We start from the raw sequence: 57,671 nt of genomic DNA on the forward strand, positions 1-57,671 counted from the left end.
TGGGCCGTATCTCAGTCCCAATGTGGCCGGTCGCCCTCTCAGGCCGGCTACCCGTCATAGGCTCGGTGGGCCATCACCCCGCCGACTACCTGATAGGACGCGACCCCATCCCATACCGGAAAAACCTTTCCCAACACACCATGCAGTGCATTGGAGCATGCGGCATTACCACCCGTTTCCAGGAGCTATTCCGCAGTACAGGGCAGGTCGGTCACGCATTACTCACCCGTTCGCCACTCTCACCCCGGCCGAAACCAGGGATCCCGTTCGACTTGCATGTGTTAAGCACGCCGCCAGCGTTCATCCTGAGCCAGAATCGAACCCTCCACAAAAAAACCTTCATGAAGAAAGCCCGAAAAACAGACTCTCAAAACAAAAAAAACGAGAAAAATCCTTTATAAGGAAAAAGGACCTCTCACACAAAACCCCATCACCATTCAACCATCTCTCAGGCACCCACCAGAAAACCAGCAGGCAGGCAATGGACTGGCAATCATTGACTATAAAGAAGTAGTACAAACACGCTCTTGAGTTCTCAAACCACCACCACACTCTCACCTCACAGCTCTCCAAGAGAAGAACCACTCGCTGAGCGGCAGCAAGAGATAAACTTACACGTAGATGGCGAATCACGCAAATCAGGGCGCGAAATACCCTCGAAACCACTGCAATGACGCGGTTCCTTCGGCGTGTCGCAAACAGCCTCAAATCGCTGTTCTGATATCAGAATATCCTCTTCTTCGTCGCTTTGAGGTAGCAAGTTCTTCTGTTCACTGGTGTGTCCCAAGAATTCACCTTGGTGTCATCAACGGTACGCATCCTCGAGCAATACGATGAGGCGACGCACCATGGCTCCTCACCTATCACCCCGCACCGCCCATGCAGCCGCATCACATAGTTGTATAACCAACCGATAAACCACAAGAACGGCAAAAGGGACGGCTGCTAAACCAGAATTGACATGGGTGAATCAACGGAAGTTCTGGTTGGGTTGATTCCCTACGGAGATCAAACCCACCAATTCGCCTCTTATGTCAAAGCTGGTTTAACAGAGCCAAAAACGAAAGGGGACCTTCCGCAGATGCGGAAAGTCCCCTTTCAGCAGCTCAGTAGCTACGAAGCTATGAAACTGCGTTTAGCCTCAGGCCAGGGTGTTCGGGTCAACCGGAACGCCCGGGTTCATCGTGGAGGTGATGGTCGCCTTGGTCAGGTAACGGCCCTTCACGGTGGCAGGCTTCAGACGCTTGACCTCGTCGGCCACAGCCTTAAAGTTCTCGTCCAGAGCGGCCTCGTCGAAGCTCATCTTGCCGATGAGGAAGGAGAGGTTGCCGTTCTTGTCGACGCGGAACTCGATTTTGCCGCCCTTGATGTCCTTGACGGCCTTGGTGACGTCCATGGTCACGGTGCCGGTCTTCGGGTTCGGCATGAGGCCACGCGGACCGAGCACACGGCCCAGACGGCCGACCTTGCCCATCATGTCCGGGGTGGCGACCACGGCATCGAAGTCGAGGAAGCCGCCCTGAACCTTGGCGATCAGGTCGTCATCACCGACGATGTCGGCGCCGGCCTCGGTGGCCTCGGTGGCCTTCGGACCACGGGCGAACACCAGGACCTTGGCGGTCTTACCAGTGCCGTGGGGCAGGTTGACGGTGCCACGCACGAGCTGGTCGGCCTTACGCGGGTCGACGCTCAGACGGAACACAGCCTCGACGGTCTGGTCGAAGTTGTAAGCGGGCATGCTCTTGAGCAGAGCGATGGCCTCGTTGGCGGTGTAGAGGTTGTTGCGATCGACGCGCTCAGCGGCTTCGCGGTACTTCTTGGAACGCTTTACCATCTGTCCTTCTCCTTATCAGTCCGTAACCGTGATGCCCATCGAGCGAGCGGTGCCCTCGATGATCTTCATGCCGGCCTCGATATCGCGAGCAGACAGATCTTCCATCTTGGTCTCGGCGATTTCGCGAACCTGCGCCTTGGTGACAGAGCCGACCTTGTGGGTCAGCGGGTTCTCGGTGCCCTTCTCGATGCCGGCGGCCTTCTTGAGCAGAGCCGCGGCCGGCGGGGTCTTGAGAACGAAGGTGAAGGAGCGATCCTCGTAAACGGTGATCTCGACAGGGATGACCTGACCCATCTTGTCCTGCGTCTGCGCGTTGTACGCCTTGCAGAAGTCCATGATGTTCACGCCATGCGAACCCAGAGCCGGGCCCAGCGGCGGGGCCGGATTGGCCTTGCCAGCCTGGATCTGGAGCTTAATCAGCGCCGAGACTTTCTTCTTGGGAGCCATATTATGGTTCTTCTTTCTATAACGCGGTTCAAATGGTCGCTGCCTCGGTCCTCGCCTATCGCCTACGGTCTTGACTCGTTATTTATCCGTCTTCGATAAGGATTGGGCCGCGGTCGGTCTCCTCCCGCAACTTATATTGCTGTGCTGTGCTAGCGGGTCTTCCCTCCAGACACAACTTTTCCATTATGCGAGGCTGAGTGGACAGGCCGAGTGGACAACACGCCGTCCGCCGGATACGACAAAGCCCGACCGGAGTCGGGCTTTCATACGATTTGCAATTGACGATTCGCAACAATCAGTCGAGCTTCTGCACCTGGTTGAAACCGAGCTCCACAGGCGTATCGCGGCCGAAGATGGACACGAGCACAGTGAGCTTCTGGGTGGTGGGCTCCACGTCGGAAACGACGGCAGCCATGGTGGCGAACGGACCATCGGTGACGGTGACCTGATCGCCCACGGCGTAGGAGACCTCGACGGTGCGCTTCTTGGCGGCGGCAGGCTTATCGCCAGCCTTCTTGAGCGCCTCGGAAGCGATCATCGGAGCCATCATCTGGACGACTTCCTTGCGGGAGAGCGGGGCCGGGTCCTTGGTCGGGCCGACGAAACCGGTCACGCCTTCGGTCTCGCGAACGACGCGGCGGGCGTTCTCATCCGGCCACATGCGAATCAGCACATAACCGGGCACGCGGACGCGGGTGATGACCTTCTTGCCCTTTTCAGTGTGCTTCTCGACCTCTTCCATCGGAACCTCGACCTGGAAGATCTGGTCTTCCATGCCGAAGGAGGCCACACGGGATTCAATGTTGGTCTTCACACGCTTCTCATAGCCGGAGTACGTGTGGAGCACGTACCACTTGCCATCGAGCGTACGGAGGGACTTGGAGAACTCATCAACGGCCTGCTGACCGGCATCGGTTTCTTCGGCCTGCTCGGACTCGTTGATTTCAATTTCTTCGTCGTCATCCAGGGAGATGTGCTCCGCAGCAGAAGCGGGAGCAACGGATGACGCCGGAGCAGCCTCAGCCGGAGCGGGCTCCTCAGATTCAGCCTCGCTGGCTTCGCCAGCTTCGTCAGATTCGGAAGCAGGGGTTTCGATGTTTGCCTCGGCCGGCGCGCTCTGAGCAGCCGGTTCCTCGGCCGCAGGAGCTTCGGAAGCCTCAGCAGCGGGTTCCTCGGTGGGCGCGATGGCGTCGAGGTTCTCGAGATTCAGTTCATCACTCATGCGTTGTCATTCACCTTCAGATTGGTCAAATCAGCCAAACAGCCACAGCATGAGCTTGCCCAGACCGAAGTCCATGCCGGTGACCAGAGCCATAAGCAGCAGCACGAAGATGAAGACCGCCAGAGACCAGAAGAACAGACCCTTGGCGGTAGGAGTCACGACCTTACGAAGCTCGTCGACGATCTGCTTGATGAACAGACCGATACGCATGAAGACATTCGGCTTGACTGCCTTTTCGTTTCCGCTCGTCTTAGCCATTCCTGTACCTCGCGTCAGCTACTTGATTATCGAAAGACTTGGCAGGGAAGGCGGGACTCGAACCCACAACCTACGGTTTTGGAGACCGTTGCGCTACCAATTGCGCCACTTCCCTAGGTGACAACCACCTTCGGCTTACGTCCCCGTAAAGGAACGCTTCGCTATGGCGAAACCGCCGAATCGACATATTAGCGGGTGAGCTGGATTATGGCAAATCGTGTTGCGCCCACGATGGCCACACGTGGCGGTCGAATACGCGAATGGCCGCTCAACACAAGGGATGAGCGACCATCAACGGACGATAAGTCTTCGGCGTGTCTTGAAGCGTGAAATCACCAACGACAACTATGCAATCCAGTGGTCTGTCTCACTGACAATTGAGGGTTCCAGTTTTATCTCTCCCCCAATCAGCTTCGCTGACAGCGGGCTCGGAAGAGGGGCCAACACCACTCAGACAATTGCCAGTCAGACAATTGCTGGACGGACCACTCGCGTGCTTACGCTTCGACCCATGCCTTCATGCGACGCATGCCTTCGGCCAGATCGTCATCGGCGAGGGCGTAGGAGAACCGCAGGTAGCCGGGGGCGCCGAACGCCTCGCCGGGCACGGCGGCCACATGGCCCTCGTCCAACAGGGCGGCCGCGAAATCGGCGGACGTGGCGCACACGGTACCGTTGGAGCCCAGCGGCTTGCCGAGCAGGGCCGTGATATCCGCGAAAGCGTAGAACGCGCCGGTCGGGGTCGGGCAACGGACGCCCTCGATGTCGTTCAGTGCGGACACAATCGCACGGCGACGCACGTCGAAGGCCTCGCGCATGCGATGGACCTCGTCCAACGGGCCGGACACGGCGGCCAGAGCGGCACGCTGGGAGATGTTCGCGACGTTGGAGGTCATATGGCCCTGCAGCTTGGTGGCGGCCTTGGCCACCTCGACCGGAGCCACCATCCATCCCACGCGCCAGCCAGGCATGGCGTAGGTCTTGGCCACACCGTTGAGAACCAGCAGCTGGTTGCGGCACTCAGGCACCGCCGCGCCAACATAGGTGGTATGCGCGTCGTCGTAGTTCAGGTGCTCGTAAATCTCGTCGGAGATAATCCAGATATGGTGCTCGACGGCCCATGCTCCGATGGCCTTCACGGTCTCAGGCTTCCAGACGGCACCGGTCGGGTTGTTCGGCGAGTTGACGATGATGGCCTTGGTCCGTTCGGTACGCGCGGCTTCCAGTGCCTCCAGCGAAGGCTCGAAGTTGACGTCCGCGCCGGCGAACACCTCGACCGGCACACCTCCGGCGAGTTTGACGGCCTCGGGATAGCTGGTCCAGTACGGCGCGGGGATGATGACCTCGTCACCGGGATTCAGCAGAATCTGGAAGGATTCATAGACGGCCTGCTTGCCGCCGTTGGTCACTACGACCTGATCTGCGGTGGCTTCGTAGCCGGAATCGCGCAGCACCTTGGCGGCGATCGCATCACGAAGCTCAGGCAGTCCCGGCGTCGGGGTGTACTTGTAGTTCTTCGGGTCGAGACATGCGTCCGCCGCGGCCTTGACGACGTTTGCGGGGGTCGGGAAGTTGGGTTCGCCGGCACCGAAGCCGATGACGTCCAGACCGGCGGCCTTCATCGCCTTGGCCTTGGAATCGACGGCGAGGGTGGCGCTCGGCGCCACAGTGTTGATACGGTCGGAAAAAGTCTGCCAATCAGCCATAGTCATGATGATTATCGTATGACTACCGGGCGAGAAAACGCCAGAGCGAGGGCGCCGGCTACATAACTGTCGGACCTCGACGGTTCAGCGTCGGACCTTGATAGTTGACTGTCGGATTTCGACGGTTGACTGTCGGACCTCGACGCATGAGTGTCGGGCCTCGTACCGCATTTGTACGAAATCCGACACCGAATCGTCGAGGTCCGACAGCCAACGCTCGAGGTCCGACACCGAACTGTCGAAATCCGACAGCCAAACGTTGAAATCCGACAGCCAAACGTCAAAGCCGATAGTCAAGCGTCCAAGTCCGACATCAAGAACCAAGAGCCAAGAACCAAGAACCAAGAGCCAAGGCAAGGCAAGGCAAGGCAAGGCAAGGCAAGGCAAGGCAAGAGTCAAGCGCCAGGTGACCAGCTGTGGCCGGTTGGTCGTCGCAGCCCGACATCCAACCAGCCACAGCCCGACAGCCAAGCACAACAATACAAGGCAAGACCCTACCGGCAACCGCTACACGAGCACGAGGTTGTCACGATGCACCAGCGGATGCGCGAACTGCGGTCCGAGGAACCGCTTGAGCTGGGCGGTGTTGCGCCCGAGCATCTGCGGAATCTCCTCGGAATCGAATCCGGCCAGTCCGCGGGCCAGATGCTCGCCGGATTCGGAGTCCACCCACACCGGGTCGCCGGCGGAGAAATCACCGTGAACCTCGAGTGCGCCGGCGGCGAGCAGCGAGGCGCGCCCGCCGCGAATTGCCTGGGCGGCGCCCGCATCGACGACGATTGTGCCACGTGGGTCGGCGGCGAAGCCGATCCACAGGCGGCGCGCGGAGCCACGGGCGTTGACCGGTGCGAACACGGTGCCCACCGGGTCGCCCATCATGGCGGGACCGGCGTTCGCGGCGCATGTGAGCACGGTGGGGATGCCGGACACGGCCGCCACGCGTGCGGCCTCCAGCTTGGTGACCATGCCGCCGGTACCGACCTTGGAGCCGGAACCGGAGACCTGGATATCCCCCAGCGCGTCGACGACGTTGGGCACGTACGCCACGCGCTTCGAGCCCGGTTGCGAGGGCGGCGCGGTGTACAGCGCGTCCACGTCCGTGAGCAGCACCAGCGCGTCCGCGCGTACCAGATTGGCCATGAGCGCGGAAAGCCGATCGTTGTCGCCGAAACGAATCTCGTTGGAGGCCAGCGAGTCGTTCTCATTGATGATCGGAATCACCCCGAGATCGAGCAGCCGCTCCAGCGTGCGCTCCACGTTGCGGTACTGGGTGGCGCGAATCGTGTCCTCGGCGGTGATGAGGATCTGCCCAACATGAATGCCAAACCGGCCGAACGCGGTCTCGTAGCGGGCCATGAGCAGCCCCTGCCCCACCGCCGCAGTAGCCTGCTGGGTAGCCACGTCCGACGGCCGCGCGTCGAAGCCCAGCGGGCCAAAGCCGGCGGCGATGGCGCCTGACGAGACAAGCACCACGCGCGCGCCCATCAACCGCACATGGGCCAGCGCGGTGACCAGCGCGTCGAGTTTGTCCGGGTCAAGGTGCCCGCTCGGTTGCGTGAGCGAGCTGGACCCGACCTTGACGACGATGGTGCCGGCGCCGGCGATGGCCTGACGGACTTCGGCTTGACTTGGAGTGCTCATGATTCCTCGATTATGCGCACCGCTTGTTTCACGGATTGTTTCACGGACTATCGTCGTTTCACGAATTATCGGCATCGCCGCCGTCGGCGCCGTCCGCATCCTCCGCGGACTCGCCACGGCCGAACAGACTGGTGGTGTCGTGGCGGTCGTCGTCGATGGACGGATCGGCCCAGTGGCCGGCCAGCCGCTCGGCCATCATCGCCTCGCGCACGGCGGCGCGGGCGTCCATCATCTCGTGATACTGGGCGCGGCGTTCGGAGTTGGAACGACGACGGGAGCGGGGGTCCTGCTCCTCAAGGCGCAGGTCCTTGCCACGCGCGCCGAGGTTGGAGCCGTCCAGCATCTCCGCGCCGGCGGAGATGGTCGGGTCCCAATCGAAATCGACGGCGTTGTTGCCACGGCCGATGCGGATGTTGTCGCCGGGGCGGGCGCCCTTGCGACGCAGCTCGTCCTCGACGCCCAGCTTGGCCAGACGGTCGGCGAGGTAGCCCACGGCCTCGTCGTTGTCGAAGTTGGTCTGCACCACCCAACGTTCCGGCTTGGTGCCGAGCACCTCGAAGACGACCTCGCCGTTGCCCAGTTCGCGACGCTCGACCGTGAAGTCGAGCGCGGTGCCGCCCTGATCGGCACGGCGGGTGCGACGACCGGATTCGAGCGGCTTGATGACCACGCGGGCCTCCTCCTCGGCCTGCTCGCGGTTGGCGACTTCCTCGCGCATCTCCTTGACCAACGCGGACAGCGCGAAGTTGAGCTCCTTCAATCCCTCGTGGGATGCGGTGGAGATCTCGAAGACCTTGAGACCCAGCTTCTCGAATTCTGGGCGCACGAAATCGGCGAGATCCCTGGCCTCCGGCACATCGATCTTGTTGAGGATGATGATGCGCGGGCGCTCGGGAATCGGAATCGCGCCGAGCGGCAGTTCCAGCTTGTCCGCGTAGAGCGCGAGCTCCTTTTCAAGGGCCTGGTAGTCGGCCACCGGGTCGCGGTCCGGCTCCAGCGTGGCGCAATCGATCACATGGGCAATGATTTCAGTGCGCTCGATGTGGCGCAGGAACTCAAGGCCGAGGCCCTTGCCCTCGGATGCACCAGGAATCAGGCCGGGCACGTCGGCGATGGTGTAGCGGGAATCGCCGGCGATGACGACGCCAAGGTTCGGCACCAGCGTGGTGAACGGGTAGTCGGCGATCTTCGGCTTGGCCGAGCTCATGGCCGCGATCAGGGACGACTTGCCCGCCGACGGGAAGCCCACCAACGCCACGTCGGCGATGGACTTGAGCTCGAGAATCACGTCGCGTTCCTCACCGGGCTCGCCGAGCAGGGCGAAGCCGGGGGCGCGCCGGGTCTTGTTGGCCAACGCGATGTTGCCGAGTCCACCGTTGCCTCCTTGGGCCGCCACGAACCGGTCGCCCTCGTGACGCAGGTCGGCGAGCTGCTCTCCAGGGCGCTTGGCGGCGCTTTGGGCGCCTTTGGCGGTGAAGATCACCGTGCCGCACGGCACCGGCAGAATCAGGTCGTCGCCTTTTGAGCCGTCCTTGTTGTCGCCCAGACCCATCGTGCCGCTGCCGGCGGTGCGGTGCGGCATGAACCGGTAGTCCAGCAGACTGGTGGCGTTACGGTCCGCCACGAAAATCACGGAACCGCCATCGCCGCCATTGCCGCCATTCGGGCCGGCGAGCGGCTTGAACTTCTCACGACGGATGCCGGCCGAGCCGTTGCCGCCGTCACCGCCCTTGACATGGACGGTCACTCGATCTACGAAATCACTCATATGCGTGCCTTTACGTACCTTTTGCGTACCTGTGGTGTGTTTTGCGCCTTACGAAACCTGCAAAACTTATGAAACCTACGAAACCCTACGAAGCTGACATAGCTTAGCAAAGCTTACAAAAAAGCCGCGTCCTTACGGGCGCGGCTTGACAAGCTGATGACGAATCGCTCAGGCAGCAATCACGTCGACGACCTTGCGGTCACGACGAATGCCGAACTTCACGGAGCCATCGGCCAGGGCGAACAGCGTGTGATCCTTGCCCATGCCGACGTTCTGGCCCGGGTGGAAGTTGGTGCCACGCTGGCGAACGATGATGTTACCGGCCACAACGGCCTCGCCGCCGAACTTCTTCACGCCGAGGTATTGAGGCTGCGAATCGCGACCGTTACGAGAGCTGGACGCACCCTTCTTATGTGCCATGATTCATGGTCCTTTCTATGACTCAGGCGATCGCCGTGATCTTGACGACGGTCAGCTTCTGACGGTGGCCCTTGCGACGAGCAACGCCGGTCTTGTTCTTGAACTTCTGGATGTTGATCTTCGGGCCCTTGGCCTCGTCGTCAACGACCTCGGCCTTGACGGACACCTTAGCCAAATCGGCGGCAGCCAGCGTGACGTTGGCGCCATCCACCACGAGGGCAACCGGGAACTCCACGGTGTCGCCCTTCTTGGCGTCGAGACGATTCACGAGGATGGTATCGCCCACCTCGACCTTTTCCTGATGGCCACCGGCCTTCACAATCGCGTACATAGTAATTCCTTTTATGTTTTGGAAAGCTTCCTTGCCCAACACGCACCGAGCCTGCGGTCAGACACCGAGTTTCGAATTTACACCTACACGCGGACGAAATCAAATGGTTTTCGTCCGCGTGTCAAGCACCGACCTCGTTACGGCGTGTCCCCCGAACTGCCGGGAACAAGCCGAAAACGGCGGCGCTGTGCTCTTTGCACGGTTCCGGATGCCATCTGGATGTTCAGGGGGGCGTCCGCAAAGTGACCGTATGGGTGTTGTTGTGGGACACCAGTATAGGCACGGCTGTGGGACCTTTGTGGACACCCCATTTGCGCTCGGTCCGTCGCGTCCGGTTTGACGACGGGCGGTAGCGGTCGACGACGATTGACATCAATCATCGCGCAGCGCCCGTCGGAGCTGCCATGGCCGGCATAATCCAGATGTGCTCGCTTTGCCTCACGGCACCGTCAGGCGGCAGAGCTGGGGTCGCCGGAGTTGTTGGCGGCGACGGCGGCTGCGGCGATCTGGGCCAGCTTGGCCTTGACGTCCGCGCTGGAACCGGCCGGCTCGGGAGCGGGGGCGGTGCCGCGACCGTGCTTGTTGGTCTTGACGAACGGGTCGCCGCCGCGCAGGGCGTACGGGTCATCGTATTCCGCCGAGACCGTGGGCTGGTCGTGGAGGATGAAGCCACGGCCCTTGCAGGTCGGGCACTCCTCGGAGAACGCCTCGACCAGACCCTGGCCGATGCGCTTACGCGTCATCTGCACGAGGCCCAGCGAGGTGACCTCGGCCACCTGATGCTTGGTGCGATCGCGCGCCAGGCACTCGATAAGACGGCGCAGCACCAGATCGCGGTTGGCGGGCATGACCATGTCCACGTAATCGATCATCACCATGCCGCCGATGTCGCGCAGACGCAGCTGGCGGGCGATCTCCTCGGACGCCTCGAGGTTGCATCGCGTGACCGTCTCCTCCAACGACTTGCCCCTGCCGATGAAACGACCGGTGTTCACGTCGATGGTGGTCATGGCCTCGGTGCGGTCGATCACGATCGAGCCGCCGGACGGCAGGTAGACCTGACGCTCCATGCCCTTCCTGAGCTGGGAGTCGATCTGCCACTTGTCGAACACGTCCTTGCCGTTGTGGTCGGCCGGGTCCCACTTCTCCAGCTTGTCCTTCAGGTCCGGGGCCATCGTGTCGAGGTATTCCTCGATGCGGTCGTAGACCTTGTCGCCCTCGACGATGAGCTTGGAGAAGTCATCGTTGAAGATGTCGCGCACCACGCGGATGGCCACGTCCGGCTCGCCCTGCAACAGCTTCGGGCGACGGCCGTGCCAGAATTCCTCACGCTTGGAGTTGATGCGCTCCCACTGGCGCACCAGCGACTCAAGGTCCTTGACGATCGCCTCCTCGGAGGCGCCCTCGGCCGCCGTGCGGATGATCACGCCCATGTCCTTCGGGGCGATCTTGGACACGATGTTCTTCAGGCGCGAACGTTCGCGCTCGGACAGCTTGCGGCTCACGCCGGTCATGCCGCCGGACGGCACGAGCACGAGGAAACGGCCGGCGAGCGTGACCTGGGAGGTCAGACGCGCGCCCTTGTGTCCGATCGGGTCCTTCGTGACCTGCACGAGCACCGGGTCGCCTGACTTGAACGCCAGCTCGATGCGGCGCGGCTGGCCCTCGAGACGCGCGGCGTCCCAGTTGACCTCGCCGGCGTACAGCACGCCGTTGCGGGCCTGGCCGATGTCCACGAACGCAGCCTCCATGCTCGGCAGCACGTTCTGCACGCGTCCGAGGTAGATGTTGCCGACGGTCTGCACCTCCTGGATGTCGGATACGTAATGCTCCACGAGCACGTTGTCCTCCACCACGGAAATCTGGGTGTGATGGTCGCGTTCGCGCACCACCATGAGGCGGTCCACGTTCTCGCGGCGCGCGAGGAAGTCCTGCTCCATGAGCTGGCTCTGGCGGCTGCGCTCACGACGGTTGTCGCGACGGCGCTGCTTCTTGGCCTCCAGTCGTGTGGAACCCTCGACGTCGGTGATCTCGTCGATGTACTGCTGCTTGCGGGAGCGGCGAATCAGCTGCTCGCCGCCCTGGTCGTCCGCGCTTTCGCCGTTACGGCCGCTGCGACGGCGACGACGACGACGGGTGACGGTCTGCTCCTCGTCCTCCTCGTCACGGTCGCGGTCCTCGCGGCGACGGGAGCGCGCCTCATCGTCCTCACGCTCGCTGCCGTTCTCGGCCTCCGCCTCGACGACGGCCTCACTGCGGGAGCCGCGGCGACGGCGACGGCGACGGGTGCGGGTGCCGTCGGCGTCCTCGTCACCCTCCTCCTCGGTGATCGGCGTGTAGGCGATGTCGTCCAGCTCGAGGTCCTCCTCGATCTGCTCGACCTCGGCGGCGGCGCGGCGCTCCTGCGCGTTCAGGCGACGCGAACGGCGGGAACGGCGGGACGTGTCGGCGGCGTCGCCTGCGTCGTTGGCATCGCCGGACTCCGCAGAACCGGCATCAACGGCCGTCTGGTCCGGCGTCTGGCCCGATGCCTGGTCGTCGGAACGGCGGCGGTTGCCACGACGGCCGGCGGCTTCCGCGCGCTCGTCCTGATCGTCGCGGTCATCGCGATCATCACGATCATCGCGGACGTCACGATCGGCGGCGCGGCGGGTGCGACGGGAACGAGTGGTACGTGCGGACCCGTCATCCTCAGTGCCATGGTCGTCGCGATCGTCGCGCTCGAACCGGATATCGCGGTCCTCGTCAGCGTCCTGATCATCGCGATCGTCGCGCGAATCGTGGCCGCGGCCATTGCGGCGGCCACCCGAACGCGAGTCCTCGTCCTGGGTGCGGGAACGACGGGTGCGACGGCGGGCCGGACGGTCCTCCGTATTGTCGATATGGTCATTGCCGATGTGATCGTCGTCCTCGGCATCCTGGTCATCGCGCTCGTCCTTGCGGGAGACGGCGGGCAGCACCGGTTCCTGGAACAGCAGCGAGGTCATCGGCTTGGCACGGCGAACCGTGTCGTGCCCGATGGGCAGCGAATCGACGGCATCCAGCAGACGCTCGTCGTCGGAATCCTCACGGGTGCCACGGTGGCCGGAACCATCACGCTCCGAGCGATTGCCACGGTAGTCATCGCGCGAATCGCGATCATCATAGCCATCACGGTCCACGGACGAACGACGGGTGCGACGGCGGGCCGGACGGTCCTCCTCGTAATCGTCGTCAACGTCCACGGTACGACGGGAGCGGCGGCGCGGGCGCGGCTCATCGTCCTCGAAATCGGCTGCGCGGCGCACGCGGGAGCGGCGCGGCGCACGAATCACGTCATCGGCATCATCGGCGTCATTCGCACCGTCGAAATCGGCGGCCCGGCCGGCAGCGGCGGAATCGTCCTTATCCGTCCGGTCATCCGACTGACCGGTCAGCGACGGCGCCTCGAAGAGAGGCGCACGGCCGGAATGCTCCTGAACCTGCAGCTCCAGCGAAGCCCCGGCGGCACCGGTGCCACGCACCACGCGACGGCCGCCACGACGGCGACGGACCGGGGCCGGCGCGTCTGCGGCAGCGTACTCGCCGGCCGCGGAGGACGGATTGGATACGGTTGAATTATCGGCTTCGTCGTTGACGAAACCCTCACGGTTGTCAGTGGGCACAATGCTCCTCGCGACGCGCTGCATCGCGACGCCATCCAGGCCCTACGCATCTCACACCGCACTCTCACCACGGCAGCGCAAACTCGCGCTTGCGTAAAGGCTACTTCGTCTCAAGTCTGTCCTGCGAACGGCGGACACCGGCGCTTGCGTTGTCTCATTCTTGAGAGCCGCAAGGGGATCGACGCCATCTCGCACGCTGACGGTTATGCAGAACCGCCGTCTTTCAGTATGCCACACTTCTGGACAGCGACGTGCGCGGAGGGCGGAAGGCGACGTGCGCGGAGGTGAGGACGGGCGCCCCACGGACGGCTGGATGGCTGACGAACCGGCGCAACGATCAGGCGGACGGTCATCGCGCGAGCATCCGGCCGGGCGTCAGACCAGCCAGTCAACGAGCAGATCGGCAAGCGCCGTAAGGTCGGACTCGGGCAGCTGCTCGTCGTGCTTGTGGGCGAGCAGCGGGTCGCCGGCGCCGAGGTTGACGGCCGGGATGCCGAGCGTGGAGAACCGGGCCACGTCCGTCCAACCAAGCTTGGCGAGCGGCTCGCGGCCGGTGCGTTCGCGGACCAATCGGACGAGGTCCTGGGCGAGCGTGGCGTTGAGGCCCGGGCGAGCGGACGGCGACTCGTCCTTCATCTCGATGCCGTAGCCCTCGAATACGCCGCCGGTGGCCACATGTTCGCCATTACCGAGTTCGGCGCCGGCGTCCGCGCCCATCATCAGGGCCTTGGCCTCGGCGAGCGACTTGTCCGGCGCGAACCGGTAGTTGACGTGGACGCGGCACTCGTCCGGGATGACGTTGGTACCCTTGCCCCCGGAGATGAGCGTGGCGTTGAGGCCCTCGCGGTAGTCGAGTCCGTCCACGTTCACGGTGGCCGGCTCATAGGCGTTGAGGCGGTTGAGGATGTCCGCCGCCTTGTGGATGGCGTTCTCCCCCATCCACGCGCGGGCGGAATGGGCGGCGACGCCATGGGTGACGACGTCGAAGCGGATCGTGCCGTTGCAGCCGCCCTCGATGCCGCAGCTGGTGGGCTCACCGATGATGGCGAAGTCGCCGGTGATCCAGTCGGGGTGCGTTTCGGCCACCTTCCTCAGGCCGTTCTTCTCGGCGGCGACCTCTTCATGGTCGTAGAAGACGTAGGTGAGGTCGGTTGTGGGCGTGGTTTCCGGGCTAGTGCCGTCGAGGGTCGCGGCGAGGTAGAGCATGACCGCGTCCGAGGCCTTCATGTCCGTGGCGCCGCGCCCCCACAGGACGCGTTCGTCGGGATGGGCTTCGGCGACGTCCTGACGGATGAGCTGGTCGCCGGGCTCCAGCCAGCGCGGCGGGAAGTTGTCGATTACAGGGACGGTGTCGATATGGCCGGCCAGAATCACACGCTGTTCGCGGCCGAAGTCGGTGGCGGCCACCACCGTATCGCCGTGACGACGGACCGTCAGATGCGGGTATTCCTTGAGGAACGCCTCGATCTCGTCGGCGAGCGGGCCTTCCTCGTCGGAGACGGAATAGTTCTTCATGATCTGCGTGAGCAGTGAAGCGAGCTGCTCGGTTCGGTCGGCGGTAGGGTTCAATGCGATCGTCATGTCACCAGCGTACCGCGGGGGCGCCTTGCGTGCGGGCTTGGTGGCCCGGTACTTGAGATGGCGCGGTAGGCGGCGCGGGTAGGCGGCACGGCAGGCAGCCCGGTAGGTGGCGCGGCGGCCCGGCAAATGGCCCTGCAGATGGCCCGGTACTTGAGATATCGGCGCACCTTGCGGTTTTGTGTGCCACACTGGGGTTTGCAATCAGGGAGGAATATGACAGGTCTCATCAGCGCCATGCAGGGTTTCTGCGTGATCGGCATCGTGATCTTCGTGGGTTATGTGGCGGCACGCATGCGCATTGGCGGACCGTCCGCGCAGATGGTGCTGAACCGGTTCTCGTTCTTCGTCTCCAGTCCGTGCCTGATGTTCGCGATCCTCGCCAAGGAGCCGATCTTCGACATCTTCCACCCGTCGATTATCGTGGCGTTCCTCTCCGCTGTGCTGGTGGGAGTCGTATTCCTCGTGCTCAACCAGATGTTCTTCCATTTGAAGGCGCCGGACGCCACGATCGGCGCGCTGAACTCGCTGTACCTGAATTCCAACAACATCGGTCTGCCGGTCGCCACGTACATCCTCGGCAACGGCGCGCTGGTGGCGCCGATCCTGGTGATGCAGCAGGCGCTGTTCACACCGATCGGCCTGACGGTACTCGACGTGACCACCAAGGGCAAGGTCTCGGCCAAGGAGATTCTGAAGCAGCCGCTGCATCAGCCGCTGCTCATCGGCTCGCTGCTGGGCATCGTGGTCTCGGCGGTTTCGGCCAAAATCGGCTGGTTCCCGGTGCCGAACTTCATCTACGACCCCATCAACATGATTGGCGAATCCGCGGTGCCGATGATCCTCATGGCGTTCGGCATGTCGCTGCACGGCACCAAGCCGCTGCAGCAGAAGGGCGATCGGCCGGCCATCTTCACGGTCGCGGTGCTGAAGAACATCGTGATGCCGATCATCGCGTTCCTGCTGGCGTACTTCATGATGGGCTTCCGTGGGCCGGAGCTCTATGCGTGCGTCGTGCTTGCGGCGCTGCCCACAGGCCAGAACGTGTACAACTACGCGGCGCGGTACAACGTGGGTCTCACGTTCGCGCGCGACGGCATCCTGATGAGCACGATGACCAGCCCGGTGTTCATCGCGATCATCGCGTTCCTGCTGAGCTGAGGAATCGCGATGAACCGTCGCGGCACAGCCGCTCCCCTCACCTACGGACAGTCCACCGGACTGTCCGCCTCACGGCTCGGCATCGCGATCATCGCGTTCCTGCTGAGCTGATCGCCAGCCTGCGCATCGCAAGCATCACGTTTTACCGAGCTGGGCCGTAGCGTTGTGGACGCTCGCCGGCACGTTGAATCGGCATCCCCATACGGCGGCAAATCTCGACCGGACGGCAGAATCCATCGCCCCGAACCGCCTCGGTATTGCTCCGCTAAGGCGCAAATGTGGATAACTCGGCAAGATGGAACCACATAGGTCGATTCGGGTGGACGGAAGCGCCGTGACGGCGGTACGGTCAGGGCACCAGCGCACTGTTGCGCGGCCCATGAGGCCCGCCAAGCACCGTGATAAGCCCAATCAGCCCAATGGAGGACTGTTATGCCACATGATTTCGACCGTCAGAAGAACCAGCATGAGCCGTATGACAATCGTCATACATCATGGTATGCTGAGAAACAACAAACGAATATCGAGATACACCCGCACGCCTTGCAAGCCCATCGGCTGACCCGAGAACAGATTGAAACCGCATTTGCGACCCGCATAGGACCAGCACGAATCCGCACACGAGATCACGATGCCGACCCACCTCGGTGGGCAGTCATCGGCTTCGACCGGGAACGCCGACCTATCGAACTGGTATACGTCGAAACCGCCGACCCTGAGCCGGTGATCATCCACGCGAACTATCTCACCAAAGGATTTTTCACAGAATGGAGCCGGGCATGAAGCAATACATCGCCGAAGATGGCACACCAATCACCGACGCCATGGTCGAACGCTGGGCGCAAGAGGCTGAAGACGGATTCCCGGATTCGACACTCACACGGGAAGACGACCCGTTCCCTCCCAGCGGCACGGACATGAAGGCACACACTATCCGTATGCCCGAAGCGCTCTGGAAACTAGTCGAAGCCGCAGCTCAGGCCAAAAAGGTCACGCCCAGCGAATACACCCGTCAGGCGCTCGGACGGAGCCTCGCGCAATCCGAACTCACCCGCGAGCAAAAGATATCGATTTATGCACAGGCGCACGGCATCACCCGCGACGAGGCGATTAACGAACTGCTCGATAAGGCGCTAGCCTGATTCGCATATCGGCGAACCCGAAGCCCTCGGAACAGTTATTAGCGCTGGTCGTATTCACTGGCAGTCAGCAGCCCGCGCCAACTCATCGAGACGCGCGGCGAAGCGGGGCCAGTCGGTCTTCATGGCGGTCAGGAGCCTCAAGGAAGGCACCTGATCAACCGGAATCCAGCTGATTTCCTTGCTTTCGTCGTCGTTGGGGCGCGGGTCAACGCGATGCCCCGGCTTCTCGAATGCGAAAACCGTGGTGTACGCCCACGGGCCGTGGTCCTCGCGGTAGGAGCCGACCACCTCGATGTCTTCGGGGGTGATGTTCGCCTCCTCGTAGCTCTCACGCAGCGCACCCTCGATCGGCGACTCGCCGTCCGCGGTGGCGCCGCCCGGAATGCCCCAGGTACCACCTTCCGCGCTCCACGAGGCGCGATGCTGCATCACCACATGGGTCACCCTGCCGGTCGCCGGATCTCGGCGGGCCAGCAGGATGCCCGAAGCGCCGTTGGTGCCCCAATGCTTGCGCCCGCACGCGCAATCCACCCAACCGTCACCGGGCTGATGCACGTTCTCGATCGGGGGCAGATTGTCCTTGCCGGCCGCCGCGATGCCGGCCGCATCCGCGGATTCCGGGGCGATCTCGCCGCGCTGCACATTCCACAGGTCGGTCCAGTCCACGCCCAGCCCCTTAACCAGCTTGCGCAGCAGCGGCAGGCTGATGCCAATGATGCCGTGCGGGTCGCCCTCGACGCCGTCGATGAACGCGCCGCCGAAGCCTTCAAGAGTAAACGATCCGGCCACTTCCAGCGGCTCGCCGGTGGCGATGTACCGCTCGATGTCCTTATCGGAGTAATCGCCGAACTTCACTACGGCGTGACTGGCGCCGCGCGCCACGCGACCGCTGGCGAAATCGATGACGCAGTGACCGGTCCACAGCTCGCCGCTGGCACCGCGCATCCGGCGCAGACGCTCGCGCGCGACCTCGGGGCTGTGCGGCTTGCCGTAGCATTCGCCGTCCATGAGGAACATCGAATCGCAACCGACGATGAGCGGGCCGATGCTTGACCGCGTCAGTCCCGGCTGCAGGGCCACAACGTTGGAGATCGGCTCGGTGACGGTCGGCATGTCCACGCCGGAGAAGTCGCGTGTGGTGGCGATGCGGTCCTTGGAGTAGTCGATGGGCGCGGCAGCAGTTTCGGTGGCCGACTGGCCGCTCTGGCCTGAGCCATCCCGCCCCTCGCCTTGTCCCTGCCGGCCCGGCTCTTCCGAACCTGCCGTCACCGCAGAGGCGGCGGCATCCTCGGCCTGCACTTCCGGAGCGCGCAGCGGGTAGGCAATCACCCGCTCGCCGGTCGCAGCGGCGGCCGTGGCGGCCACGTCACGGTAGGCACGATGCACAGCCTGCGCCTTGGCTTCGGCGAGAATCATCACCCGCTGGTCCACAGTCAGCTCATCGACCGTGACGCCGGCTGCCTGCGCGGCGGTTTCGAGCGCGGCCGGCTCGTCCACATGCGAGACGCGGATGGTCGGGCAGATGCCGGCCGAATACAGCACATCGCGGCGCGGGCGGGACTTGGACGCCAAAATCAGCGGAATGGGAACGGACATACACCCTCCTGACGTAGGTTCACTACCAGCTTCATACCAACGCTGCCGGCACCGCGCACGGCACGCATAACGCATCACGCAAGCTACGTGGGCACCGCACACGCCGTCAACGGTTCACTACCAGCATTGTATGAATCGGCACGGGCATCCCGGAACCGGACGGCACAAGACGTGCGCAACACACAATCCGCATCGTGCGCGACACGCCCGGGCAGGATTCGCCGCAACGATTCGCCGCCCGCACACGTATATACCTGTGACACAACGACAGGAAACTGGGGAGACGACGATGGGCTGGTTCACGGCGCGACGCGGCAGGACGAGGGGCGACGGCACATCCGCCGCAACGCCGTCCGCCAAGAGCACCGCGCCGGCCGACTCCGCAACTTCCGCTGCGCAGACGCCGTCCGCCGAAAACGCCGCAACCGAACGCCGACTCATCCGCGCAATCGTGCGGCACAGCTCGCAGACCGCAGCCGACCAATTGGTGCGCATGTATTTCGATGACGTGCTCGCCTTCGTCTGGCGCGTGACCGGGGACCGGGAACACGCGCTCGATCTGACCCAGGAGACGATGATCGCGGCGTTGCGCTCGCTCTCCGGATATGACCCGGACAAAGCGTCTCTGCGCACATGGCTGTACGCCATCGCCTCGCACAAAGTAATCGACGCAAGGCGGGCGAATCGCGTCACCGTCACACCGCTGCCGATGGACGAGACGCTGGACGGCACCGGCACCATACGCAAAACCCGCAGCGACGGCAACCCATCGGAAGTCATCACGGTGGCGGGCGACGGGCCGAACCGCACCCGCGACCCGGCCGACATCCAGGCCGACGTCGATCTGCTCGCCCGCATCGATGCCTTTGTAGGACGGTTCGACGCCGGCACACAGGAGATCTTCCATTTACACACGGCCGCAGGTCTGCCGTTTCCGCAGATCGCAGCGGCCCGCGGCGAGCGCACCGAAGCCGTGAAGGCCCGCTATTACCGACTGATCCAAGCGATTCGAAAGGAGTTCGCCGATGAACGCACAAGCTGATCGAACCAATCGAACTGATCGTTCAGTCCCGTCCAATCCGAACAGCCCTGTTGCCAGCAATGCCGAAGCGGCGATGCCAAGTTCCGCCGTTTTCGTCGGCGTCCCGACAAACATCTCCGTCAACGACCATGCCCGTGGGCGCTCCAAAGGGAGCGCCGGCGACGGCCTTGTCGGCATGGAGTCGCGCATCATGCGGGCGATGGCGGCACGTGCGGACGCGCCACTCCCCGGCAATGTCGTACATAATCCGGGCGATGGCGGCGCCATCGCCCCCGATACCACGCTCGCCAACGTCATCGTCGACTCGCCCATGCAACGCGAGCAGGCGATCGCGGCCGCGGTCGAAGCCGGAGTGCCGAAGCGTGTCACCCTGTGGTCCACACTGGCCGAAGCGCGCGGTTCGCTACGGTTGCGCGACCTGTTCTTCGGCGCATGGGACTGCGTGGCCGTCGCCCTCGTGATGACCGCGACCGTCTGGCTGATTCCGTTGATACGTCTGTTCACGAATGCCGCATACGCACTCGCCCATCCCGGCACCGTCTATGCGATGGTGTTCCTGACCGCGCCGTTCCTGTATGAGGCCACGCATCTGCTGGTGCGATTCAAGGAGCATGAAAGCCATACCGACGATTTGCTACGCACGATGCGCTGGTCGTTCACGCGGCTGTGCGCGCTGCGCATGCTAGTGATGGGAGCGGCCGCGGCCACGCTCATCGTGGGTTATGCCGCGGTCGTCAGTGTGCTGAGTGCGCAGGTGGGTCTTGCGGATGGCGGTGCCGGAGGCGGCGTCGGCGGAGCGACTCCCTTCTCCGACACCAACGGAATCGGACTCGGCGGCGGAGTGGCCAATGCCGGCATGGCCTGGAGTCCGGCCGGCCTGTCAAGCGTCATCCCGGACGCCTCGACCGCTCGGTTCTCGCTGATGACGCTACTAGGCATTGCCTTCAGCGCGCTGTTCGTGTTCGGCATCGCACAGCTCGTGGCAGACGTGCACGCCCACTGGCCGTGGTCGATGATCGCGGTACCTGCCCTCTGGGTAGCGCTGTGCGTGGCGCTGCTGGTCTGGCACGACGCGCTGGCGCCGCTGCTGGCCGGACTGCCGCCAGTGGTCGCGCTTATCACCGCCGTGGCGACCGGCGTGGCGTATTTCGCGGCAATGGGCCGATTCGTACGGCTCGAGCCAGCCTTCGCCGAAGCCGCATGATGCCGTAATCCGCTCCTCTCATATCAGCTCATTCCATACCACCCCGTTCCCATAGCCCATCCCGTTACTCGCCGATTCGATAGTGGTCTGTCTCGTAATTGTTTGAGTGGTGTTGGTCCCCTCTGGTGAGGGGCTGCCATCGAAGCCGACTGGGAGAAAGACAGAAGCTGAACCCCTCAATCATTAGTGACGCAGGGCACTAGTGTCCCGCGTCTCCTGAAAGGAATCGCAATGCTCACCGTTGACAACGTATCCAAGAAGCTCTCCGGCAAAACCATCCTGCACGACATCAACCTCGAGTTCGACCACGGCGTCTACGGCCTGCTTGCCCCGAACGGCGCAGGCAAGACCACGCTGATGAAGCTCATGACCACGCTGCTGTTCCCCGATTCCGGCTCGATTCGGCTGGACGGCGAAGACATCGTGGCGCTCGGCGAGCGCTACCGCGGCCAAATCGGATATCTGCCGCAGGATTTCGGCTACTACCCCGGCTATACGCCCCGTCAGTTCCTGCGCTACATCGCCGCGTTGCAGGGCATGCCCAGGCATGGGTTGGACGCGCGCATCGACGCGCTGCTGGACATGGTGGGCCTGTCTGAGACCGCCAACAAGCGGATGCGCACGTTCTCAGGCGGCATGATCCAGCGCGTCGGCATCGCGCAGGCGCTCGTGCACGACCCGGGCATCCTGATTCTTGACGAACCTACCGCCGGGCTCGACCCCAAGGAGCGTGTGCGCTTCCGCAACATCATCCATTCGCTCGCCGCTAATCGTATCGTGATCCTCTCCACCCATATCGTCTCCGATTTGGAAACGATTGCAGGCCACATCGTGATGCTGCGCGACGGCACGGTATACACGAACGCCTCGCCCGCCGACATCTGCTCGTCCTTGGAAGGCAGGATCTACGAGGTGGCTGCGGGGACGCCCCTCGCCGAAGGCCAACGGTTGCTTTCGGAGGTGCAGTACGGCGGCGAGACCAGACTGCGCATCTACTCGGAGGACCCCATTGCCGGGGACGCAAACGCATCCGGTCCCAACGTGACTTCGGCTGGTCTGACCACGACCGGTTTGGCCGCCGGTACGGCAACCGGCATAGCAACCGGCGCGGCTGTCAACCCGATAGCCAACCCGACGGCTAGCCCAGCCGCCTACCCAGCAGCCAACCCTGCCGCCGCCCCAGCAGCAGCCCCCACAGCCGCCCCGGTCATGGTCGCCCCGAACCTCGAGGACGCCTTCCTCGTCATCTACGGAGGCTGACATGACCACCCATTTGCAACCACTACGATTCACCGGCGGCGAGCTCGGCAAGATCGCGCGGCTCCCGCTGGTATGGGCGGTCATTGTCCTGTGCGCGCTGGTGAATCTGCTGATGGCCGCGGTGGCCACCCCTGCGAATACCGTCGCGCGGTATAACTACGCGAGCGCCGTCGCCGCGGCCACCGGCGGCAAAGTCGGGCCCGAATTCGACCGGGCACTCGCGCTGATCGGTCCATCCGGCGGTGCCGCATCATCCGGCAGCGCTGCATCATCCAGCGGCACCACACCGCCCGACACAGAAACCGTCCCCGACGCCAAGCCGACCGGCACCGTCATCATCGCGCGGATTCCCAAGAATTCGACGATGACCGCAGACGAACTGCACCGGCAGCTGACCGCGATCACGCACGGCGCCACGAACACACTCGCCGGCTACGACGCCACGGCCACGCGCGACGCGATGCTCGCGCAGGTCGCCGGCGACCCGGCTGCCACATGGCTGATGCAGCGCAAATACGATGTCTACGCCGCTCGCGTGGCTCATCTGGCGAGCACCGGCGCGGCGCTGGATCTGGCGGCAGGCTCGGCCACCGACCCGACGTTGAACCATTGGACGAATATGACCGGCTACCTGTTCTTCGAGACGTGCACGTTGGCGGTGCTGCTCATGGCGTTGGCGCTCGGTTACGAGCGTACGGCGGGCACCGAGCAACTCATGATGGTCACGCGCGTCGGACGGCGACTGGTCGCGCCGAAGATCGCGGCGGGTCTGATCGCCTCGACAATCGCATACCTGCTGCTCGTGGCGGCAATCGTCATACCGTATCTCATGGTGTTCGACGTGCGCGGCGTATGGAGCGCGAGCGTGACGAGCCAGTTCAACACGGTGTTCGGGCAGCGTCCGTTCGTCACATGGTGGGATCTGACCATCGGCCAGTACCTGTTCGTGCGGCTGGCGCTGGGTCTGGCGATCACGCTGTGCTTCGCGCTGTTCACGGCGACTCTCGGGCTGCTGATGCGCAACACATTCGCGGTGGCGGGATGCGTGGGCATCGCCGTGATACTGGTCATCGGCATTGTAGGCGCGGCGCATGCAACGGGACTGCCGTGGGTCGCGTGGATCGGCGGGTTCAACCCGGTGGGCGTACTGCTGCTGCGCGAACAATGGTTCACCGAACTTGGCTTGGACGCGCCCACCGCCTTCTGGGAGACCGGCGTGACCGCCTGCTCGCTCGTGTATCTCACGGCCGCATTGGCTGCGGCATGGCGGGCGTTCCGCCACAGGAATCTGGCTGCCTGAACCGCCATCATCACCTACAGGACATCATCACCTACAAGGTCACATGCACAATACTCGCAACACTTGCAAAGGAGTCATCATGACACTGTTCGCCGCGGAAATGCGCAAAATCTGGCGCCCGATCCCAGTACTGATACTCATGGCCATGGGCACGCTCTGGGCGTTCGTCGGCATCATGCCCGCCTATCAGGCCTTTACGGAAACCGAGCGCAGCGTGGGCTTTCTGCCGCTCGATCTGACCAGCGAGCGCCGGCTCATCACCCGCTACGGACCGCTCACCGACCAGTCCACCATCGACCGGATGAAGGCGGACATCCCACGTCTGGAGCAACAGGCCACACGCGACATCCAAGCGCATCCGGCCGAGGCGAAGACGCTCGGCATCAGTGATTTCGCCGGCTACAAACACTGGTACAGCTCAATCGTCGACCAGACGTTCTACCCCACCGATGCACCCAACACCATTCCGGAGGGTCGTACGGCGACCGGCGCGAGCACTGCCGAGAGCGCCGCCATCAGAGAAGCCAGGAAGAAGACCGATCCGACCGCGACCATGACCGAGGCGGAGCAAGCGGCGATGTACGAGGCCGAGCGCACGCTGTCCAATAGTTCCGAAGCATTGCAGGATCTGCAGAACATCGCGCTGCTGATGGGGCACTTCCCCATCACCCAGTCCGATGCGCAACGCAATCTCGACAATTCGGTCGCAATGCTGCGCTCCACCGCAAGCACCGACCATCCGGTCACGCCATTGCAGCAGCAGTTTGAGCGGGACTATCGGACGGCGGCGGCAAACGGCTGGGATGGCACCGTCTCCGGCGGGTGCGCGGCCATGGACGTCACCGGCAAGACCGTGACCAATGAGACCGGTGGTGCGGAGAACGCCCCGACGGATGGAGCCGGCGCCGCCGGCACCGACAGCAGCGGCTCCGGCGCAACGACTTCCGGCGATAACGGCTCGGCCGACGCGAACGGCACGACCGGCTCATCCAACGCATCCGGCAGCACAGGCGACGCCCAGCTTGGCGAGGGCTGCGATCTGGCAGACGCCTCGCTGGGGTCATCATCATATCGGGTTCCCGGCACGATGCCGTCATCGGTGACCGACCGGCTGGCGCGCTATGCCGCGCATCCCGGCCAATCCAGCTACATCGCGTACGACATCGTGGAGAGCACATGGTCGTATGCCTTTGCGGTCGCGGTCTTTACAGTAATCGCCTCCGCCGCGCTCACCATACCGGTGATGGTCCGCGATCGCGGACGACGCATGACCCAACTGCAGTGGGCGTCGCGTTCCGGACGGTCCGGACGGCGTATGCGCGTGGCGGCCGTGGCGGTAAGTTCCCTGCTGGTCAGCGTGCTGACGTTGACGGAGTTCGGCGTGCCGCTGACAGTGTTGTTGCGCGATTTTCTTGGCACGCCGGTGCTGAATCTCAACACGAATGTCAGCATGGGCGAAGTCTCGTTCGAGATGCCCTTCGGTGTGCCGATCGTACCGTGGGCCTATTGGACGCTCGGACAGTATCTGGCGATCATCGGCGCAACCATCGTGGTGATGACCTTGGCCATGACGATGACGGGCGCGTGGCTGTGCCGTTCGACGGGCTCCATCATCCGCATGCTGCTGATCATGGTGCCGTTGCTGGCATTGGTACTGCTGACGGCGCAATTCGTCTACTTCCAGAACATATTCCTGATGGGCAACTGGCTGACGAACCGCCTGACCATGCCCGGGCTCGAAGCCTGGCTGCCGCTTGCCGCGCTGATGCTTGCCGCGCTGGCGTGGGCCGTCTCGCTGCGACGGCTGCGCCAACGCGAACTGCTGCGGTGAACGGTGACCCGGCTGTTGCCGCTATCGCCGTTCGATTTCGACGCCGGCGGTGTTGATGGGCAGATGCAGCACCCGCCAGTGACCGGAGGCCAACTGGTTGACGGCCACCTGATCGATGGCCTCGCGCGCGTCGCCGTAATGCAGCACGAGCACGCACGGACCGGCACCGGAGACGGCGGCGGCATAGCCCTTGGAACGGAACAGCGCGATGAGTTCGGTGGACGGCGGCATGAGCGGCGCACGGTACGGCTGGTGCAACCGATCCTGCGTGGCCGTGAACAGCAGGGCGTTGGCCTGAGATGCCGCGGAGGCGAATGCTGCGGCGGTCACCGGCGCGTTCGCCGCAGCCGCAGCGGTCCCGGCACCGGCAATCCCGGCAATGGCACCGGAACCGGAGCCAACGCTAAAGCCGGAGCCGTCACCGGCAACACCGGCACCAGACATCGCAACATCACCGCCGAGCGCATCGGCACCGCCCTGGGCCGCGGCCTGGGCGAGGACGACCGGGTTCATCGCGGCGGGCAGCAGTCCCACGCGGGAGACGTTGTATACGGCGTCCTTGTGCGGCAGTTCCTTGGGCAGCGCCTGACGGGCCTTTTCGGTGGACAGCTCGTAATCGGGCACGAACACGGCGGCCGTGATGGCCGGATCGACCGGATAGTTGACGGTGTGGAAGCCGCCGTGCAGCGGCTCGCCGCCGGGGATAGCCACCGAGCCGACGCCTTCGGCCGTGGCGAAGTCCCACGAGACCGTCAGTCCGCCGAAGACGGCCGGCGCCACGTTGTCCGGATGACCTTCGATCTGTGCGGCCATGTCGAAGATGGCCGGACGGTTGAGGTCGCCGGGCTGCGCGAAGGCGGCCGCCGCCGCGATGCCGGCCACGATGGCCTCGGCGGAGGAGCCCATACCGCGCGCCTGCGGGATGTTGTTGGTGGCTTCAAGCGTGAAGCCGAGGCGCCCCAGACCGAAGGTGGCGCAGGCGCGGCGGAAGGTGGAGACCACCAGATGCGTCTCGTCGCGCGGCAGCGTGTCTTCGCCCTCGCCGTGGATGAACACGTGGGCCACGCCATCGGACGGGTCGGGATTGAGCGTGAAGGTGAGCTCGTCGTGGTAGTCGAGCGCCAGACCCACGGTGTCGAAGCCGGAGCCCAGATTGGCGGAAGTGGCCGGTACGCGCACCTTGACCTGTGTACAGATTGGATTCATTGGTATCTCCGATTGACAGGGGACTCCCCTCAGTCTCACTGCGTTCGACAGCTCTCCTCAGAGAGGGGAGTCACGGGGCTTATGCCGAGGCTCACTGGCAGCTCCTCTCAAAAAGGGGAGCCATGAACCCGCATCGTGGCGCCCTTCTCTGAGGGGAGCTGTCAGGCGCAGCCTGACTGAGGGGAGCTCCACACGGTATGGCAAATCGCACCATGCGTGATGCCACACTGTTCTGCGGCGCTCACAACACTATCGCGGTCGGCATTCGGCGCCGCTGAAACCCCGCCCGACCTATGGGAACCTGCAGTCAGTCCAGCACGCGCAGGATGGACGGCTCACCGGTCACGAAGTCGAGGGCCTGCACGGCCTTGACGGTCGCACGCAGCGTTTCCTCGTCGGTCAGATGGGTCACCACGCGCAGCTGCTGAATCTCGCCATCGTAGCCGGGGTCGGTCAGCGTGGGCTTCAGGTCCTGGTTCACGCCGTTGATGGACACGCCGTTCTTGGCGAACTCGGTGGCGATGGCGGCCAGAACGCCCGGCTTGTCGTGGATGAGGAAGCGCACGGCGAAGGCGGCCTTGGAGGCGCTGACGGGGGCCTTGGGCAGGTTCTTGTACAGCGGGATGGACGGACCGGTGCAGCCCGCGGCGATGTGACGGGCCTCGGTGACCACGTCGCCCACCACGGCGGAGGCGGTCGGTGCGCCGCCGGCGCCGCGGCCGTAGAACATGAGGTCGTCGGCGGCCTCAGCCTTGACGAAGATCGCGTTGAACGAGCCGTGCACGGAGGCGAGCGGGTGGGATTCGGGCAACAGCGCCGGGTAGACGCGAGCGGAGACGCCGGCCTCGCCGTTCTCGACCACGGCGAGCAGCTTGATGACCTTGCCCTCGGCGGTGGCCGCGGCGATGTCGTCGGCGGTGATCTTGGTGATGCCCTCGACGGACACGTCGTCGATGGTCACCGGCGTGTGGAAGCCGAGCGTGGCCATGATGGCGGCCTTGTTGGCGGCGTCGTAGCCCTCGATGTCGCCGGTCGGGTCGGCCTCGGCGTAGCCCTTGGCCTGCGCCTCCTTGAGGACATCGTCGAACTGTAGGCCCTTGGTGGTCATCTCGTCGAGGATGTAGTTGGTGGTGCCGTTGACGATGCCGAGCATGCTGGTCACCTTGTCGCCCACGAGGGACTCACGCAGCGGGCGCAGGAACGGGATCGCGCCGCCCACGGCCGCCTCGAAATAGATGTCGACGCCCTTGGCCTCGGCGGCGGCGTAGATCTCCGGGCCGTACTTGGCCAGCAACGCCTTGTTGGCGGTCACAACGGATGCGCCGGACTCGATGGCGGCGAGCACGAAGGTGCGGGCCACGGTGGTGCCGCCGATGAGCTCGATGACGATGTCCGAGCTGGTGGCCACACTCATGGTGTCCGTGGTGACGATGGACTGGTCAATCCACGGGAACTTCTCGGTTTCCTTGGGGTCCAGGCAAGCCACGCCGGTCAGCTCAATCGGGCGGCCGATGCGGGCGGAAAGCTCGTCCTTCTGCTCGACGATGAGGCGGGCGGTCTGCGAACCGACCGTGCCGGCGCCCAGCAGGCCTACGCGGATCGGGGTGTCATTGTGTTCTGCCACTTCGAGGTCCTTCCACAAAAAGTTTTCTATGTCCCACGGCTATTTTACGGATTATTTCCTACAGAGGCACGGACGGCGCTCGCAGATTTACTGATCCGTTTGTATTATGGCCCATCCTCGCACCCGTTGCATGGGGTATCTCGTTTGCAAGGGGTACATTCCCGCTTTCTCGAACATGTATCTGCTTTGCAAGGGGTACCTCAACAGTGGAATCCCGAGTAGATGCGCCGTCATTTCAACGTCACTACTCGGGACTTCCCGTTTTAGGTACCCCTTGCAAGGCAGATACGTGTCTGCAGAAGCGGGAATGTACCCCTTGCAGAGGAGATAGTCTCTCTTTCGCCCCATAAATGCAGTAAATGCAGAGTGGCCGCGATGATTCAGCGCTAATGGTCCGTCTTGCCAATGATTGAGGCTTCAGCTTCCGTCTCTCCCAGTCAGCTTCGCTGCCAGCCCGTCCTGCAATCAGGAACACGCCCTGCGCGCAATCTGTTGGCTCGCCTGATGAGGGGGCTGTCAGCGAAGCTGACTAGGGGAGAGAAAAACCTGAAGTCCTCAATTGTTTAAGAGACAGACCACTGACGCCCGGCCAATAATCCTCGGCCGGAGCCTCATCTGGTCTACTCACTGACGTCGAGGGCCAGCAGGTCGTCGACGGTCTGACGGCGGAGCATCACATGCGCGCCGGATTCGCCGACGGCCACGACGGCGGGGATGAGCGCCTGATTGTAGTTGCTTGCCATCGTGCGCCCGTAGGCACCGGTGACCGGCACTGCCAGGATGTCACCGCGCTTAAGATCGGCGGGAAGCCGCACCTCGTGGACCACGATGTCGCCGGATTCGCAGTGCATGCCCACCACGCGGGCGAGCATCGTCTCGTCGGAGCCCTTGCGGTTGGCCAGCCGCGCGGTGTAGTCGGCGCCGTACAGGGCCGGGCGGATGTTGTCGGACATGCCGCCGTCCACGGAGACGTACACGCGCTCGTCGATTGGATTGCCGGCTGCGTCCTTGGGCTGGTGGTCGCCTTCGCCGCTCAGGTGCACATGCTTGATGGTGCCCACGCGGTACAGGGTCACGCCTGCGGGGGCCACGATGTAGCGGCCGGGCTCGAAGCTGATGGCCGGCGCGGGCATGCCGAGTGCGCGGTTGGTCTCGGCAACCGCATTGGCCAGACGGCCGAGTTCCACGTCGATGTCCATCGAATCCTCGCCGTCCGTGTAGGCCACGGAGTAACCGCCGCCGAGGTCGATTTCAGGCAGGATATAGGCGTCGGTGGCCCACAGGGTCTTGCGCAGCAGCATCATGCGGCGGGCGGCCTGGATGAAGGCGTCCGCGTCATGGATGTTGGAGCCGATGTGCGAGTGCGCACCCACCAGCTCGAGCACGTCCTGATTGGCGAGGATGGTCTTGAGCACGGCGATGGACGGGCCATCGGCGATGGCCTCCATCGCGGCGGCGAGTGCCCGATCCTTGTCGGAGACCTCCTCGTGGCTCAGGTCGTAGGGGTACTTGACGTCGTATTGCAGCTTTCGCTCGTGCTGGCGACCCTCGGCGGGCGCAGCGTTGGAAACGTTGGCGGAGGCGACGTCGGCCGCTGCCGCGTCTGCGGCCACAGTCGTCTGGGCCGGGGAAATGCGCGCATTCGCGGCGGCCGGGGTGACGTCGGCAAGGTCCTTGAGCACGTCGAGCACGGCGGCATCCGCATCGGCGGCCAACAGCGGCACGCCGAACTTCTGATCCTCATGGGCGGTGGAGATGTACTCGTGACCGCCCGCATGCACGCCGACGGTGACGCGCAGCATCACGCGGGCGCGCTTGCCGAGACGGCGGGCGATGGCCGCGATGCGTTCCGGCTCGTCCGGCGAATCGACCACGATCTTGGCGAAACCCTGTTCGATGGCAAGCTCGATTTCGGCGTCGGACTTGTTGTTGCCGTGCAGTACCAGACGACGACCGGGCGCACCGGCGGCGAGGGCGATGCGCATCTCCCCCATCGTGCAGGTGTCCACGTACATGCCGTCATCGAGTACCAGACGCACGATTTCCTTGGAGAGGAACGCCTTGCCGGCGAAGCTCACATGCGTGGTGGAGGTGTTGAACGCCTCGGCGGCGGCACGCACGAAGTGACGGGCGCGCGCATCCACCTCGTCGGTGTCGATGAGATAAAGCGGCGAGCCGAACTCATCCAGCAGCGATTCCGCCGTGCGGCCGTGGAAGGTGAGGGCGCCGGTGGCCGGGTCGATGGCCGAAGCAGCCGGCCAGATATGGGAAATAGACATTATGCAAGTCCTTAAACTCCCCTCAGTCCACTGCGCGGCCAGCTCCCCTCAGGGAGGGGAGCCAAGCTAAACGCATATGAGTTGGCTCCCCTCCCTGAGGGGAGCTGTCGCCATCGGCGACTGAGGGGAGCCAACTTCAGAAACCTGAAAACCTAGTATGCCGCGCCATTAATTCGTTGTATATATCTGACTCCCCTTGTTAGGACGTTGCCGTGAAGCAAACAGCGAAGCTGTTTGCAGGACGAACTGGCCCGCGAAGCGGGACTGAGGGGTAGTCAATTCATCAACGAATTTCTGACGCGCCATACTAGTATGCCGTCACATTTTCTCTGGACGGACAGTCCAGTGGACTGTCCGTAGCAGCGAGCAGCGATAGCGTCGCGAGCGTCGCAGGGGACAGCGATGGCCGAAGGCCGTCACATTTTCTCGGGAGCGGAGACGCCGAGCAGGTCAAGGCCGGCGGCGATCACGTCGCGCACGGCGTCGTTGAGCTTGAGACGGGCGGCGGCGCGCGCCGGCTCCGGGTTCTTGGCGATTTCAAGGGCCTTGCGGGCCTCCTCGTCGCCGCGGGTCTCCGGCTCGGTCAGGGCCATCGGCACCACGCGCTCCACGTTGTACCACTTGTGGTACGCGGCGGCCAGGTCCTCGAGGTAGTGCGCGATGCGATGCGGCGCGCGGGCGTCGCCGGCCAGGGTGAGCAGCGCCGGCCACTGGGCGAGCGCGGCGAGTACCTCGCCGTCAGCTTCGGTATCGAGCAGGGAAAGGTCGGCGCCCTCGTAGCTGATGCCGGCGGCCTCGGCGTTGCGGTCCACGTTGCAGGAGCGGGCGTGCGCGTACTGCACGTAGTAGACCGGGTTGTCGTTGGAGTGGGAGGCGAGCAGGTTCAGGTCGATGTCCACCGGGGAGTTGTAGTCGGTGCGGGCGAGCGAGTAACGTGAGGCGTCCACGCCGATGGCCTCGGTGAGGTCGTCGATGGTGACCACGTTGCCGGCGCGCTTCGACATGCGCACGGCCTTGCCGTCCTTGAGCACGTTGACCAGCTGGCCGATGAGGATCTGCATGTTCTCGCCCGGCTTGTCGCCGAATGCCGCGCACATGGCCATCATGCGGCCGATGTAGCCGTGGTGGTCGGCGCCGAGCATGTAGATGGCGACGTCGGCCGGGGCGGACGGCTTGCCGTCGCGGTGGCGCTTGTTCCAGTAGTAGGCGATGTCGGCCGCGAAGTAGGCGTACTCGCCGTTGGACTTCAGGATCACGCGGTCCTTGTCGTCGCCGTGCTTGGTGGACTCGAACCAGGTGGCGCCGTCCTTCTCGTAGATGTCGCCGCGCTCGCGCAGCACCTCGATGGCGCGCTGCACCTCGCCGTCGGTGTACAGGCTGTTCTCGTGGAACCACACGTCGAAGTTCACGCGGAAGTCCTTCATGGACTGCTGGATCTCGGTGAACATCATCGGCACGGCGCGCTTGCGGAACTCCTCACGCAGCGCGGAATCGGACTCGCCGATCGGCTCGCCATCGGCGTTGAGTCCCTGATCGGCATGGTCGAGGGCGGTCAGGTCCACGCCGTCGGCCTGCGCCTCGGCCTGGACGCGACGCGCGATCTCGTCGATGTAGGCGCCCTTGTAGCCATCGAACGGGGTCTCGGTCTGGTAGCCGGCCTCGCCAAGGTTGTTGTCGCGCGCCCATGCGGCCACGAGCGACTTGGCGAAGCGGTTGATCTGCTCGCCGTGATCGTTGAAGTAGTATTCGCGCACGACCTTGGCACCGTTGGCCTCGAGCACGCGGGCCATCGCGTCGCCGACGGCCGCCCAACGGGTGCCGCCGATGTGAATCGGGCCGGTGGGGTTGGCGGAGACGAACTCGAGGTTCAGGGTCTTGCCGGCGAGGTGGTCGTTGCGGCCGAACGTGGAGATGCCATGTTCGTCCTTCGTGGCCGCCAGCACCTGATCGACCACGGCTGCGGCCGACGCGGAGTCGAGCGTGATGTTGATGAAGCCGGGGCCGGCCACCTCGACCGACTTGACGCCGTCGGCCTTGCCGAGCTCGGCCGCGAACAGTTCGGCCAGGTCATGGGGGCGCATGCCGGCCTTCTTGGCCAGCTGCATGGCGATGTTGGAGGCCCAGTCGCCGTGCGCTCGGTCCTTCGGGCGCATGACGGCCAGCTTCTCGATAGGCGGGATCAGATCGTCGGTCAGCTGGCCGGCCTGACCGGCTGCGACGAGGTTGTGGGCGATGTTGGAAATCAGTTCACTTAACGCTTCAGGGCTCATTCTTTCAAGGATACCGGCAACGGTGACGTTTGGCGGGTTTGGTGGCGGCCGCGGCCGCGCGCAGGCTCGGTCATGGTTCTTGCCGCATTCCATTGGTACGTGGCTCATTGGTGCGTGGTCAGGCAGGGATTCAAATCCGGAAACGGCGGAACCTGATGTTTCCGGGTGCATCTTGCGGCTGCATATTTCGGATACACCTTACGGATACATACCGTTTGCGCTTAGCCGGCGACAATCGTTGCATTCGCGCGCAGGCTCGCCGAACTCCTATACATACCGACCGACGGTATGTATAGTGCGGGGCAACAAACAAACACGAGAATTCCCTCCCCGGCGTACGTACCCGCCCAGCGCCCTTTGAAAAGTCGGGCAGGAGCGCCGCGTCTCTTTCCCGGCCGTACGTGCCGGCGGCGCCCCTAGCGGGCGATCTGGGGAATCGGAAGATTGGGGAATCGAGGGGAATCCCTCAGGAGAGGAGGTCATATGGCGCGCAACGCGCATCCCGAGGTAACCGAACAACGCATCCTTGAGGCCGCTCGCGACCTGTTCATCGAAAAGGGGTACGAGAAGACCACGATCCAGAACATCGTGGACCGTCTCGGTGACCTCTCCAAAGGCGCGATCTACCATCATTTCGCCTCCAAGGAAGCCATTCTCGACCGATTGAATGGCACCGACTGGAATCATAGCCAAGACATCCGAGACCAAATCATGGCCCGAACCGACCTGACCGGCCTCGAACGGCTGCGCGCGCTGTTCAGACTCGCCGTCGGGGATACGGAGCACAGCAAGCTCAATCAAGCGACGATGCCGATGCTGGACGATCCGGTCTGCCTCGCCTCCAACATGCATTTCTGGGCGGCGGAGCTGCCGGATCACTGGCTACCCATCATCGAACAAGGCGTCGCCGACGGCTCAATCCCCACCGAGTACCCGCGCGAGGCCGCCGAACTCATCGCGCTGCTCACCAATTACTGGTTGCTGCCCATGTTCTACCCGGCTTCGCCGGCCGAGTTACGGCATCGTGTCCGATGCTTCGCCGTCATGATGGACGCGATCAACGTACCGGTGTTCGATGAGGAGCTCATCAATCAGACCATTGATTTTTACCTATCGCTCAATGGGTCGCTCAATTGAGGAATCATCTCAAGGCATCATAAGGAACCATAAGGAAGCACCATGGCATCGCAATCACCACAACCACAGCAATCCCCGCTGCTCAGCGCGAACTTCATCCTGCTCGTCACCGGCCAGGGCATCTCTCTGTTCGGCAACCTGATGCTCCGTTTCGCCATGTCGATGTGGGTGCTGGACGAGACCGGTTCGGCCACCGTGTTCGCTTCGATTCTGGCGGTCTCCATCGTGCCGACCATCATCCTCTCCCCCTTCGGCGGCGTGCTGGCCGACCGCATGAACCGCCGGACCATCATGGTGGCGCTCGACGCGACCTCGGGCGTGCTGGTATTCGTCAGCGCCCTCGTCTTCGCCGCCATCGGGTTCAATATGGTCGCCATCGCGGTGATGCAGGTGCTGCTCGCCGTGCTCGGCGCGTTCGAGACCCCGACCGTGCAAGCCGCGCTCCCCCAGATGTACCGGTCCTACGGTCAGGCCACGATGCGTCAGGCGATGGCCGTGGTCAATCAGGTGCAGCAAGTCGGCTCGCTTCTGCCTAGTTTCCTTGGCGGCGTGCTCTACGCGATGTTCGGCATCCGCCTCATGATGACGATCACCATCGTGAGCTTCGCGACGGCCGCTGTGCTGGAATGCTTCATTCGACTCGCCGCGCCTGATCGCGGCGACGAACAGCTGCCGACACCAATCGAGGATCTCAAGTCCGGCATCCGCTTTCTTATCAGGGACCGCCCCAAGGTATTCCGACTGTTGCTGTTCGCGGCGGCGCTGAACTTCCTGATCACCGGCTACGCGGCGGTAGGGTTCCCCTACACGATCCGCACGGTGCTCGGCTTCGATGCAACCGTCTACGGCGTGGCCGACGGTCTGGTGGGCATCGCCGGCGTGATCGGCGCGTTCGCCGCGGGACTGGTCGCGGCCAAGCTTACGATGCGGCACTTCCCGATGGCGCTGCTGCTGTTCTCGCTGACCGTGGTGCCCCAAGCGGTGGTGTTCCTGTTGCCGGCAAGCCCCTGGATGCGGTTGGTGGTGCTGGTGACGTTCACCTGCTGCACGATGATCGCCTGCTGCTTCACCAATCTCATCGCGATCCCAACGATTCAGATGAGCACGCCGGAAGCCATGACCGGCAAGGTGATGGCCATGACCGCGGCCATCTCCATGTGCGCCCAGCCGCTCGGTCAGATGGTGTACGGCTGGGCTTACGACCGGTTCCCGGTGGCGGTCGTCCTGCTCGCCACCGCCGTCGGATCGGCGGCGCTGACGGCGCTCATGGTGCCGCTGTCGAAACGGTTCGACGCCTGACGTGACCTTACCGCGCTCAGCCCGAGTGCCATTGCGGATAAATGCCCCTGACAATCAACCAGCAATCCCACCAGCAATTCCCTCATGCGGGTCAAAACATAAGTTCCACACATCGTCGTGTTATGTTTCGTCCCAGCTGAGCAAGAAAAAACGGGACGAAACATAAGTCGATGATGATGAACACTTATGTTTCGTCCCGCAATCAGCCTGAAGTCGGCAATCACCCGTTACCGCCAGCCGAAATCGACCCCGGTCGAAATCAGCGCCTAGTCGAAATCGGCGCCGAGAGCCGCGAGCTTGCCGCGGAAGTCCGCGTACCCACGGTCGATGAGCGAGATGCCCTGCACGTTGGACGGGCCCTTGGCCGCCAACGCCGCGATGAGGTGCGAGAAACCGCCGCGCAGATCGGGCACGTCGATATCACGGCCGGTCAGCGGAGTCGGTCCGAAGATCACGGCCGAATGCTTGTAGTTGCGCTGCTGGAAGCGGCACGGCAGGGAGCCGAGGCACTCGCGGTACAGCTGGATGGTCGCGCCCATCTGCACCAGCGGCTTGGTGAAGCCGAACCGGTTCTCGTACACGGTCTCGTGCACGATCGACAGGCCGTTCGCCTGCGTCAACGCCACGACCAGCGGCTGCTGCCAGTCGGTCATGAAACCGGGGTGCACATCGGTCTCGATGGCCACGGGCTTGAGGTCGCCGCCCGGATGCCAGAAGCGGATGCCCTTGTCGGTCACGTCGAACTCGCCGCCGACCTTGCGGAACACGTTGAGGAAGGTCATCATCTCCGGCTGTGTGGCGCCCTTGACGAAGATGTCGCCGTGCGTGGCGAGCGCTGCGGCGGCCCAGGAGGCGGCCTCGATGCGGTCGGTGAGCGAAGTGTGAGTGAAGCCCTTGAGCTCCTTGACGCCTTCGATGCGGAAAGTGCGGTCCACGTCCACGGAGATGATCGCGCCCATCTTCTGCAGTACGGCGACCAAATCCATGATCTCCGGTTCGATGGCCGCGCCGGACAGCTCGGTCTTGCCCTCGGCAAGCACGGCGGCGAGCAGCGTCTGCTCGGTGGCGCCCACGGACGGGTACGGCAGGTGAATCTTCGCGCCGTGCAGGCCGTCCGGGGCGGTGATGTGGATGCCGTCCTCATGCTCCTTGTCCACCGTGGCGCCGAGCTTGCGCAGCGTTTCGAGGTGGAAGTCGATTGGACGGCCGCCGATCGCGCAGCCGCCGAGGGCCGGGATGAACGCCTCACCGAGACGGTGGACCAGCGGGCCCGAGAACAGGATTGGGATGCGCGAGGAGCCGGATAGCGTGTCCACATCGGCCACGTCGGCCAGCTGCACATGGGAAGCATCGATGGTAACCACGCCGTCGGCGCCGTCCACATCCACGCTCACGCCGTGCAGACGCAGCAAATCGGAGACCACATGCACATCACGGATCTCCGGCACATTCTTGAGCACGGACTTGCCGGGGGCCAGCAGCGCGGCCACCATGGCCTTGCTGACGAAGTTCTTCGCGCCGCGCACCTTGATGGTGCCGTTCAGCGGCTTGCCGCCCTCGACATGCAGTACATCGTTCGGATTCTCAGCCACGCCAATTCTCCCATTCCTCATGCGGTTCGGCCAAACACTATCGTCAAGTGTGCCATAACCCATGTGCGCACATCGTGAAAGGCGACGCGAATGCGCTGCCGGCCAAAGCAATCGCGGCAATGGCGGCATCCGGCATCATTCATTGGTACAGTTGGCACCTAGGGACCGGCCGAAGCGGACCGGTCCGCGACCACGGAACGGCAGCGCGAGACCGTCACGGCGAATATCGCCGCACGAACGAGCGCATCGCCGCCCGCCCATCCAGCAAAGGAGCATTATGACCACCGTCGCCGTCATCGGCTGCACGCACGCCGGCACGTTCGCCGCCACCTCGATTCTCGCCGAGCATCCCGATTGGACCGTTCACGTCTTTGAGCGCAACGGCACCCTGTCCTTCCTGTCCTGCGGCATCGCCCTGTGGGTGGGCGACCACGTCTCCGACCCGAAGAAGATGTTCTACTCCTCCCCCGAGGCACTGGCGCAGGCGGGCGCGACCATGCACATGCGCACCGACGTGACCGACGTGGACCTTGCGGCCAAGACCCTCACCTACCGCGCGCTGGACGTGGACGACGCGCCCGAGCAGACGCTCGCATTCGACAAGCTCGTGGTCACCACCGGCTCGCGTCCGGTGATTCCGCCGATTCCAGGCATCAACAGCCCCCATGTGCTGCTATGCAAGAACTGGGATCACGCCATCGCGATCAAGGAGAAGGCCAAGACCGCGAAGTCCGCAGTGGTCATCGGATCGGGGTACATCGGCGCCGAAATCGCCGAGCAGTTCAGCCTGACCGGCGTCACCACCACGCTGGTGGATGGTCTCGACCGACCGTTGGCCAACAACTTCGACAAAGCCATCACCGATCAGGTGGCGGCCGCGTTCGAGGAGCACGGCGTCACGCTGGCGCTCGGCCAGAAGGTGGTGGAGTTCCGCGACAACCCGGACGACACGGTCACCGTGGTCACCGAGAAAGGCGAGTACACGGCCGAGATGGCGATTCTCGCGGTCGGGTTCCTGCCGAACACCGACCTGCTCAAGGGCAAGGTGGACATGCTGCCGAACGGCGCAATCATCGTGGACGACTACATGCAGGCCTCCGTGCCGGACGTGTACGCCGCCGGCGATTCGGCCACCGTGTTCTACAACCCGACCGGCAAGCACGACTACATCCCGCTGGCGACCAACGCCGTGCGCCAGGGCCTCTTGGTGGGCCGCAACATCGAGGCCCCGACCGTGAAGTACATGGGTACGCAGGCCACCTCGGCCGTGCAGCTGTACGACCTGTCGCTGGCCGCCTCCGGCCTGACGCAGGCGGGTGCGGAACGCCGCGGGCTCACGGTGCGCGAGACCTCGCTCGTCGACGACTACCGTCCGGACTTCATGCTCACCACCACCCCGGTGACCTCGATCCTGACCTGGGACCCGGAGACCCGCAAGGTCAAGGGCGGCCAGTTCTGCTCCAAGGCGGACATCTCCGGCGCGGCGAACGTGATCTCGATGGCCATTCAGGCCGGGTTCACCGTCGATCAGCTGGCCAACGTGGACTTCCTGTTCCAGCCGAACTTCGACAAGCCCGTTTATTACGTGGGCGCGGTCGCCATGAAGGCCGCCGCCGAGGCCTGAGCCGCGGTTCAGACGGGGTTGCGGACCGCAAACGGGGCACAAACTGGGTACAGACGAACCGCAAAACCTTGCAACGCAGTCTATCTGCGTTGCAAGGGGTACATTCCGAACATCCCGGAGAGCTATCTGCTTTGCAAGGGGTACGCGCAACGCGATATTCCGACTATGAGGCGCGGTATTGCAACGCCAATACACCGTCTTTCAAGGAACAGGTACCCCTTGCAAAGCAGATAGCTCTCCGCAGGACCGCAGATGTACCCCTTACAAAGCAGATAGCCGTCCTGAGCGCACCCTCGGATGGCATCAGGACGGCTTGGACGGATGAACGCCCGGGCGCGGGGCTGTCGTCAGGCGCGGAGCTGCGCTTTGATCTTGTGCGCCAGCTCGGCATCCCACATGGCGCCGGTGGCGGACATCACGCTGTCGGCGCCGGCGGCCTTATACGCCGCGTAATCGTCCGGAGATACCACACCGCCGACGCCGTTGATTTCGAAATCAAGTCCCAAACGCTCGCGGATGGCGGCCAAACGCCTCACCATGTCGAGGCCGGCGCCGCGAATGGCGTTGCCGCACACGCCGGAACGGTCCCGCCCCGCGCCGGGCAGCGCCTGATTGCCGTCCTTGTCCACCAAGCGCGCGGAAATCGTGTTGATCGTGCTGAAGCCTTGGACCGTGCCGCGGCCGACCGTGGAACGCACCATCAGTTCCAGATCGCCGTCGCTCGGAATGAACGCCAGCTTGATCATAAGCGGCGTGTCTCCGATCTCGTTCTTGACGGCCTCGGTGATGCGGCCGACCAGCAGCGGGTCGTGGCATAGCAGCCGATTGTGTCCCTCGTTCGGGCAGCTGGTGTTCATCACCATGAGCCGCGCCCCGGTCTCCTTGACCAAGCGGGCCGTGGTGGCATGGTCGGCGATGTACTCCGCCTCACTCATGCCTTCGACGCGCGAGCCTTGGAAGCTTGGCACCAGCACCTGACCGGGGCCGGCGGCGACGATGGCCGCACGCATATCAGGCTGCCAGACGTCCGGGTCCTGGGAGGGCACACCGAAGCTGTTGGAGATGGAAATCGGCAGCTCGTAGTTGGTGTCCGCCAACACGCCTTCATCCAGTTCGGCGCTGCCGGGCGTCAGCGAGCCGTCCGCGGACTTCGGATGGACCGCGAGCACGTTCGGGAACGGATTGCAGCCCCATGCGCGCGAACGGACGGTCTTGTAGGTCGCCAGATCGAAGCCCATACGGAAGGCAGCAGTGGTGAAGCGGCTGTTGAGCAACGGCCCCGCGGGAATGCCGAACGCCAAATTGACCGGCTGGCCCATGAAGGCGGCGGCCCCGGTTCCGGTATTCGAAGCCCCCTCATTGTCGGCACTGGCACTTTCATTTTCAGCGGGCGCGGATCCCCGCTCCGGCGCCGACGCCTGCGTCAGCGCCTGTGCGAATGCGCCGAACGGGCCCTTCGCGTAGTTGTCTTCGTACGTACGGCTCACATCGTAAAAAGGCTCGAAATCGCTCATAAATCAACGATAAGCCATGCCCGGAACCGCACGCGCCCGAAACGGCCGCGAGGATGATGACGTCCTTCGGCGCAGCGTGGCACGATGCATCAGGGCATGGCACGGCACGCCCGACGCGTAAAAAACGGAAATGGCCTCTCCCTCTGCCCCGACAAGGGCAGAGATTCCTATCTTCGAGGCGCACTTTGACCGTATCGACGGGCGCCGACCCGGCGGGGACGTCGCCGCGCCATCGTTTCGCATGCGATTTCACTGTGGGTAAAACCCCGGAATGTTCCGGCCGGAATGGAATTGGGTGAAGTGAAGGTCAAAGGTTGAGAGCCCGGGAGGGTTCCGGAACCGGCCACGATAGCCGCCCGCCGACCGCAAGGTCCACGGGCGGCAAGCCAAGCCGGTTCTCTCCTATTCAAGGAGTACCGATTATGGCAATGTTTCCGGCTTTGATGAATGACACGATGTTCTCGGATTTGTTCGATGACCCGTTCTTCGAGGGTTGGCGCAACATGGACAACCAGGTGGCTGCGGCCATGCCGGCGAACATGATGAACACCGATGTGCGCGAGACCGCCAAGGGCTACGACGTTGACATCGACATGCCCGGCTTCAAGAAGGACGACATCAAGCTTGAGCTCAACAACGGCTATCTGACCGTGTCCGCCTCGCGCAGCAGCGAGCATGAGGACAAGGCCCCGGAGGCTGCGAACGCTTCGGCTTCCGAGAACTCCAATGAGCAGTGCGCTTGCGGCACGAACGAATCCGGCCGCTGGCTGCGTCGCGAACGCTACATGGGCTCGTGCTCTCGTAGCTTCTACGTGGGCGAGGACGTGAAGGAGTCCGACATCCATGCCAGCTACAACAACGGCACGCTGTGCATTCAGGTTCCGAAGATGCAGGCTCAGCCGCAGGTCGAGGCCAAGCACCAGATCGCCATTGAAGGCTGATTCGACGAATTTCGATAATCGCTGAACGATGTCCCGAGAGGCTCTGTCCGTGGGCTTGACTCAAGAATGATGGCCCGGCGGTTTCGTCCGTCGGGCCGGGCCTCCTCAGCGAGGAGGCAGATGGTCGGCCATGTCGGGGAGATGCTTGGGATTGTTCAGCTTTGATAATCAGGGTTATCGGGAGGACGCCGAATGAAGGCAATGGCTATGTTTTCACGTCGTCCGTTCTACGTTTTCTACGCCGACTAAGTTGACGGGCGGCGGGAAACAAAGCCAAGACCATACGAATGCCGGGTGAGGTTCACACCTCGCCCGGCATTCGTCGTTTTTCGGCGCGGTTTCGCCGTCGCCGGAACGTCGTGATTAATCAAAGTGATGCTCGGATGCCCTGCACCATGACACCATGACAAGTACACATCAGAACGTATCTGTCAGAACATATCTGGCCAATACGCGGCCGACACTACCCCATCAGCGCCACGAACAGCGACAGCGCGGTGAGGATGACGTTCGCCACCACGAAAACGATGAACGTGGGCGAGGCCCAGCTGGCATACGTGCCGGGAGTGGACCGGTGCGTGCGGCGATACCGCACCAGGCCTTTGCCGTACACCGCGAACACGATGGCCGCGCCGAGCACGCCGACCAGCATAAGGATGATCGAATACACCGTGTATCCCGTGTCACTGAGCCGCCCGGCAAGCAGGGTATCGACCACGCCGGAAAGCACGGCGTTGTTGAAGATATGCAGCGCAATGGACCACACCAACGAGTACTCCATCGCCACGAACCCGAGCAACAGGCCGAACAGGAACGCGAACGTGCCCTGCACCACATCGTCGTGGAACAATCCGAACACCAGCGCCGACGTGACGATGGCGAAGTTCCGGCCGAGAGGCTTGAGCTCCTTCATCAGCACGCCACGGAACATGACCTCCTCGCAGACCGGCCCGACAAGACCGATGTAGAGCCACATGCTCACCGTGGTGGCCGATTCGTTGATGCTGTCCGAGGTGGGCGAGATCAGATCGAAGTGGACGAATGACAGCAGCATCTGCCCCAGCGTCACCGCGCCCTGCACGCCAAGTCCGAGCACGATGAAGAGCAGGAACCATTGCGGCCGCATCCGCCCGCCGCCGTATTGGCTGACCCGGCCGCGCTGATTGGGTTCGCCGTAGGTGTCCAGATGCGGGCCGCCGAGCCAGAATTCGCGGGTGAGAATGTCACGCCGGCGCATGAGCAGAAGGAATACGAACGCCGTGAACACCGAGACCAGACTGATGATGCCGTCCCACTTGGAAGGGATGTCGCCGTTGTACGTGCCGCCCGTCGCACCGGCTTCGAAGCCCAGCACAATACTGATCACAATCGAAGACAGGAAGACGCCGACGTACATCATGCCCTCATAGGCGAGGGTGAGTCCCATCGCACGGGTGACGATGCGTCGTCGCCACGTACGCCATGCCTTGCGCGGGTCGAAGGGGATGGTGGGCGTGGCCAGCACGGGCTGCATGATAGGAGTTGGCGGCGCGATGGGGGCGACTGGCATAGGCGATGCAGCCGGTGCGGGCATGACCGGCGCAGGCGGCATGACCGGCGCAGGCGGCACAGCCGACGCGGAAGGCATAGCAGGAGCAGGCGGTATGACCGGGCCGGCTGGGACTGGACCGATTGACATTGGCGCAGCCGCTCCAACCGGAGGCACGACCGGCGTAACCGGAACTCCCGGCTGAACGGCATACGGCTGCTGAACGGCATACGGCGACGGCGCTGGCGAGGGCTGAGGCGCCGGATAGGTGGAATACTGCGGCTGCGCGGGTTCGACGTACCGCGGACCCGCTGCCGGATACTGGCCCGGATAGCCTGGGCCGTAAACGGGATAGTGCTGATATTGCGGCGGCTGCGGCAGGCTGTACTGCGGATATGCCGGATACTGCGGCGACACCGGTGGTTGCGCCGGATACGACTGGAGTTGCGCCGACGGAGCAGGCTGCATCGGCTGAGGTATCTGTGCCGACTGTGACGGTTGGGACGACGGTTGTGAAAACCCCGTTGACCATACTGCCCGGTCCGATTGCGCCAGTTGCTGCGGATTCGCCGGATACACCGGATACACCGGATATGCCTGCGGAGTTTGCGCATACTGCCGCGCTGGCGCATATGCTGGCGGCTGCGTCTGATCCTGCGACGGCACATAGGCCGCCGGCGACTGATTCGGCTGTGCTGGCTGTGCCGGATATGCCGGAACCGAATAATCCGCGCGCGGATGCGGCTGCGTCGTCTGCTGCCACGGCTGCTGGGAAACAGGCTGACCGGAGGCCGCAGGCATGGAAACCGTCTGCCGCACCGGTTGTTGCGGATGCAGTTGCTGCGGCGTCAACTGCTCGGTCGGCGGCACCGAAGACGACGTCATCCCCGACGGCTTTGGCTGCGAATGTGGCTGCGGCTCCGGCTGTTCGTGCGGCTGCTGCTCGTTCATGCTCATACGACTCAACCTATTCGCCCTTGCTGAACGAATTGTGACGATGTCCACAATTGTTGACGAAAGCCGCCCATGAAGCCCTCGCATTAGGATGAAAGCATGAATGTGGAGCGGAAACGCGAAACCATGCCGGTGTTGGTGGCGGCGGTGGACAACGATCGCATGGCATTGCTGGCGCTGAAGGGCATACTGCCCCAGCTGCTGCCGTCCTCGCAATGGCTGTGGGGTACCGGCGATGCGGACGAGGCGGTGGCCAAAGCGCTCAGTCCCGAGACGCGCCCGAGACTGCTGTTGGTGGACATGTCGCTCGGCGAGGCCACCGGCGTGAGCGTCTGCCGCAAAATCCGCACCCGCACCGACCGGGTGCTGCTGCTCGGCATCACCGCCTTCTCGGTGGAGACGTACGCTGAACGCATCGCCGCCGCCGGCGCGCAGGGCATTGTCTCCAAAGCCGACATCCCGCAACTGGCGCAGGCCCTCCGCACGGTGGCCGCGGGAGGCACGTTCATGCCAAGGCCAATGGCATCCACGCGCTCGATTGCATCACCAGTCGCTTCCAGGGCGTCCGCATCATCCGCTCCGCTCGCCTCGTCCTTATCGTCTGCATCGTCTGCCTCGTTCGCATCCCCCGCAGGCAATCCCACGTTCCGCGCCGCCGCCGAAGCCCATCGGCTACTCGCCGACGGCGGCACAATCACGCCGGGACGAGCGACCGGCGCGACCGATACGGCCAATCCCGATTCCGCCGTTCCGGCCACTGACCGCACCACCAAACTCGGAGCCAAGGAGGCGGAGACACTGTATCTGCTCTCGCGCGGCATGACCTACGACCAAATCGCCACCCAGTGGGGCGTAGCCTCCTCCACCGTCCGCACCCACGCCCACCGCGCCGTGGACAAGCTCGGCGCCCACTCCCTCGCCCACGCCATAGCCATCTGGCTCAGCCGCTGAAAGGTCTCAGGAGGATGGTCTCATAGCGAATCCTCACACCGGGATGTCGGCACTAAGCATCCATGTACCGTCCTGACGACTGGTGTTGAGGGTGCCGCCAAGCGATTCGATGACGTCACGGTGCAACGCCAGTCCGCTGCCGTGCTTACGCCCATGGACCAGCGTGTGCCGTTCGTCGGCGAGCGCGTTGACCTCGCTGATGCGGATACGATCATGTCCGATATCGACGAACAGGTTGTACGCCGGCTCGCCCTCACCCTCACCCTCATCCGGGGCCAGCGTGCCGTCCATCGCGTCCACCGATGCCATCTCACCCATCGCGCAGTGCCGCACGATGTTCGCGTACACTTCCTCAAGCAGTCCCATCACGGCACGCTGAGACGGTTTCGATACCACCGCATCCGGCACGCTATTGAACCGGCTTACACCTGCAAGTCCCAACATGCGCATCGTGCGGTCCTGATCCTCCACGTATTTCTCGACCTGGATATCAAAGGACACGTCGCCAACCGAATCGCCCCGAGCGTCGGCATCAGTGTCAGCACCAACGTGGCCAACCGAACCGCCGACACCGGTGGCCCCTTCCCCTTCCAGCTCGGCCAGATCGCGTCTGCCGTTGAGTACGTCAATCACCTCGTGTACGCGGTCCAGCGCGTGATGCGACCTCGCGTAAATCGCGTCAAGCATCTGGCTGTCGTCCTCCGCGGCCTTTGCGCGCCATGCGAGCATCGCGATGGTGGACATGTCGTTGGCCACCGAATCATGAATCATATGGGCCAGCTGCTGCTCGCGGGTCACGCGCCCCAGCAGCTGCTCGGCGCGAGCGGCCCGCTCCCCTGCGGCTGCGGTGCGCCGGAACGCGGCACTGCACATCGTGAGGAACCCCAGCACCATCAAATCCAGAACCAGCGTGGATACGAACACGATGGTCGCGTATTGCGGCAACGCGGCGGCGTCAGCCCCCAACATCACACCCGACTCGGCCGCTGCATCACGCTGGATGCCGTTCAGTCCGTCAATCACACCCTGAATCAGGGTGCCGCCCAACGATCCGGCCCCGAACCAGACGAACCCTGCTGCATCCAATGCCGAAAAGCCCACCGGCAGCACAATCGCGGCCCATCGCGGCATCACGTAGCCGACGGTCAGGAACAGCCCAAAAACCGCGAAAACGCCGGTATTCCAAGCCCCCTGCCCCGGCAGTCCGGTCGTGACGAGACTGAGCAGCAACCCTGCAACGCACAGCACCCGCGGTGCGAACGGCAACGCGGCCACCAGCACCAGCCAAGCAAAGGCGATCAGCATCTGCGCCGGACTGTTCGGCGGCCAGATAATCATCGACGCCACTTCCAACGTCTCGACGATTACGCTCGTCTTCGCCAGAAAATGAGGCGCATGCCACCAATCCAGCACCCGACGGACGGGCTGCGGCAAGCCCGGAGACGGCATTTTCGTGGGTCCCATCATCGTCGGACTCTCCTTGCTCATTGCCCTGGGTAACGCGGGGCGCCCGGCCGGTCGAACCGCATGCCCTTCGGATTGCTTGGACCGATCATCAGCACGATAGAAGCCAACAACGAGAGCAGATACATGCCGAAGAACGCGAGCAGCGACACGATGACGGCCTGCGCAGAGCCCACGTCATCAAGTGTTCCGCCGGAAGCCTGCGCCATCGCGATGATGGTACCGATGAACACCGCCACCGCGCCGATCTGCAACGCCGCAGGCAGCAGCACCCACCAGCCGCGTCGGTTTTCGTCGTGCAGGCGACGGACCGCCAGTGACAGATTCGGGATGAACAGCACCAGCCGGGCAAGGGCCGCAGCGTTGTCCATGAAGTCGTCCAAGGGAGAGCTGCCGTACTTCGTGCCGGCGGTGTCGCTGACGCCAATCAGCTCGCCCACGCCGTACGCGGCCACGCCCACCGCACCCACAACGAGGATGTTGAACAGGAACGCCCACCAGTATTCGCCGCGTGAGGCCCGACCGTGGAAGATGAAGGTCTTGCGGAAGAACCGCGCAATCGCCTTGCCGAAGCCGATGCCGTACCACGGCACCCACAGCGGCGGCTCATCGTGCAGTAGCCATTGGCGTGGGGGCTGCGGCACATTGCCCGCGTACGGATTCGGGGACGGGCCGACGACCGCCGGATACCCGACGACCGCCGGATAGCAGGGGGCTGCGAAGCCGTTATCGCCGAGTCCGTTGTCTCCCGAGGCTCCCGGCTGCGGCGTGAACGGGTTCTCGCTATGCTGTGGCGGTTGTGGCGGCTGTGGCGGCTGCGGAGATTGCGAATGTTGTGAAGGCAGGGATTGCGTCGGTTCGGCCGGAGTCGGCACCTCATTCGTCGTCAGTCCATCGGCATTGCCACGGTGGGCACTAGGGATGTTCGGTTCCGGGACGTGATCGGGATCGGATCGGTTCATGATTGTTCCTTTGCTTGGCTCCGGTATTGGGCCTTGCCTCTACTCAACCGTATCCGCCCCGCCCCGTCCAGTTACGATGGCCGTCGGTCAACAGATGTGTACCGGTCCTCTGTGGGCGCAATCACGTCCGATACAGTGGGTGAGGCACACATCATATAGAGGGATGTAGAGGGGGTATCTGATGGATGATTGTCATGCAGCTGACTCCAACGCGTCGGCCGGTTTCGTCGATTCGTCCGAAACCGACTCATCGGGAGCGTCATCGCCGCAGACCGCGCCAACGGCATCCGGCCAGCCCGGTCGCAATCCGTCCGGGTCCCATGCGACGGTACTCACCCCAGCCGACCCGGGACAGGCCGAGCCCACCCGACTCGCATCTGAGCCGAGCAACAGTGTTCCGGTGCCCTCCTGTTTCGAGGGCTGGCGGCCGTTGCCGCCGCGCGTCCGTACCGTATGGCTCATCAACGAAGCGATTCAGTGCGCGATTTGGCTGGCAGCGTGCGGCGTAATCACGGCCATCTGCCTTGCGAACGGCTGGTGGGGGTTCTGGCAGCGGCTCATCGTGGGGATTGCCGTCGTCTATGCGGTGCTGGAACTCGTCTCGCAACCGTTGCAGACCAAGTACATGTACGCCTTCACCCGGTTCCGCATCGGGGAGCGCGACTTGGCCACCCGCAAAGGCTGGCTGTTCCGCAACTCCACCACCACGCCGTACACCCGCGTGCAGCATGTGGACACCAAGCAGAACCCGGTGCAACGTCATTTCGGACTCACTACGGTGGTGGTGCATACGGCCGCCGACGAGCATGAGATCGCCGCGCTGGATACGGCCGAAGCGGAGCGCATCGTGGCGCTGATCACCGAGCGCGTGGCCGTCGCGAAGGACGATATGTGATGAGTGATTCCAGCAATGCCGGCACTTCGCTTACGACCGATGACTCTCTGATGGCTGACGTTCCTCCAACTGCCGGTGGTCCCGCGACGGCCGGCCTTTCCCAGCCGACCGGCGTTCCTCCGACATCCGACGATCCTCCGACATCCGACGATCCTCCGACATCCGACGTTCCTCCGACATCCGATGTTCCCAGCGGCACCACGTCCTCCGGCACCGCCACACGTTTCGTCACCGCCACGCGCTCCGGCACCGCCACGCGCTCCGCCACCGCCGTGTCCTCCAGCACCGCCACGCCCTCCGGCACCGATCCAACGTCTGATTCCCGCCCCAGTCCCAGCACCAATCCCGATTCCGGTACCGCCCCCGACAACCACCTCAATCCCGACGCGGCATGGCGCATGCTGCACCCGGCCGCGCTAATCGTGGGGCTGGCGGAAACCATCAAAGGCGTGGTGGGTCTGTTCCTCGGTCTGCTCATCATCATGCGGGAGCATCTGTCCCCGTTGGTAATCATGCTAATCATCGTCGTCGTGACTTTGGTGGCACTGGCCCAGCCCGCCATCGACTGGTTCACGACCAGATACCGGCTCGGACTGGACTCGCTGTCGTTCAAATCCGGTCTGTTTTTCCGTAAGAACCGCACCATCAGCTACGGCTCGATTCATGCCATCAACAGTGCGTCTCCCGTGTATCTGCAACCGTTCGGCGTCGTACGGCTCACGGTGTCGGCGGCCGGTGCCGCGGATACGGATATCCGGCTGGATGCGGTACCCGCCGCCCTGCAGCTCGAATTGGAACGATTGCGGGCGGCCGCGGGCGGCAAGGCCGGCGGCACGATCCCTGCCGAAAACACCGGCGTGGTTTCCGCCGGAAACCTCGGCGTGGCTTTCACCGGAATCACCGGCACAATCTCCATCGGAAACCCCGGCGCATCCCCCACCGAGACCACCGGTGCGACTTCCCCCGAAAACGCCAGCGCGGCCTCCGCCGGAAACGCCGGCGTGGTTTCCACCGGAATCACCGGCACAATCTCCATCGGAAACCCCAGCGCATCCCCCACCGAGACCACCGACGCGGCCTCCACCGGAAACCCCGGCGCGATCCCCTCGCCCGTATCGTCTGTATCACCCGCAGCACCCGTATCACCCGCGCAGACGGCCTCGAATCAGCCGGCGGCCGGCCGAACGACGCTGCATCCGACCGTACCCGACCGCACGTCTCCGGACCAGGAACCGCCAAGTCGCGCGGCGTTCAATCAGATGGGACTGGACCAGGAACTGCCATTCCAAGAGACGTCGCCCGGAACACCAAGCCGACCCACGACCTCTCCGACGATATTGGAGCGGTCGGCATCCGCGCAGGCGCCCGTCTTCCGCGCTTCGGTGAAGGACATCGTACTCTACTCCATTACCGACATCGGGTTCATCGCCGCCGCGTTCGTGGTGTTCGGGTTCGTGCAGAATGTGCAGGACATCCTGCCGCGACGGCTGATGCACGACGCCGTGGACTCGTTCGGCGCCTTGCTGGCCCGCGGATTGACGGCGATCGTATTGCTGATTCTCGCGTGCGTCATACTGCTCATGACGGTGAGCATCGTCAGATCCCTGCTGCAATTCTACGGATTCGAGGTCTGGCGGCGCGGCGACGATCTGGTGGTGGTGCGAGGCCTGTTCACGCGCCATACGACGGCAATCCCGGTCAGTCGCATCCAGACGGTGACGATACGGCAATCATTGCTGCGCCGTCCGTTCCACCTGTGCTCGGTTGGGCTTGGCCTGAGCTCCTCGGTGGCCTCGAGCAGTGAGGAAAGCGGCATCTCGGCCGCACGAATCCTGCCGGTGATCGACACGAGTCGAGTGTACGACGTGCTACACGCGATGCTGCCGGAGTGGGATGTGCGCAGGCTGGGTGAGACGAGCGGCGCATCGGGCAGTGATGTGGCGGCGAACGACGAATCGCCAAGCGCGACGGCGACGCCCGGAGAGCCGCAATGTGCCGTGGCCGTACGCGAGGGCGCCGTGGCCGCACACGGAGAATCGCATAGTGCGGCGGCACACGACCATCCGTGCGACGAACTGTGCGGCACTGTTGCGGAGCGTAGCGAATCCCGCAACACGGCAGATGGACTTCCGCACGCCACGTCGCCCGGCATACCGCATGTCGTGGCGTTGCGGCGTACTGGGCGCGGATTGCTTCGGTATTACCTCACCATGCCGCTCGCAATCACACTGGCCGCGACGGCGCTGGCATGGCTTGGCTCCGAAGCCGGCCCACTCGCCGGCCTCGGACTTGACACCGTGCCGGGGCCCGTCCCCGACTTCGGATGGCCTTGGTGGATTGCCGTACTGCCTTTCGTGGGCGGATTGTGGTGGACGGCCACGCGGTGGCTGAAGTCACGCGCGGAAGGGTACGCGGTGCTGCCAGATGGAGATGGCTGCTACGGCATCGAAACCCGTGCGGTCGCAAACGCGCGCCCGACCATGAGTCATCGCATTGCGGTGACCGGGGCCGTTGGAATGACCACGTATCTGATGGTGACCCGCCGTGCACGGATCCAGTCGATTACGCGGTCCACCACGCTGTGGCGCGAGCCGCACGGCATAGAGCGAGTGCAAATGTCGTTGTTTGTGATGAACGGCCTCGATACGCTGCGATTCATGTTCCTGCATCGTTCCGATGCCGCCGCCCTAGAGCGCTGGCTGGAGGGGGATTCCTGACTGCAAGCGTCGCCTGATGCCTGGCACACGGGCATTGGGTATATAGCTATCACGGCGTCAATGCGGCACGATACTGTTTTGTATCGATACAATCGGATTTCGTGTACAAACTCCCGTGCCCCGCTAGCCGAATATCAGAGGTTTTCGGCGTGTGGGGGCACAGTGGCTTGCCCCCGCACGCTTTTGTAACGGTCCAATCCTCTAGCGGGACACATAGCCCCAGCAAGAAACCGCGGAATTCCGCCATTCTTGGAGTCTCGGTGTTTCAGCCCCGCAAAGCCCTGTGCCCCGCAAGCCCAAAAATCAACAAAAAATGCGTGCCGGGGCACACTATTCTGCCACGACACGCATATGCACGGTTAATCTCACTGCTGTGCACAGGGCACAGAATCAAATTATGCCGCAATCGGCCAACGGGCCTCGTCCGGCAATAATGGACTCGCCCTAAAGGACGAGACTCAACACACCTTCGCTCAGCTACCGCATCGCTCAGGCCGTCGCTACGGACAGTCCACCGGACTGCCCGCTTAACACTCCGGCCAGCAATTACGGATTCGCTTACACGAGACTCAAGCCTACCTTCGTTCGACTATCGTCTCACTCAGGCCTCGCCTACGGACAGTCCACCGGACTGCCCGCTTAACGGCTCAGCTAAATAATGCCGCGATCGGCCAACGGGCCCGCCCAGTTATCATCTTTGGGCTCGCGGGCGGACTGGATGGGCTCTTCGGGCCAGTGCTTGGCGGGGATGGTCTTGGGCTTGAACGGGAACTTTTCGGCGCGCATCTTTTCGTAGGCGGCGATGTCGTCTTCGTGCTGCAGGGTCAGGTCGATGTCGTCGTAGCCGTTCATCAGACGCCAGCGGGTGTAGTCGTTCACCTCAAACGGCAGGGTCACGTCACCGCAGGTGACGGTGCGGGTCTCCAGCGAAACGGTCATTTCGCGGCCAGGCTCCTCTTCGAGCAGCTTCCACAGCAGCTCGACGGACTCCTGCGGCATGATGGCGGCCAGCACACCGTTCTTGGCAGTGTTGCCGTAGAAGATGTCGGCGAAGCTCGGCGCAATCACCACACGGAAGCCGTAATCGTGCAGCGCCCACACGGCGTGCTCGCGTGAGGAGCCGATGCCGAATTCGGGGCCGGCGACCAGAATCTGGCCCTTGCCGGCGTACTCCGGCTTGTTGAGCACGAAGTTCGGGTCGCGGCGCCATGCGTAGAACAGTGCGTCGTCGAAGCCGGTCTTGGTCACGCGCTTCAGGAACACGGCCGGAATGATCTGGTCGGTATCGACGTTGGAGCGGCGCAGCGGCACGCCCACGCCGGTCAAAGTAGTGAGTTTTTCCATGATTGTCCTTTCGGGGTCTCCCCCACCCGGTCCTGCCGGGAGCCTCCTCGCCAAGAGGAGGCCGATGCGAAGTTTGCGAAGTCGAGGAATCCGGGGATCAGAATCCGGGGTTCAGAGGTCGGCGGGCGAGGAGATCGTGCCGCGGATGGCGGTGGCGGCGGCCACGGCCGGCGACGCCAGATGCGTGCGCGAGCCCTTGCCCTGACGGCCCTCGAAGTTGCGGTTCGACGTGGAGATCGAGCGCTCGCCCGGGACCAGCTTGTCCGGGTTCATGCCCAGGCACATCGAGCAGCCGGCGTTACGCCACTCGGCGCCGAAGTCCTCGAACACCTTGTCGAGCCCTTCCCTCTCCGCCTCGAGACGAACGCGGGAGGACGCCGGCACCACCAGCACGCGGTGGATGCTCTTCGCCTTGTGGTGGCCCTTCATGATCGCCGCGGCCTGACGCAGGTCGTCGATGCGGCCGTTGGTGCACGAGCCGATGAACACGGTGTCCACGGCGATGTCCTTGATCGGCATGCCAGGCTTCAGGTCCATGTAGTCGATGGCACGCTCGGCGGCGGCGCGCGCGGTGGCATCCGCGATCTCGGACGGCACCGGCACATTCGCGGTGATCGGCAGGCCCTGACCGGGGTTGGTGCCCCACGTCACGTACGGGCCGAGCTTGGTGGCGTCGATGTCCACCACCTTGTCGAAGACGGCGTCGTCATCGGTCCTGAGCGTCTTCCAGTACTCGACTGCGCGGTCCCACATCTCGCCTTCCGGCGCATGCGGGCGGCCCTTCAGGTACTCGAACGTGGTCTCGTCCGGCGCGATCATGCCTGCGCGGGCACCGGCCTCGATGGACATGTTGCACACGGTCATGCGCTCGTCCATGGTGAGGTTGCGAATCGCCTCGCCGCGGTATTCGATCACGTAGCCCTGGCCGCCGCCGGTGCCGATCTTGGCGATGATCGCCAAAATGATGTCCTTGGCCGTGGCGTCCGACGGCAGCTTGCCGTTGACGTTGATGGCCATGGTCTTGAACGGCTTCAGGGAGAGGGTCTGCGTGGCCATCACATGTTCGACCTCGGAGGTGCCGATGCCGAACGCCAGCGCGCCGAACGCGCCGTGCGTCGAGGTGTGCGAGTCACCGCACACGATGGTCATGCCCGGCTGGGTGAGGCCCAGAATCGGCGCGAAGGCATGGACGATGCCCTGATCGGCGTCGCCCAGCGGGTGCAGGCGCACGCCGAACTCCTTGCAGTTCTTCTCCAGCGTGCTCAGCTGCAGCGCGCTGGTCTTGTCCGGATTGGGACGGTCGATATCGACGGTCGGGGTGTTGTGGTCCTCGGTGGCGATGAGCTGATCGACGTGGCGCGGCTTGCGGCCGGCCAGGCGAAGTCCCTCGAACGCCTGCGGACTGGTGACTTCGTGCATGAGCATCAGGTCGATGTACAGCAGATCGGGTGCGCCGTCGCTACCCTTGCGCACCAGATGATCGGCCCAGACCTTCTCGGCCAGTGTCGTTCCCATAGTGGTTCCTCCAAAAAATTCCGCGCGAGGTATTGTATTCGCGCCTTGTTCGTGGTAATAGCCTATGTGGTGCAGTTTGGGCGGCCATCGATAGGGCCGGATATTGAGATGACGACCGTAGGGCGAAGCCGATTCCCGCCGATTGCGACACTGCCGCAGTGATCACGTCGTGAGACACTTCCCTGATTTTGCATTTCACTATGTGAGATGGCATAATCGCCTATATTATGACTGATTCCCAAGAAGAACCATTGGACCACAGCCTGACCGACGAAGAGCCGACCGAAGAGACCGCTCCGAAGGACGACGGGGAGATTCATTCCGGCGTAGGCGTGCTTGATAAAACCGTAAAGATTCTCGATGCGCTCGAGTCCGGCCCTTCCACGCTGGGCCAGCTCGTGGCGGCCACCGGTCTGGCCCGCCCGACCGCGCATCGTCTGGCCATCGCGCTGGAACGCCATCGTTTCGTGCTGCGCGACCAGCACGGCCGCTTCGTGCTCGGCTCCCGCTTCGCCGAACTGGCCGCGGCCGCCGGCGAGGACCGTCTGCTCACCGCCGCCGGCCCGATTCTGCGCACCCTGCTCGACCGCACCGGCGAATCCGCGCAGATCTACCGCCGTCAGGGTGACCAGCGCGTGTGCATCGCCGCCGTGGAGCGCGCCTCCGGTCTGCGCGACTCGATTCCCGTGGGTGCCATGCTGTCGATGGAGGCCGGTTCCGCCGCGCAGATCCTGTTGGCTTGGGAGGATTCCGACCGCCTGCATCAGGGACTGCGCCACGCCAAGTTCACCGCCACCAAGCTGGCCGCCGTACGCAAGCGCGGCTGGGCCGAGTCGGTCAACGAGCGCGAGGAGGGCGTGTGCTCGATCTCCGCGCCGATCCGCAACGCCTCAGGTCAGGTGATCGCCGCAATCTCCATCTCCGGCCCGACCGGCCGCATGGGCGCCGCCCCCGGCCGTCGTTACGCGCCGCTGGTCATGGCCGCCGGCAAGTACCTCACCGAGGCGCTGGTCAAGGCCGTGCGCTGATTGCGCTTCCTGATTGTTTCCTGATTACTGATTACTGATTCACTGACGTAATACGTAATATTGACGTCTATACGAAGAGCGCCCGCCGACGATTGCTCGGCGGGCGTTTTGCATTGCCAGCTCCGCCATTGTCCCGGTTGATATCGCCTGATTCATATTCCCGGGCATCGATACCGCGCCCCGCATCTCCCCCTCGTAAACGAACTTCCGGCATAGGACGCGAGATGGGATCCCTCATTCATTTGGTAGATAACCCGCAACGCAGGGTGTTGAAACGGCGCCGTTTCAACACCCTCGTGAGTAATCCATCTATCAAATGAATGAGAAATCCGCCAAATGAATGGATGCCAGTATGCTACGCCATTAATTCGTTTACGAGACAGACCATTAGGCAGACCATTAGGAATCACCTGAAGAGTCCGGTCAGTTGGCTCCACAGACTTGGCTTGCGCAGCAGATCGTCGCCCTCCCCCTCGCCGGGGGTCTGCTGGTTCACCGCATAGGTGTACGCCCGCTTGGAGCTGGGCTTGCCCACCAATTCGCCGAATTCGAGCAGCTGGGTGCGCGGCTCGTACGGATGGCGGATATCGAATTCGATGAGTCGCGTGGCCCGCTTGGCCGGCGCGGGACCGTACGTGTTGAACCCGCAGGTCGGCGTGGCGATGAGTAGCATCCCGTCATGCTCGCCGACGAAGCCGTTGCGGTGATCGTGGCCCGCCGCCACGCCGATGTATCCCCCGCGCAACGCCTCGAATTCCTCAGACCGGTCCGGGCAGGAGATGCCCTCTCCCAGATAGCCACCGACCTGCGTCTTGGTTTCGTCCAACACGTAATAGGTGTTGGAATGGTCGCGGTATCCCTGCATGGCGAAGGCCGTGGTCGCGGCCACCGGGCGAAGCACGTCGTAGTATTCCGGCAACGGCATATGCTGGAACACCATGGATTCCGCGCCGATGCGCTCCGGCAACTCGCGCAGGAATCGCAGCGCGTCCGCCGAAAGCGTGCCGAAACCGCCGCCATGCGCGTAATCGCCGGAATTGACGAGCACCAGTCCCAGCACGTTGCGCGTGCGTTCCGCATCCATCACCGGCAGGGCGAAAGTGCCCGGCTCGCAGGCGAAGACGACTTGGTCGGGCAAGGGACCGACTCCCTTGATCGCCCCCGATTCGCCCGGCACAACACCGCGCGCATCACTGGCCTCCCACTGCCGCGGCGGATTCACGCACCCGGGAAACTCGCGGTACATCGCATCCAGTTCGGCATCGTCGAGTCCACATTGGAAATCATGGTTGCCATAGGTCACCGCCCACGGGATACCGCGTTTGACCAGCGGTCCCACGCACTGCCCGATGGCCTTGCGCACCAGCTCGCGCGTCTTCGCCAACGCCGTATCGGACACCGGATCGTCGGACCAGCGACGCTTGCGGAAGGAACCGGCAAAGGCCTGATCGTACCCGGCGATCTGGTTGCCGGAGAAAATCACCAGATCGGGGCGCGAGGCGTCCAGACTCGCCTCGATGAGCGACATCGTATCCTTGGCGATTTTCGGCCCGTCCTGGATGTCCGCAACCTGTAGCACGCGGAACTTGCCGGAATTATGGAACTGGAGACGCCCCAGACGCGCGGAGATGGAAACCGGGCGATCATCTTCGGCATCGGCCGGCTTGATTCGTGGCTTCGACATCAACCCCTCAGGGGCACGCTGTGTTTCCGTCATAGCCTCCACTGTACCCATGAACATCGCGCCCATGAACGGCCGGCCGCCACCGGCGCGCCGTGACAATTCGCCTCCGACTCCCGGCAATAGAGCAGCCCCCCCCCCGTGGCCTATCCCGCAATTGTCCGAGAAACGTCCGAGCAAACGAAAAGGCCCGCCGGAGCGGGCCTTTTCTTCCAAGAGCAACTACTGGAGCAGAATCTCTGCACAACCTCATCGTTGTAACGGTAAGTCTTTCCAATGCCCGTCCAACGTAACAGTCCTCGTGACCATACACTATTTGTGGGCTCTGCTCTGTTCAGTTGTTCTTGTACCTCATAATCTATTCATGAGCGCCCTTCCGCGCAACCCGCGCACGGCGTTTGTGCGGTTTTTATCGCAAATGTTCAATCGGACGGATACCCCCGAAACAATCGAGTCGAAACGTTCATATCGAACGGGAACGATGTTCGCTTGTGTGCGATTCCGTCATCATCACGGCGTGTCGCGCAGCCCAGCCGCCAGCACTATGTAACCCCGCAGCAACCCCGCAACCGTCATCGGCAAATCTTGCCATGGAGCACAACCTGCACACACAGCACCACGCCACACCATCGCCATTATCACGGCCATGACCACCGCAACCCTCATCGTCGGCATCACGGGAAGCCCCATCCCAAATATGAACGGCCGTTGAATTCTCGTGCGTCACCCCGGCCACCGGCCACGCCAAAGCCTACGATATAAACTATGGCACAGATATTCGATGCACCATCAAAGGCAATTCTGCGCAGTCAAATCGCAGAGCACATTGCCGAAACCGACAAGAACGACCGCCGCGTCGATCAAGAGGGCGAGGCGCCGCTGCCCAAGGATCGTTTCTTCGACCGTGAGCTGAGCTGGCTCAAGTTCAACCAGCGCGTGCTCGAGATGGCGGAGAACGAGGACACCCCGTTGCTGGAACGCGCCACCTTCGCCGCGATCTTCGCGTCGAATCTGGACGAGTTCTTCATGGTCCGCGTCGCCGGCCTGAAGCGCCGTATCGACTCCGGCATCGCCGTGCCGTCCGCGGCCGGCCTGAGCCCGCGCCAGCAGCTGCGCGCCATCAGCGAGACCGCGCACCGCCTGCAGGACGAGCACGCCCACTACGTGATCGACACCATCCTGCCGGAGCTGGAGAAGGAGCACATCGTCCTGCTGCCGTGGGACAAGCTCACCTCCGCCGAGCAGGAGCGTCTGTCCCGCTACTACCGCCAGCAGGTCTTCCCGGTCCTGACCCCGCTCGCGGTGGACCCGGCCCACCCGTTCCCGTACATCTCCGGCGGTTCCATCAACCTCGCCGTGATCGTCGAGAACCCGTCCTCCGGCAAGTCACACTTCGCCCGCGTCAAGATCCCTGGCAACCTGCCGCGTCTGGTGCCTGTGGACGACATGACCGACGAGGAGTCCAAGGACGAGCGCTACGGCTTCATCACCATGGAGAAGCTCATCGCCGCTCACCTCGAATCCCTGTTCCCGGGCATGATCATCAAGGAGGCCCGCTCCTTCCGCGTGACCCGTAACGAGGACATCGACGTCGAAGAGGATGACGCCGAGAACCTGCTCAACGCCATGGAGAAGGAACTGCTGCGCCGTCGCTTCGGACCGCCGATCCGCCTCGAGATCACCGACTCCACCAGCCCGTTCCTCTCCCAGCTGCTCGCCGACCAGCTCGGCGTCAGCCAGGACGAGGTCTACCGCCTGCCC

The 57,671-nt window shown here is 63.6% G+C and carries 39 protein-coding genes, 1 tRNA gene, 1 rRNA gene and 4 pseudogenes (1 of these 45 running past the window's edge); 17 read left to right on the forward strand and 28 right to left on the reverse strand.

Annotated elements, in window-relative coordinates; genetic code table 11:
* The 13 genes from BMYO_RS05445 to dapE all read right to left on the reverse strand — a co-directional run.
* A 16S ribosomal RNA gene (locus BMYO_RS05445) occupies positions 1-332 on the reverse strand; the annotation flags it as partial.
* Between the two features lie 809 nt (positions 333-1,141).
* Positions 1,142-1,834: a 50S ribosomal protein L1 gene (gene rplA / locus BMYO_RS05455; protein ID WP_094667509.1), complete on the reverse strand. Its 693-nt coding sequence runs from the start codon at positions 1,832-1,834 to the stop codon at positions 1,142-1,144.
* Positions 1,835-1,849: 15 nt separating this feature from the next.
* On the reverse strand, positions 1,850-2,281 hold the full coding sequence (rplK, locus tag BMYO_RS05460) for a 50S ribosomal protein L11 (RefSeq protein ID WP_003829785.1): 432 nt from the start codon (positions 2,279-2,281) through the stop codon (positions 1,850-1,852).
* A 295-nt stretch (positions 2,282-2,576) separates the two neighbouring features.
* Positions 2,577-3,503: a transcription termination/antitermination protein NusG gene (nusG, locus tag BMYO_RS05465; RefSeq protein WP_094667510.1), complete on the reverse strand. Its 927-nt coding sequence runs from the start codon at positions 3,501-3,503 to the stop codon at positions 2,577-2,579.
* A 30-nt stretch (positions 3,504-3,533) separates the two neighbouring features.
* Positions 3,534-3,761, reverse strand: coding sequence for a preprotein translocase subunit SecE (gene secE, locus BMYO_RS05470; RefSeq protein ID WP_094667511.1), 228 nt, complete (start codon positions 3,759-3,761; stop codon positions 3,534-3,536).
* Positions 3,762-3,800: 39 nt separating this feature from the next.
* Positions 3,801-3,876 (reverse strand) — tRNA-Trp (locus BMYO_RS05475).
* Between the two features lie 382 nt (positions 3,877-4,258).
* Positions 4,259-5,467, reverse strand: coding sequence for a pyridoxal phosphate-dependent aminotransferase (locus tag BMYO_RS05480; RefSeq protein WP_094667512.1), 1,209 nt, complete (start codon positions 5,465-5,467; stop codon positions 4,259-4,261).
* A 507-nt stretch (positions 5,468-5,974) separates the two neighbouring features.
* On the reverse strand, positions 5,975-7,108 hold the full coding sequence (gene proB, locus BMYO_RS05485; protein WP_094667513.1) for a glutamate 5-kinase: 1,134 nt from the start codon (positions 7,106-7,108) through the stop codon (positions 5,975-5,977).
* Between the two features lie 58 nt (positions 7,109-7,166).
* Complete coding sequence (obgE, locus tag BMYO_RS05490) at positions 7,167-8,876, reverse strand: GTPase ObgE (protein ID WP_094667514.1); 1,710 nt, start codon at positions 8,874-8,876, stop codon at positions 7,167-7,169.
* A 168-nt stretch (positions 8,877-9,044) separates the two neighbouring features.
* Positions 9,045-9,296: a 50S ribosomal protein L27 gene (rpmA, locus tag BMYO_RS05495; protein WP_094667515.1), complete on the reverse strand. Its 252-nt coding sequence runs from the start codon at positions 9,294-9,296 to the stop codon at positions 9,045-9,047.
* A gap of 22 nt (positions 9,297-9,318) precedes the next feature.
* Positions 9,319-9,627 (reverse strand): 50S ribosomal protein L21, encoded by a 309-nt coding sequence (gene rplU / locus BMYO_RS05500; protein ID WP_094667516.1) that lies wholly within the window; start codon positions 9,625-9,627, stop codon positions 9,319-9,321.
* A 449-nt stretch (positions 9,628-10,076) separates the two neighbouring features.
* Complete coding sequence (locus tag BMYO_RS05505; RefSeq protein WP_094667576.1) at positions 10,077-13,271, reverse strand: Rne/Rng family ribonuclease; 3,195 nt, start codon at positions 13,269-13,271, stop codon at positions 10,077-10,079.
* A 375-nt stretch (positions 13,272-13,646) separates the two neighbouring features.
* Positions 13,647-14,852 (reverse strand): succinyl-diaminopimelate desuccinylase, encoded by a 1,206-nt coding sequence (dapE, locus tag BMYO_RS05510; RefSeq protein WP_094667517.1) that lies wholly within the window; start codon positions 14,850-14,852, stop codon positions 13,647-13,649.
* A gap of 213 nt (positions 14,853-15,065) precedes the next feature.
* Here dapE and BMYO_RS05515 point away from each other — a divergent pair, with 213 nt between their 5' ends.
* The 3 genes from BMYO_RS05515 to BMYO_RS05525 all read left to right on the forward strand — a co-directional run bounded on the left by BMYO_RS05515 (position 15,066) and on the right by BMYO_RS05525 (position 17,152).
* Positions 15,066-16,010, forward strand: a complete 945-nt coding sequence (locus BMYO_RS05515; protein ID WP_094667518.1) for an AEC family transporter — start codon at positions 15,066-15,068, stop codon at positions 16,008-16,010.
* Positions 16,011-16,442: 432 nt separating this feature from the next.
* On the forward strand, positions 16,443-16,793 hold the full coding sequence (locus tag BMYO_RS11855; RefSeq protein WP_094667519.1) for a hypothetical protein: 351 nt from the start codon (positions 16,443-16,445) through the stop codon (positions 16,791-16,793).
* A complete protein-coding gene (locus BMYO_RS05525) occupies positions 16,790-17,152 on the forward strand; it encodes a hypothetical protein (RefSeq protein ID WP_140494883.1) in 363 nt (120 codons plus the stop codon). The genes BMYO_RS11855 and BMYO_RS05525 overlap by 4 nt, the downstream gene beginning before the upstream one ends.
* Before the next feature lie 54 nt (positions 17,153-17,206).
* On the opposite strand, the pseudogene BMYO_RS05530 reads toward BMYO_RS05525, so the two are convergent.
* Both BMYO_RS05530 and BMYO_RS12590 read right to left on the reverse strand, forming a co-directional pair.
* A pseudogene (locus BMYO_RS05530) lies at positions 17,207-18,331 on the reverse strand (Maf family protein); the annotation flags it as partial.
* A gap of 119 nt (positions 18,332-18,450) precedes the next feature.
* Positions 18,451-18,748: pseudogene (locus tag BMYO_RS12590) on the reverse strand (Maf family protein); the annotation flags it as partial.
* A gap of 289 nt (positions 18,749-19,037) precedes the next feature.
* On the opposite strand from BMYO_RS12590, the gene BMYO_RS05535 reads away from it, so the two are divergent.
* The 5 genes from BMYO_RS05535 to BMYO_RS05555 all read left to right on the forward strand — a co-directional run bounded on the left by BMYO_RS05535 (position 19,038) and on the right by BMYO_RS05555 (position 25,385).
* On the forward strand, positions 19,038-19,790 hold the full coding sequence (locus tag BMYO_RS05535) for an RNA polymerase sigma factor (RefSeq protein WP_158216952.1): 753 nt from the start codon (positions 19,038-19,040) through the stop codon (positions 19,788-19,790).
* Positions 19,791-19,980: 190 nt separating this feature from the next.
* Positions 19,981-20,994 carry a hypothetical protein gene (locus tag BMYO_RS05540; RefSeq protein ID WP_143249121.1) on the forward strand — a complete coding sequence of 338 codons (1,014 nt, stop codon included), beginning with the start codon at positions 19,981-19,983 and terminating at the stop codon, positions 20,992-20,994.
* A 231-nt stretch (positions 20,995-21,225) separates the two neighbouring features.
* Positions 21,226-22,254, forward strand: a complete 1,029-nt coding sequence (locus tag BMYO_RS05545; protein WP_094667524.1) for an ABC transporter ATP-binding protein — start codon at positions 21,226-21,228, stop codon at positions 22,252-22,254.
* Between the two features lies 1 nt (position 22,255).
* Positions 22,256-23,554 (forward strand): hypothetical protein, encoded by a 1,299-nt coding sequence (locus BMYO_RS05550; protein ID WP_094667525.1) that lies wholly within the window; start codon positions 22,256-22,258, stop codon positions 23,552-23,554.
* A 79-nt stretch (positions 23,555-23,633) separates the two neighbouring features.
* The gene (locus tag BMYO_RS05555) at positions 23,634-25,385 is read left to right on the forward strand and encodes a hypothetical protein (protein ID WP_094667526.1); all 1,752 of its coding nucleotides are present in this window, start codon (positions 23,634-23,636) and stop codon (positions 25,383-25,385) included.
* Between the two features lie 21 nt (positions 25,386-25,406).
* Here the strand turns inward: BMYO_RS05555 and BMYO_RS12595 are convergent.
* The 5 genes and pseudogenes from BMYO_RS12595 to argS all read right to left on the reverse strand — a co-directional run.
* A pseudogene (locus BMYO_RS12595) lies at positions 25,407-25,769 on the reverse strand (homoserine kinase); the annotation flags it as partial.
* Positions 25,770-25,859: 90 nt separating this feature from the next.
* A pseudogene (locus tag BMYO_RS12600) lies at positions 25,860-26,591 on the reverse strand (homoserine kinase); the annotation flags it as partial.
* Positions 26,592-26,898: 307 nt separating this feature from the next.
* Positions 26,899-28,215 carry a homoserine dehydrogenase gene (locus BMYO_RS05565; protein WP_094667528.1) on the reverse strand — a complete coding sequence of 439 codons (1,317 nt, stop codon included), beginning with the start codon at positions 28,213-28,215 and terminating at the stop codon, positions 26,899-26,901.
* 620 nt (positions 28,216-28,835) lie between these two features.
* Complete coding sequence (locus tag BMYO_RS05570; RefSeq protein ID WP_094667529.1) at positions 28,836-30,494, reverse strand: diaminopimelate decarboxylase family protein; 1,659 nt, start codon at positions 30,492-30,494, stop codon at positions 28,836-28,838.
* Positions 30,495-30,910: 416 nt separating this feature from the next.
* A complete protein-coding gene (argS, locus tag BMYO_RS05575) occupies positions 30,911-32,764 on the reverse strand; it encodes an arginine--tRNA ligase (RefSeq protein WP_094667530.1) in 1,854 nt (617 codons plus the stop codon).
* Between the two features lie 483 nt (positions 32,765-33,247).
* On the opposite strand from argS, the gene BMYO_RS05580 reads away from it, so the two are divergent.
* Positions 33,248-33,901, forward strand: coding sequence for a TetR/AcrR family transcriptional regulator (locus BMYO_RS05580; protein ID WP_094667531.1), 654 nt, complete (start codon positions 33,248-33,250; stop codon positions 33,899-33,901).
* A gap of 42 nt (positions 33,902-33,943) precedes the next feature.
* The gene (locus BMYO_RS05585; RefSeq protein WP_094667532.1) at positions 33,944-35,200 is read left to right on the forward strand and encodes an MFS transporter; all 1,257 of its coding nucleotides are present in this window, start codon (positions 33,944-33,946) and stop codon (positions 35,198-35,200) included.
* A gap of 266 nt (positions 35,201-35,466) precedes the next feature.
* On the opposite strand, the gene murA is transcribed toward BMYO_RS05585, so the two are convergent.
* On the reverse strand, positions 35,467-36,792 hold the full coding sequence (gene murA / locus BMYO_RS05590; RefSeq protein WP_094667533.1) for a UDP-N-acetylglucosamine 1-carboxyvinyltransferase: 1,326 nt from the start codon (positions 36,790-36,792) through the stop codon (positions 35,467-35,469).
* 277 nt (positions 36,793-37,069) lie between these two features.
* On the opposite strand from murA, the gene BMYO_RS05595 reads away from it, so the two are divergent.
* Complete coding sequence (locus BMYO_RS05595) at positions 37,070-38,416, forward strand: FAD-dependent oxidoreductase (RefSeq protein WP_094667534.1); 1,347 nt, start codon at positions 37,070-37,072, stop codon at positions 38,414-38,416.
* Positions 38,417-38,763: 347 nt separating this feature from the next.
* On the opposite strand, the gene BMYO_RS05600 is transcribed toward BMYO_RS05595, so the two are convergent.
* Complete coding sequence (locus tag BMYO_RS05600; protein ID WP_094667535.1) at positions 38,764-39,930, reverse strand: beta/alpha barrel domain-containing protein; 1,167 nt, start codon at positions 39,928-39,930, stop codon at positions 38,764-38,766.
* Between the two features lie 422 nt (positions 39,931-40,352).
* Here BMYO_RS05600 and BMYO_RS05605 point away from each other — a divergent pair, with 422 nt between their 5' ends.
* Positions 40,353-40,871 (forward strand): Hsp20/alpha crystallin family protein, encoded by a 519-nt coding sequence (locus BMYO_RS05605; RefSeq protein WP_094667536.1) that lies wholly within the window; start codon positions 40,353-40,355, stop codon positions 40,869-40,871.
* A gap of 463 nt (positions 40,872-41,334) precedes the next feature.
* On the opposite strand, the gene BMYO_RS12115 is transcribed toward BMYO_RS05605, so the two are convergent.
* Complete coding sequence (locus BMYO_RS12115) at positions 41,335-43,356, reverse strand: CPBP family intramembrane glutamic endopeptidase (protein WP_233428171.1); 2,022 nt, start codon at positions 43,354-43,356, stop codon at positions 41,335-41,337.
* Positions 43,357-43,452: 96 nt separating this feature from the next.
* On the opposite strand from BMYO_RS12115, the gene BMYO_RS05615 reads away from it, so the two are divergent.
* Positions 43,453-44,304 (forward strand): response regulator, encoded by an 852-nt coding sequence (locus BMYO_RS05615; protein ID WP_094667537.1) that lies wholly within the window; start codon positions 43,453-43,455, stop codon positions 44,302-44,304.
* A gap of 33 nt (positions 44,305-44,337) precedes the next feature.
* Here BMYO_RS05615 and BMYO_RS05620 read toward each other — a convergent pair whose 3' ends face one another.
* Positions 44,338-45,771 carry a hypothetical protein gene (locus BMYO_RS05620; protein WP_094667538.1) on the reverse strand — a complete coding sequence of 478 codons (1,434 nt, stop codon included), beginning with the start codon at positions 45,769-45,771 and terminating at the stop codon, positions 44,338-44,340.
* 17 nt (positions 45,772-45,788) lie between these two features.
* Complete coding sequence (locus BMYO_RS05625) at positions 45,789-46,730, reverse strand: DUF805 domain-containing protein (RefSeq protein WP_094667539.1); 942 nt, start codon at positions 46,728-46,730, stop codon at positions 45,789-45,791.
* 181 nt (positions 46,731-46,911) lie between these two features.
* Between BMYO_RS05625 and BMYO_RS05630 the strand changes: the two genes are divergently transcribed.
* Both BMYO_RS05630 and BMYO_RS05635 read left to right on the forward strand, forming a co-directional pair.
* A complete protein-coding gene (locus BMYO_RS05630; RefSeq protein WP_094667540.1) occupies positions 46,912-47,625 on the forward strand; it encodes a PH domain-containing protein in 714 nt (237 codons plus the stop codon).
* Complete coding sequence (locus BMYO_RS05635) at positions 47,625-50,342, forward strand: PH domain-containing protein (RefSeq protein WP_094667541.1); 2,718 nt, start codon at positions 47,625-47,627, stop codon at positions 50,340-50,342. The genes BMYO_RS05630 and BMYO_RS05635 overlap by 1 nt, the downstream gene beginning before the upstream one ends.
* Positions 50,343-50,993: 651 nt before the next feature.
* Here the strand turns inward: BMYO_RS05635 and leuD are convergent.
* Both leuD and leuC read right to left on the reverse strand, forming a co-directional pair.
* Positions 50,994-51,686 (reverse strand): 3-isopropylmalate dehydratase small subunit, encoded by a 693-nt coding sequence (gene leuD / locus BMYO_RS05640; protein WP_094667542.1) that lies wholly within the window; start codon positions 51,684-51,686, stop codon positions 50,994-50,996.
* A 111-nt stretch (positions 51,687-51,797) separates the two neighbouring features.
* Entirely contained in the window at positions 51,798-53,201 is a 1,404-nt protein-coding gene (gene leuC, locus BMYO_RS05645; RefSeq protein ID WP_094667543.1) for a 3-isopropylmalate dehydratase large subunit, read from the reverse strand.
* Between the two features lie 227 nt (positions 53,202-53,428).
* On the opposite strand from leuC, the gene BMYO_RS05650 reads away from it, so the two are divergent.
* Positions 53,429-54,229 (forward strand): IclR family transcriptional regulator, encoded by an 801-nt coding sequence (locus BMYO_RS05650; RefSeq protein WP_169834063.1) that lies wholly within the window; start codon positions 53,429-53,431, stop codon positions 54,227-54,229.
* A gap of 406 nt (positions 54,230-54,635) precedes the next feature.
* On the opposite strand, the gene BMYO_RS05655 is transcribed toward BMYO_RS05650, so the two are convergent.
* Entirely contained in the window at positions 54,636-55,946 is a 1,311-nt protein-coding gene (locus BMYO_RS05655; protein ID WP_094667545.1) for a metallophosphoesterase, read from the reverse strand.
* A 729-nt stretch (positions 55,947-56,675) separates the two neighbouring features.
* Between BMYO_RS05655 and BMYO_RS05660 the strand changes: the two genes are divergently transcribed.
* Positions 56,676-57,671, forward strand: the start of a protein-coding gene (locus BMYO_RS05660) for an RNA degradosome polyphosphate kinase (protein ID WP_094667546.1). 1,242 nt of this gene lie beyond the right edge of the window; only the first 996 of its 2,238 coding nucleotides appear in the window; it begins with the start codon at positions 56,676-56,678; its stop codon lies beyond the right edge, outside the window.

The organism is Bifidobacterium myosotis (genome assembly GCF_002259745.1).
Lineage (GTDB): Bacteria > Actinomycetota > Actinomycetes > Actinomycetales > Bifidobacteriaceae > Bifidobacterium > Bifidobacterium myosotis.

What these genes read in the sequence shown, in the direction of transcription:
- rplA (WP_094667509.1), bottom strand. Translation starts at nt 1,834, where the DNA reads ATGGTAAAGCGTTCCAAGAAGTACCGCGAAGCCGCTGAGCGCGTCGAT.
- rplK (WP_003829785.1), bottom strand. Translation starts at nt 2,281, where the DNA reads ATGGCTCCCAAGAAGAAAGTCTCGGCGCTGATTAAGCTCCAGATCCAG.
- nusG (WP_094667510.1), bottom strand. Translation starts at nt 3,503, where the DNA reads ATGAGTGATGAACTGAATCTCGAGAACCTCGACGCCATCGCGCCCACC.
- secE (WP_094667511.1), bottom strand. Translation starts at nt 3,761, where the DNA reads ATGGCTAAGACGAGCGGAAACGAAAAGGCAGTCAAGCCGAATGTCTTC.
- BMYO_RS05480 (WP_094667512.1), bottom strand. Translation starts at nt 5,467, where the DNA reads ATGGCTGATTGGCAGACTTTTTCCGACCGTATCAACACTGTGGCGCCG.
- proB (WP_094667513.1), bottom strand. Translation starts at nt 7,108, where the DNA reads ATGAGCACTCCAAGTCAAGCCGAAGTCCGTCAGGCCATCGCCGGCGCC.
- obgE (WP_094667514.1), bottom strand. Translation starts at nt 8,876, where the DNA reads ATGAGTGATTTCGTAGATCGAGTGACCGTCCATGTCAAGGGCGGTGAC.
- rpmA (WP_094667515.1), bottom strand. Translation starts at nt 9,296, where the DNA reads ATGGCACATAAGAAGGGTGCGTCCAGCTCTCGTAACGGTCGCGATTCG.
- rplU (WP_094667516.1), bottom strand. Translation starts at nt 9,627, where the DNA reads ATGTACGCGATTGTGAAGGCCGGTGGCCATCAGGAAAAGGTCGAGGTG.
- dapE (WP_094667517.1), bottom strand. Translation starts at nt 14,852, where the DNA reads ATGACGATCGCATTGAACCCTACCGCCGACCGAACCGAGCAGCTCGCT.
- BMYO_RS05515 (WP_094667518.1), top strand. Translation starts at nt 15,066, where the DNA reads ATGACAGGTCTCATCAGCGCCATGCAGGGTTTCTGCGTGATCGGCATC.
- BMYO_RS11855 (WP_094667519.1), top strand. Translation starts at nt 16,443, where the DNA reads ATGCCACATGATTTCGACCGTCAGAAGAACCAGCATGAGCCGTATGAC.
- BMYO_RS05525 (WP_140494883.1), top strand. Translation starts at nt 16,790, where the DNA reads ATGAAGCAATACATCGCCGAAGATGGCACACCAATCACCGACGCCATG.
- BMYO_RS05535 (WP_158216952.1), top strand. Translation starts at nt 19,038, where the DNA reads ATGGGCTGGTTCACGGCGCGACGCGGCAGGACGAGGGGCGACGGCACA.
- BMYO_RS05540 (WP_143249121.1), top strand. Translation starts at nt 19,981, where the DNA reads ATGCGGGCGATGGCGGCACGTGCGGACGCGCCACTCCCCGGCAATGTC.
- BMYO_RS05545 (WP_094667524.1), top strand. Translation starts at nt 21,226, where the DNA reads ATGCTCACCGTTGACAACGTATCCAAGAAGCTCTCCGGCAAAACCATC.
- BMYO_RS05550 (WP_094667525.1), top strand. Translation starts at nt 22,256, where the DNA reads ATGACCACCCATTTGCAACCACTACGATTCACCGGCGGCGAGCTCGGC.
- BMYO_RS05555 (WP_094667526.1), top strand. Translation starts at nt 23,634, where the DNA reads ATGACACTGTTCGCCGCGGAAATGCGCAAAATCTGGCGCCCGATCCCA.
- BMYO_RS05570 (WP_094667529.1), bottom strand. Translation starts at nt 30,494, where the DNA reads ATGTCTATTTCCCATATCTGGCCGGCTGCTTCGGCCATCGACCCGGCC.
- argS (WP_094667530.1), bottom strand. Translation starts at nt 32,764, where the DNA reads ATGAGCCCTGAAGCGTTAAGTGAACTGATTTCCAACATCGCCCACAAC.
- BMYO_RS05580 (WP_094667531.1), top strand. Translation starts at nt 33,248, where the DNA reads ATGGCGCGCAACGCGCATCCCGAGGTAACCGAACAACGCATCCTTGAG.
- BMYO_RS05585 (WP_094667532.1), top strand. Translation starts at nt 33,944, where the DNA reads ATGGCATCGCAATCACCACAACCACAGCAATCCCCGCTGCTCAGCGCG.
- BMYO_RS05595 (WP_094667534.1), top strand. Translation starts at nt 37,070, where the DNA reads ATGACCACCGTCGCCGTCATCGGCTGCACGCACGCCGGCACGTTCGCC.
- BMYO_RS05600 (WP_094667535.1), bottom strand. Translation starts at nt 39,930, where the DNA reads ATGAGCGATTTCGAGCCTTTTTACGATGTGAGCCGTACGTACGAAGAC.
- BMYO_RS05605 (WP_094667536.1), top strand. Translation starts at nt 40,353, where the DNA reads ATGGCAATGTTTCCGGCTTTGATGAATGACACGATGTTCTCGGATTTG.
- BMYO_RS12115 (WP_233428171.1), bottom strand. Translation starts at nt 43,356, where the DNA reads ATGAGCATGAACGAGCAGCAGCCGCACGAACAGCCGGAGCCGCAGCCA.
- BMYO_RS05615 (WP_094667537.1), top strand. Translation starts at nt 43,453, where the DNA reads ATGAATGTGGAGCGGAAACGCGAAACCATGCCGGTGTTGGTGGCGGCG.
- BMYO_RS05620 (WP_094667538.1), bottom strand. Translation starts at nt 45,771, where the DNA reads ATGATGGGACCCACGAAAATGCCGTCTCCGGGCTTGCCGCAGCCCGTC.
- BMYO_RS05625 (WP_094667539.1), bottom strand. Translation starts at nt 46,730, where the DNA reads ATGAACCGATCCGATCCCGATCACGTCCCGGAACCGAACATCCCTAGT.
- BMYO_RS05630 (WP_094667540.1), top strand. Translation starts at nt 46,912, where the DNA reads ATGGATGATTGTCATGCAGCTGACTCCAACGCGTCGGCCGGTTTCGTC.
- BMYO_RS05635 (WP_094667541.1), top strand. Translation starts at nt 47,625, where the DNA reads ATGAGTGATTCCAGCAATGCCGGCACTTCGCTTACGACCGATGACTCT.
- leuD (WP_094667542.1), bottom strand. Translation starts at nt 51,686, where the DNA reads ATGGAAAAACTCACTACTTTGACCGGCGTGGGCGTGCCGCTGCGCCGC.
- leuC (WP_094667543.1), bottom strand. Translation starts at nt 53,201, where the DNA reads ATGGGAACGACACTGGCCGAGAAGGTCTGGGCCGATCATCTGGTGCGC.
- BMYO_RS05650 (WP_169834063.1), top strand. Translation starts at nt 53,429, where the DNA reads ATGACTGATTCCCAAGAAGAACCATTGGACCACAGCCTGACCGACGAA.
- BMYO_RS05655 (WP_094667545.1), bottom strand. Translation starts at nt 55,946, where the DNA reads ATGACGGAAACACAGCGTGCCCCTGAGGGGTTGATGTCGAAGCCACGA.